The organism is Hydrogenophaga sp. 5NK40-0174 (assembly GCF_040372165.1).
GTDB lineage: Bacteria > Pseudomonadota > Gammaproteobacteria > Burkholderiales > Burkholderiaceae_C > Hydrogenophaga.
The window spans coordinates 1-56,943 of the sequence record NZ_BAABWG010000008.1; the positions used below are offsets into that span (position 1 = coordinate 1).

Genomic DNA, 56,943 nt, shown 5'->3' on the forward strand with positions numbered 1-56,943 from the left:
ACTCAGCATGCTGGAGCCGGAACCGATCTCGTCGTCATCGCTCAAGCCGTCGCTGGCCGAGCCGTAGGTTCCAGGAACACAGTCCCAACCTGCCGCATATGGGGTTTGGGGGGTGAACTCGATGAGTGTGACAGACGCAGGCCGAGCCTCAGGGATTTCGTACCGCTGTACATCAACGTTGGTGGCGATGGCGCAGGCATTTGTCCTGAGGATATCGTGGTCAACGAAGACGTCGGGGTCGTATGCCACGCAGTAGCCCGCGGTGATGGGCAATGTGGATTCTGCATCGATACCGTCAGTCGTTTGATAACTATAGCGCGCCTCGCACTCGACTTCGTAGTGACGCGGCGCTATGACCAACAGGCCTGTCGTGTCAACTGAACAAGCCGATACCACGAGCGCGAATCCGCCCCATTTCGCCATGTGCAGGCTTGTGCCCAGTATTTGGTTTGCCATGTTCCCTCCTGCCGTTTCGTGACTGAGGGTTCAAGCGTAGGCGCTGGCCGGTGATGGTGATACCCGCCGAATGGGGGGTGTGGTCCCCTGCTTGTATGACTGGTCAAGGAGGACCTGATGGCGTGGGGCAAGGAAAAAAAGGCTTGGCTACTGACGGATGACTCAAAGAAGAGTCCGCCCTGGCTGGCCAAAAACGACAGGGCAGTGACGGTAGGCACTGCGACATGTCGCCCCACGATGAAAACGGATTAATCAGCAGGCATTTCGGCGGGTCGAATGGCAGGCTGATGTGGAGGTGTCTGATTGGCCCGGAGGCTTACTTCGTCAGGATCAGCTTGCCCTGGCGAGTGGTCTGCAGCCGATAGGTCGAGCCATTGTGTTCAATGACCACACTCTTGTGGCCCTGGAGCACGTTCTGGCTGTTCAGAAGAGGGGGTTGTGCATTGGGCGCTTCAGCTGGCCTGTTGTCCTGGCTGTCGGCCATGTTGGCCATGGCGTCGTTCGAAAGCATGGTTGTTCCTTTCGCCTCAGGGCTGGGTGGGGGCTGCTTCGGTGACGAAGCCGATCTGCCGAATGCCGGCACTTTGGGCGAGCGACATGGCGGTGGCCACGGTCTCGTAGCGAACCGCCTTGTCGCCCTGGATGTGCAGGGTCGGCTGTGGCATTTCGGCTGCCATTGCGCTCATCCTGGCAGCCATTTCCGCCTGCTGCACAGGCAGCTCGTTCCAGAAGTACTCGCCGTCCGCGTTGATGCTCAGGCGTACGTTTTCCTTCTCAGGTTCAAGCGCCTGGCTGTTGGCTTCGGGAAGCTCAACGTTGACTGCGTGCTTGATGACCGGCACCGTGATGATGAAGATGATCAGCAATACCAGCATGACGTCGATGAACGGAATCATGTTGATTTCGCTGAGCATCTGGTCGTTGTCTTCTTGCGTACCAATGGCCATGGTGCTTTGCCTCAGGCTTTCTTCAGGGGCAGGACGCGACCGTCAGTGGCAGCCGCAGAGACTCGGCCGCCGGTCACGAAGTACGCGTGCAGGTCGTTGGCGAACCGGTTGAGTCGGTGCAGCACATACTTGTTGGCGCGAACCAGAGCGTTGTATCCCAGCACAGCGGGAATGGCCACGGCCAGTCCCATGGCGGTCATGATGAGTGCTTCACCCACAGGGCCTGCCACCTGATCAATGCCCACCTGGCCAGATTGACCAATGCCGATGAGGGCGTGATAGATGCCCCACACGGTGCCGAACAACCCGACAAAGGGCGCCGTCGACGCAATGGAGGCGAGCACCGTCAGACCACTTTGAGCGCGGGCAGTGAAGTCGTCGAGATGGTTGCGCAGCGAGCGCTCCACCCAGTCGCTCAGGTCGAGTTTGTCGTGCAGCTGGGGGGCCTGGGCGCCGTCCTGATGAAGGATATGGCGTGTGGCTTCGCGCCCGTGCATGGCCAGACCATGAAAAGGGTTGCCGTCCGGTTGGCCGAGCTTGTCCAGTCCTTCGGCGAAATCTGCGCTGTGCCAGAAGCCATCGCATTGGCCTGCCTGGCGTCGCTGGGTACGTTGCTTGAGCAGCTTGAGGGCAATGATCACCCAGGTGGTAACGGACATCAGGAGCAGAACAATGGCAACAATCCGGGTGACGTTGTCACCTTGTGCCCACATGTGAAGCAGTCCGGAGGAAGCGCGATCGGGGTTCATGAATTCAATGGGTTGAAACGAATGGGTGGGAAGAAGGGCAGCGGCACAGGTCCTGGCTTACTGCAACTCGAAACGTACTGGCACGACGTACCACATGGCCTCGGGAATGCCGCCGCGTTTGCCGGGGACATAGCGCCAGTTGCTTGCGGCTTCCAGGGCAGCCTCGTCGAGGCGGAAAAAACCGCTTGATCTGGCGATGGTGGCTTGTGTGGCTTTGCCGTCGACACCGATGAGAACGCGCACCCTCACGGTGCCTTGCTCGCCAAGACGCTTGGACATGCGCGGATAGGCCGGCGCAGGGTTGCCCAGGTAGGCGGCGCGCTCGGTCGGCAGCTCGAGAGCAGGCGGTGGCGGTGGGGCCTTGGGTGCTGCCTCTGCTGGCGCGGCATCGCTTTGTGTGGCGACGTCAACGGCAGGCGTATCTTGCGCTGCAGCGTCACTGGCCAGCGCCTCAGGCTCGACCACTGATTCGGCCACCGGGGTCGGCTTGGGGACAGGCCGAGGCCTGGGTTTGGGCTTGGGTTGCGCCTTGGGGGTGACCGTTTCGGGCTTGGGTGCTGGCTGCTCTGGCTCGGGGACAGGCGGAGCGACGACGGGCTCAGGCTTGGGCGCAACGATCATGCTGGCCTCCAGACTGATGGGGACCACGATCTGCGGGGCAGGGCGCGTGAATCCGGCCTGTAGTGCCCACAGCGCAAGCGCATGCATCCCAAGTACGAACATGACGATGGCAATGCGCTGGGTCACGGGGGTCTCGGGTATCAGTGCAAGGTCGGCGTGATGCGCTGCCCGATTGGAAACTTCGGGCAGCTCGGTGAGCATAGTGTAGGAGGTCGGCATGGCCGAGCTGTTCGTGTTCATCTGCGCAGAACCCAGCCAGTCGCCAGACACACCGCGCCAAGAGCGCCGCAGATGAGCAGGATGGTGTTCAAAGTCATGGTTTGGTGAGCGGTGCAGTTCGTCTTTTCGTTAGTATAAATGATAATGACTCGCATTACCAATTGAAGCGGAGATTTTTCCTCTTTTTTTGATAGCGAAAGTGCGGTCATCGGCTTGTGGTCAGAAGCTTGGGCTGGATATCGCCGATGCACCGGCATCCGCACAAGGCCATGGCGATGGAGAATTCGTCCAGCAGCAGGCGAATGACGTGGGCCACGCCCTGAGCACCTCCGTTGGTCAACCCGTGCAACACGGGTCGACCGATCATGACGGCACTTGCACCCATTGCGAGCGCCTTGATCACATCAGTGCCCCTGCGAATTCCTCCGTCGACAATGACTGGGCATCGGCCTTCCACCGCGCGGATCACCCCTGGAAGGCTTTGCGCCGTGGCAGGCATGGTGTCCAGGACGCGGCCACCATGGTTGGACACCACCAGCCCGGCGGCCCCGGATGACACTGCCAGACGCGCATCATCTTCGTGGGTGATGCCTTTGAGAAGAACAGGTAGTTCGGATATCTGCGCCAGCCAGGCAACGTCTTCCCAAGTAGGTGCCCGTGCCAGCACCTTGCCAATGGCATCGGGGTCGCCGCCACTGGCAGCCGCAGGTAGCGCAGCAGGGGGCAGGTTGACCGGGCGAATGTGGGCAGGGTGGCTGAAGCCGGCGCGTCGTTCGCGGTCGCGCACACCTTGCACCGGTGCATCGACAGTCAGCATCAGGGCGCCATATCCTGCCTGACGAGCTCGCTGTGCCAGGTCCCGCATGAGCGCTTTTTCGCCGAGCCAGTGCAGCTGAAACCACAAGGGAGCGGCAGGAGGTGTGTCTCCGCCCAGAAAGTGCCTCGCCACCGCCTCCATGGGTTGGCTCGACTGAGCACTGAGGACCATGCCTGTTTGCAGAGCAGAGGCGGCAAGGGCGGTGGCCAGCTCTCCGTCAGGGTGCACAAGTGAATGGTAGGCCGTCGGTGCCAGCATGATCGGGTGCGAGAGGGCATGGCCGAGCAGCTGTGTTGTCAAGACAGGGGCTGACTGGACATGGAGGACGCGGGGGTGCAGCAGCTGCGATTGCCAGGCGTCCGTGTTTCGCCTCAGTGTGTTTTCGTCGCCAGCGCCACCCTGTATGTAGGCAAAGACATCTTTCGAGAGCGTGTGCCTGGCCAGTGCCTCGTGATCGGCCAGGTTGGAAATGCTGCCAGTGAGAAACGAGGCCACTGCCGTGTCGGGATTGGTGCTCATGTTTGTGCCCACATGCGCAAGAGGTTGTGATAGATGCCGGTCAGTGCGACGGCATGATCCGTCTCACCGTGTTGCACGCGGAGGTCGACGGTGGTGTTGTCCAGCGTGTGCAGAAGGCGGCGCTGCTCGTCGCTGCGGACCATGCTCTGGATCCAGAAGAAGCTGGCCAGTCGTGCGCCCCGTGTGACCGGCAGCACCTCATGTACGCTGGTGCCAGGGTAGAGCACGGCGTCACCGGCGGCGAGCTTGACAGACTGTTGCCCGTAAGTGTCCTGAATCACCAGCTCGCCGCCGTCGTACTCGTCGGGTTCGCTGAGAAAGACGGTACAGGACAAGTCGGTCCGGACCGGGTCGGCGCCACCCTGAGCCTGCGGTTTGAGCCGTATTGCGTTGTCCACATGGCGGCCGTACGCGCTGTGCTCGGCGTTGTAGCAATTGACACGGGGGGTGAACACCTTCAGGGGCAGAGCTGCACTGAAGAAGGTGTTGGACCGGTCCAGTGCTCCCAGGACAGCTGCTTGTACTTGCCTGGCTTGTGGGCAGTCATGAGGCAACTGCAGATTGTTCTTGACCTGGCGTGCCTGGGCACCTGCGCTGCTCTCGCCATCCTCCCACGGGGCTGTTTCCAGCGATGTCCGCAAGGATCTGAGGGTGTCGGCATCCAGAAGTCGGGGCAGTTGAACCAGCATGTTGAAGTGTGACGGTGGGCAGAGAAAGAAAAAAGCCGTTGCGCCTGGAGACGCAACGGGCAAGCCTTGGAGAAGGCGTGGAACGCTCTGAAGTGAAGTCCTTTCGGGTCCGAAGACCAGTCGGACTTCACGTGATGCAAAACGTCAGAACTTCAGACTCGCGGTGACCTGAAGCTGGCGGCCAGCGCCTGGCACGTAGTGGCCCGGATAAAGTTGATCGGCATAGAGCTTGTTGGTGACGTTGGTCAGGTTGGCCTTGATGATCCAGCGGTTGAAGTCCAGCGCATACTCCGCCATCAGGTCTGCCGTGACATAGGCTGGCACCTGCCACTCCACTCGTGTGGGGCTTTGCTTGCTGCGGAAGTTCAGGCCTGCTCCCATGCGGAACTTCGGCGTGAACTGGTAGGTGGTCCAGACCGTTCCGCTGTGTTTGGGGGTCAGCGCAGGGCGGTCACCCGGGCGTTCACCCGGGGTGCCCTGGGCGCAGCGTCCCTCGTCAGGGCATGGCGCTGCCTTGTCCACCTTGGCGATCGGCATCCACATGTACGAAGCGAAGACTTCCCAGCGTGGGCTCAGGCGGCCCGCAAAGTCGAGCTCGACACCGGTGACGTGGCGCTTGCCGGAAAGGGTGGTGACAGGTCGGTCGGGGTCGGTGTTGCGCTCGTTGTATTTGGTCGAGTGAAACAGCGCCATGCGGGTACTGAACTTCTTGTCGGCCGAATCGATCTTGGCACCAATCTCGAAGTTGGCGCTTTTTTCAGGCGGCGTGTCGACGTTGTCGGCGCCGAGCGAGTAGGCATCACCCGAGGTGTTGAATGATGTGCCGGCTGAAGCATGGAAGGAATGCAATGGCGTTGGCTGGTAAAGCACACCCACGCGTGGACTCCACTCGGAGACTTTCATCCGGTAGCTCTCTGTCGACACGGGGCCACTGGCATTGTCCGGAATCGAGTGGTTGTCGTAGTCGCCGGTAAGGTAGTCGTAGCGAAGCCCGCCGATGAGCTTCCAGTCAGGCGCTACCTTGATGGTGTCCTGTACATAGGCCCCCATGGCCTTGGCCACGTACTCGTTGTTGACACGCAGGACGCGTGCTCCTTCGTTGACCCGGGCGCCATCGTCAGGGGTTCCGACGAAGGTGTTGGGCTTGTCCATGTCGACACCGCCTTGCTGGCCGGAGAGTGCCGCATAAACCTTGCGTGTTTCCTGCGAAGCATCGACGCCTGCGATCAGGCTGTGCTCCAGCCCCAGGGCAGTGAACTTGCGGGTGAAGTCACTTTGTACCTGGGCGATGTCCATGTCCTGGATCTTCAGGTGGGTACCCCGGGTCAGCTCCGTCCCATTGCCGAAGTTGTCCAGTGTCACACTGGTGGGGCATCCCACATTGGTCAGCTCGCCCGTGCGCCGGCTGATGCCTTCCTGGCAAATGCGGATTGCGCCCGCGCGCTGATCCCTCTCGAACTGGCCCACGCGAACTTTTGTGGTGAGCTCGCTGTCGTGGCTGAAACGGTGTTTGTGGTCGAAGCCAGCAATGTTGGCGCTGCCATGGTTGTAATCACTGGCTGCGCCGTAGTAGGTATCCGGATCCAGCGGCAGAAGGGCACGGTCTGAAGAGCCTTCGCTTGGCGGCACATATGGCATGCCGTAGTTGATGCCGTTCTTGTTGTTGAGGTGATAGAAGCTCGCCTGGAACTCATCACGCTCGCCAATCCCCCAGCGGTAGGCTGCGGCGAGGCCGCGCTTGTCGATGCTGGATCCGGCGCCATTGTTGTCGGCATTGGTGGCCATGGCGTTGACACGGAAGGCGGAGCTCTCGCCCGTGGCCACATTGAAGTCGCCAGTGAGGCGGATGTACTTGTGGCTGCCAAGGGTCAGGTCGACCTGGTTCTCGTCCATCAGCTGCGGGGTCTTGCTGACCTGATTGACCGCGCCACCGGTGGAGCCCCGTCCAAACATCATGGACGCCGAGCCACGCAAGACTTCCATGCGGTCCAGGTTGAACGTGTCTCGGTCGTAAATGGCCGGATCGCGCATGCCGTCGATGAACAGGTCGCCGGTCGACTGCAGTGCAAAGCCGCGCAGGCGAATGTCTTCTTCTCCTCCTTCAGCTGCCTGGAAGGTGATGCCGGCGGTGTTCTTTAGCGCTTCCTTGACCGTGTCAAGATGTCTGTCATCGATCAGCTTCTCGGTGACCACAGTCACAGACTGGGGAATGTCCCGCAGAGCCTGATTGCCCTTGCCGATGGAGGTGGACTCTGTGGTCAGGCTGTCCCGGCCTTGCGGAGCGTCGGCTTTGTCGCGCACCACCACTGTGGGCAGGGCATTGTCTGTCTTGGCATCGGGCTGGTTGGCTTCCTGGGCATAGGCATGGCCAAGCGAACCTGCCAGCAGTGCAGCGCCGAGCGGAATGGCCAGGGATTGCCGGACAGAGGTGGCGGGAGTCGCCGGTGCGAATGGGGGCGCAGCGTTTCGCCGGGCCTTGCGGGAGGCTTTGGATGTCATGGTCGAGAGAGTCAGGTGACAGGGTTGTCGGCTGGCTGCTACTCGAAGCAATGACGCAGGGTAGTGGCTGGCTAGATGAGAATGAATATTATTACATAGACAGCGGTCTGACTGTGACAATGGGTTGCAGGTTGGAAATTCCTATGGGTCGGATAAAAACTATCAATATCAACAATCGATAGATGTGATCTATGATTGTCTCCGTGGCGTGAAAAATGTGCGCCCACGGATTTCCATCAACCCTAGCTAGGAAAGAAAGAGAGTAAGACTCATGTCTCTGATCAATACCGAAGTTCAACCCTTCAAAGTCCAGGCCTTCCACAACGGCAACTTTGTTGAAGTGACGGAAGCCAACCTGAAGGGCAAGTGGTCTGTCCTCATCTTCATGCCTGCTGCTTTCACCTTCAACTGCCCAACCGAAGTTGAAGACGCTGCTGACAACTACGCAGAGTTCCAGAAAGCCAGTGCCGAGGTCTACATCGTGACCACCGACACCCACTTCTCCCACAAGGTGTGGCACGAGACCTCCCCAGCCGTGGGCAAGGCCAAGTTCCCGCTGGTCGGTGACCCAACCCACCAGCTGACCAACGCTTTCGACGTGCACATTGCCGAAGAAGGTCTGGCATTGCGCGGCACCTTTGTGATCAATCCCGATGGCGTGATCAAGACCATGGAAGTGCACGACAACGCGATCGCTCGTGACGTCAAGGAAACCCTGCGCAAGCTCAAAGCTGCCCAGTACGTTGCTGCTCACCCGAACGAAGTGTGCCCAGCCAAGTGGAACGAAGGCGCCAAGACCCTGGCTCCTTCCCTGGACCTGGTCGGCAAGATCTGATCCTGCCCACTCAGTAGTCCCCGAACGCTGTTTCCACGGCGTTCAGGGGCAGCAGTTTCGCTGCCCCATGGGCTTGCCCCTCGCAGGCCCATGCAACAGCGGCACTGGTTGATATCCATTCCTGTCATCTCAACCTTGTCTTGTCCGCTCAAAAAGGAGAACCCATGCTTGACGCCACCATGAGCCAGCAACTGCAAACTTACTTGCAGAACCTGCGCCACCCCATTCAACTCATCGCATCACTGGACAGCGGCGAAAACTCTGCCGACATGCGCCAGCTGCTGGAGCAGATTGCCAGCCTGTCTGACAAGGTCAGCTTCAGCGACGCTGGCAACGATGAGCGCAAGCCTTCCTTTGTGATCGCGAAAGAGGGGAGCGAAGAAGGCGTGCGGTTTGCCGGCATTCCGCTGGGGCACGAATTCACCTCCCTGGTGCTGGCTCTCCTGTGGACGGGAGGCCATCCTCCGAAGGTCAGTGAAGAAACGCTGCAGGCCATTCGTGAGCTTGAGGGGGACTTCAACTTCGAGGTCTACATGAGCCTCTCATGCCACAACTGCCCCGACGTGGTTCAGGCAATGTCACTCATGTCCATCGTCAATCCAAGGATCAAGACCGCGGTGATCGAGGGCGGCATGTTCCAGGACGAAGTGCAACGGCGTGAAGTCATGGCCGTGCCCATGGTTTTTCTCAATGGAGAGATGTTCACCTCGGGTCGCATGTCGGTCGAAGAGATTGTTGCCAAACTCGACACCAAGTCGGACGAGCGCGAAGCCGCCAAGATCAACGCCAAGGACCCGTTTGACGTGTTGATTGTCGGCGGTGGCCCGGCTGGTTCTGCCGCGGCTGTGTATGCAGCCCGCAAAGGCCTGCGCGTCGGTATTGCAGCGGAACGCATGGGCGGTCAGGTCAATGACACCATGTCGATCGAGAACTACATTTCCGTGCTGGAAACCGATGGTCCCAAGTTCGCCGCTGCGCTGGAAGAGCAGGTGCGCCACTACGGAGTGGACATCATGAACATGCAACGCGCTGCAGAGCTCACGGGCCCTGAGCAGCCCGGCGGTCTTGTCACCGTGAAGATGGAAAACGGTGGAGCGTTGCAGTCTCGCAGCGTCATCCTGTCCACTGGCGCGCGGTGGCGCAACGTGAACGTGCCCGGCGAACAGGAGTACAAGAACAAGGGTGTGGCTTACTGCCCGCACTGCGACGGACCGCTCTTCAAGGGCAAGAAGGTTGCCGTCATTGGTGGAGGCAACTCCGGCGTGGAAGCGGCGATCGATCTGGCTGGCGTGGTGGCCCATGTGACCGTGGTGGAATTTGCCGATCAGCTCAAGGCCGATGCCGTGCTGGTCAACAAGCTCAAGAGTCTGCCCAACGTGGACATCCACGTGAACGCACAGACCACCGAGATCACGGGTGATGGCAGCAAGGTCAACGGACTGACCTTCAAGGACCGTGCGAGCGGCCAAGAGCAGCATCTCGCGCTCGAGGGTGTGTTCGTGCAAATCGGCCTGGTGCCGAACACCGAGTGGCTCAAGGGAACAGTGGAGCTCAGCAAGTTCGGCGAAATCATGGTCGATGCCAGGGGTGAGACCAATGTCGATGGCGTGTTCGCTGCCGGTGACTGCACAACGGTGCCTTACAAACAGATCGTCATCGCCGCAGGTGAGGGTGCCAAGGCTTCGCTCAGCGCCTTTGACTATCTGATTCGCCAGCCAGTGACGGCCAGCAGCAAGGAGGCTGCAACGGCCTGAACGGGCACTCAGCTGACACGAAAAGGCCCCGCGACAGCGGGGCCTTTTGTATGAAAAACAGCCTTGCTTGTATCAATGGCCCGAGGCACCCGCGGCACCGATGCCGGTTTCGGCGCGAACCTGCTGGGCCAGGAAGCCAGCACGATCTTGCTTGGCACGAGCGCTCTTGTCCAGGATGGAGAAAAGCCAGATGCCGACAAAACCGATGGTCATCGAAAACAGGGCTGGCGACGTGTAGGGGAACAGTGCCGAACCCTTGGGGTTGCCCAGTGTCGCTTCCCACACCGACGGCGAGACCACTGTGAGGGCCACAGAGGAAATCAGCCCCAGGAAGCCGCCGATCACTGCGCCTTTGGTGGTGCAGTCCTTCCACAGTACGCTCATGAAGAGCACCGGAAAGTTGGCAGATGCGGCGATGGCAAAGGCCAGAGACACCATGAATGCGATGTTCTGCTTCTCGAAGGCGATGCCGAGTACCACGGCGATGACCCCCAGCGCTATTGTGGTCATCTTCGACACGCGCAGTTCATCGGCACTGTCGGCCTTGCCCTTCTTGATCACGGTGCCGTAGATGTCGTGCGACACGGCTGAAGCACCCGAGAGCGTAAGGCCCGCCACCACTGCCAGGATGGTGGCGAAAGCCACAGCGGAGATGAAGCCCAGGAACATGTTGCCACCCACCGCATTGGCCAGGTGAACCGCCGCCATGTTGTTGCCACCGACCAGTCCACCCTTGGCGTCCAGGAAGCCGGGGTTTGTCAGCACAAAGGTGATGGCGCCGAAGCCGATGATGAAGGTCAGCAGATAGAAGTAGCCGATCCAGCCTGTGGCCCACATGACCGATTTGCGTGCTTCCTTGGCCGAAGGCACGGTGAAGAAACGCATCAGGATGTGGGGCAGGCCGGCGGTTCCAAGCATCAGCGCCATGCCGAAGCTGATGGCGGAGATCGGGTCCTTCACGAAGTTGCCAGGACCCATGATCGACTGACCTGCCTTGGCTGCGTCGGGCATTGCCGAGGCAGTCGCAAGGTCCGTGGCGGCTTTGGCCGCCGCTTCCGGACTGCTCGCCGAAGCGCTGGCTGCCTGAGCTGCTGCAATGGCTGTTTCTTTGGCGGCACCGCCCAGTTGCGCCTTGATCTCGACAGCCTTGGCGAACATGGCTTCAGGGCTGAAGCCGAAGTTCCACAACACCATGAAGGCCATGAAGGAAGCGCCGCCCAGCAGCAAACATGCCTTGATGATCTGCACCCAGGTCGTGGCCGTCATGCCACCGAACAGCACGTACACCATCATGAGTGCGCCGACGATGATCACGGCAACGTAGTAGTCCAGGCCAAACAGCAGCTTGATCAGCTGGCCAGCCCCCACCATCTGCGCGATCAGGTAGAACGCCACCACAACCAGAGTGCCCGACGCCGCAAAGATGCGGATGGGTTTTTGCTCGAACCGGAAGGCGGCCACGTCGGCGAAGGTGAACTTGCCCAGGTTGCGAAGCCGCTCGGCCATCAGGAATGTGATGACCGGCCAGCCCACCAGAAAGCCGATGGAATAGATCAGACCATCAAAGCCGGATGCCATCACGGCGGCGGAAATACCCAGGAAAGAAGCGGCCGACATGTAGTCGCCAGCGATGGCCAGGCCATTCTGGAATCCTGTGATACCGCCGCCCGCGGTGTAGAAATCGGCGGCGCTGCGCGTTTTGGCAGCGGCCCATTTGGTGATGAACAAGGTCAGGACCACAAAGGCGGCAAACATGGAGATGGCGGTCCAGTTGGTGGCCTGCTTGTCCGCCTGTCCCAGATCGGCACCCGCAGCCATGGCAGATGCAGCCATGACAGAGATCAGGGCTGCGGTCAAAGCGGGGCGCAAGGTTCGCCAGCCCCCAGTCGGGTGTTTGGCTGATGCATAAGTCAAAGAAGTGCGGCTCATTTGTAGGCCTCCACGGCAACGGTTTCAGACAATTCGTCGAACTCGTGGTTGGCACGGCGCACATAGACACCTGTGATCACGATGGTGAACACGATGACGGCAAACCCCACGGGGATGCCAATGGTCATCACGCCTTCACCGAGGCGTTGGGACAAAAACTCCTTGTTGAACGCCACCAGCAAGATGAAGCCGTAGTACACGGTCATCATGGCGGCGGTCAGGATCCAGCCAAAACGAGATCGCTTGGCTTTCAGTTCCTGGTACTTGGGATTGCGCGCGATCCTTTGGATCAGCTTGTCGTCCATGAATGCCTCTGGGAAGTTGAGAGGCCGCGAATCTAGGCTTCGGCTCTTACCAACTTCTTACCGGGAAATGACGCCTGGCTGACGCATGCAGCCAAATGCATGAAAGGCTGATCAACGCGTATCCACCTGTATCAGGATGCCGATGGCGGATCCCCCGAAAACCGGCTTGAATCCTGTTGTTGCGCGCTCTGAACGAAGGAAAAAAAAGGTCTTTTCCTGCTCATTTCCGGCACTGTCGCACGGCACTGTTTCCATTCGAGAAAGTCAGGAGAAATGTTGGTGTGAAGAAGCATCGAAAACGGGTGTGCTGGCGTGATGCGCGCTCAGCCCGTCGGACTGGCTTGGCGACAACCCTTGAGGGATAACCCTTGGGTGACGTGGCGTGATGCAGCCGATTGCTAGGTGCTTTCCCTAGGTTTGAAAGACAGGGCAGCCAATCGAAATTTTTCTGTAAGCAAGCGATAACAGAGTGCGGTCCGTACAGCCCGAATCCCTAAGTGTGGAAGGCGTATACGAAGGGTGTTCCGGACCACTGGAATGCTCGGAACAAGCATCACTCGAGGAGATGACTTTCATGACTAGCGAAAGCAATGCAAAGGCCTATTGGTCTGCAACGCTGGGACTGCTGACCAAGATCCTGATCATTTGGTTCATCGTGTCCTACGGCGCAGGCATCCTGTTGGTGGACGTGCTCAACGGAATCAAGCTGGGCGGTTATCCGCTGGGCTTCTGGTTTGCGCAGCAAGGCTCCATTTACGTGTTCATCGCACTGATCTTCTGGTATGCCAAGAGCATGGGTGCCATTGATCGCAAGTACGGCATGAGCGAAGACTGATACCGCATAGGACGAATACAAAATGGATCTGAAAACCCTAACCTATATTGTCGTGGGTGCCAGCTTCGCGCTGTACCTCGGCATTGCTTTCTGGGCTCGTGCGGGCAGCACCTCCGAGTTCTACGTCGCCGGCGGTGGTGTTCACCCTGTCACCAACGGTATGGCCACGGCTGCTGACTGGATGTCGGCCGCCTCCTTCATCTCCATGGCGGGTCTGATCGCCAACCTCGGTTACGGTGCATCGGTGTTCCTGATGGGCTGGACCGGTGGCTACGTGTTGCTGGCCATGCTGCTGGCACCGTACCTGCGCAAGTTCGGCAAGTTCACCGTGCCTGAGTTCGTCGGAGACCGCTACTACTCCAAGGCGGCCCGCAACGTGGCTGTGATCTGCCTGCTGGTCGCTTCGCTGACCTACATCATCGGCCAGATGGTCGGTGTGGGCGTGACCTTTGCGCGTTTCTTGAACGTCGACAAAGAGACAGGAATTTACCTCGGTATGGGCATCGTGTTTGCCTACGCCGTGTTCGGTGGCATGAAGGGCATTACCTACACCCAGGTGGCCCAGTACTGCGTGCTGATCCTGGCCTACCTGGTGCCTGCCTTCTTCATCTCCCTGAACCTGACCGGCAATGCACTGCCACAGCTGGGTCTCGGCGCAACCATGACTGGTACTGACGTCACTCTGCTCGACAAGCTCGACATGGTGGCCAAGGACCTGGGCTTTGGTGAATACACCACCAACGTGGCCGGCTCCAAGCTGAACATGTTCTTCTACACCGTTTCGCTGATGATCGGTACGGCAGGTTTGCCACACGTGATCGTTCGCTTCTTCACGGTGCCGAAGGTGGCTGACGCCCGCGCTTCTGCTGGCTGGGCCCTGGTGTTCATCGCTTTGCTGTACACCACCGCACCTGCGGTCGGCGCCATGGCCAAGCTGAACCTGATCGGTACGGTCAACTCCGCTGTCGGTCTGGTCAAGACCGAGTCGGGCTCCATCGGTGTGGATTCTGAAGCTGTCAAGGCCAATGCCGACCTCTTCGCCGAAGAAGCCAGCCTGAAGTACGACGAGCGTCCAAACTGGATGAAGCGTTGGGAACAGACCGGCCTGCTGGCTTGGGAAGACAAGAACGGTGACGGCCGTATCCAGTACTACAACGACAAGACTGGCAACGAGATCACCAAAGGCAAGGCTGACGCCGCTGGCTGGAAAGGCAACGAGCTGACCGTCAACGCCGACATCATGGTGCTGGCCAACCCGGAAATCGCGCTGCTGCCGAACTGGGTGATCGCACTGGTGGCCGCTGGTGGTCTGGCTGCTGCTCTGTCGACGGCTGCTGGTCTGCTGCTGGCGATCTCTTCCGCCATCTCCCACGACCTGATCAAGGGTGCCATCAACCCTGACATCAGCGAGAAGGGCGAGCTCATGGCTGGCAAGATCTCGATGGCGGTTGCGATTGTCGTCGCTGGCTACCTGGGTCTGAATCCTCCAGGCTTCGCTGCAGGTACGGTGGCTCTGGCCTTCGGTATTGCGGCTTCCACCATCTTCCCTGCGATCATGATGGGTATCTTCAGCAAGAGCGTGTCTGACAAGGGCGCCATTGCCGGCATGTTGTCCGGTCTGGCTGTGACCCTGTTCTACGTGTTCGCACACAAGGGTATCCTGTTCATCAAGGGCACCGAGTACCTCGACGTGATCGGCGGAGCCAACTCGTTCTTCGGCATCACGCCTGAGGCATTCGGTACGGTTGGCGCCATCGTCAACTTCGCCGTGGCCATCATCGTGAGCAAGATGGGCGCTCCTGTCCCTGCCCACATTCAGGATCTGGTTGAGAGCGTGCGTGTGCCCAAGGGTGCAGGCGCTGCCACCGGTCACTGATTGACCCGGCATTGAATGGGTGGCTCCGGCCACCTGTTTGAGACGCCCAACCCCGCCGGGCAACCGGCGGGGTTTTTTATTGAGACAATAGGGGCCTAGCCCTCTCGCGGTTGTGTTGGACCGCCTGCCCGAACCGGAAAACACCCATGTGGAGCCTCGACATCTTCTTTCTCAACTGGATATTCCTGCTCGCACTCATTCCCGTCAGCTTTGTGTGGCTGCGGCGTGCCTGGAAGATCTTCTTCAAGCGGGACTTCTCTGAAGTCGCGCTCAAGCGCGGTGTTCCACCGGCCAATGCAGAGAAATACGCTCCCTACGAGTTCATCATCAACTTTCTCGCTGGCATTGTGCTGGTCGGCGTGCTGGTTTCAGTGCTTGGTTTTCAGGCCATGGCGCGTGAAGACTGGATTGCCACAGCTGGCGTAACCTTGTGGATGAAGATCTTTGCCTCGCTGGCATTGCGCATGCAGGCCCATGGGTTTGGCTCTGGCAAGAAGAAGGCTGCGCAAGCGAAGGAAGCTTCCAGCCGGTGATTCCGGCCAGACACACCGTCACTGTCATCGTCAGATGAAAAGCGAAAAGCCGACGCATGCGTCGGCTTTTCTTCTGGTGCGGGTTCGCCTGTCAGCGCGAAGGCTGGATCTCCTGCAAGATGGTCGCGGAGATCTCCTCGATCGATTTGTGTGTGGTAGACAGGCACCGGATGCCTTCGCGCCGCATCATGGCTTCAGCGCTGGCGACCTCTTCACGGCAGTTCTGCAGACTGGCATAGCGGGAATTGGGCCGACGCTCATTGCGGATCTCGGACAAGCGTTCGGGTGAAATCGTCAGGCCGAACAGTTTTTTGCGGAATGGTACCAGTGCGGGGGGCAGCTTGCGCCGCTCGAAGTCCTCGGGGATCAGCGGATAGTTCGATGCCTTGAGTCCGTGCTGCATCGCCAGATACAGAGAAGTGGGGGTCTTCCCGCTGCGGCTGACGCCGACCAGAATCACATCAGAGCTTTGCAGGTCACGGTTGCTCTGGCCGTCATCATGGCTGAGTGCAAAGTCGATGGCCTCGATCCGGTCATGGTATTCGCGGCTCTTGGAGGCATCGGAGAAGCGCCCAACGCGATGATTGGACTTGATGCCCAGCTCCTCTTCGAGCGGCTTGACGAAGGTGTCAAGCATGTCAAACATCATGCCTTTGCAGTTCTTCTTGAATACCTCCAGCACCTCCGTGTTGACAACGGTCATGAAGACCAGTGGCCGCTTGCCTTCCACAGTGGCTGTGTGGTTGATCTGACGGACCGCCTGGTGGGCCTGGTCAACGCTGTTGAGGAAGGGAAGTCTGGCTTTGCGCAACGAGGTTTCGAATTGCGCCAGGATGGCGTTGCCAAAGGTTTCGGCGGTGATGCCGGTGCCGTCGGAGACGAAATAGGCGGTTCGGTTGGACATATGCAAAAGGTATCAGGGCAAAAGGGTCTGGGTATGGTCTCCGGGATTGGCCCCTGAACCCCTACAATGCAGGGGCGGCGCGCGCTCCGAGTGCCTCCCATATGGCATTATGCTTGTTTGGTCGGCGGGGCTTTGAACGGTCTCTGATGGCACTGCGCTGCCGCTGCCTGCAAATTCCTGACTCAGATTCTTGACTTGGTCATCCACATCTCTTGCCCATGCACTGCCGCCACTCCATAACAGAACAACGAAGCGTTGGCCTGGCTGCCTGGGTTGCCCGTTTTTTTAACTTGAGCGGAGTCTATCCATGTCCAACCTCTTTTCGGCCACCGACCTGGTCGTACCATTTGAGAAACTGAGAATGTCTGACGTCGAGTCAGTTGGCGGTAAAAACGCCAGCCTCGGCGAAATGATTTCCCAACTGCCGCAAGGCGTCAAAGTACCGACCGGCTTTGCCACCACGGCTTTCGCATTCCGCGATTTCCTCAAGAACGACAAGCTCGACGAGCGCATCAATGCCCGTCTGGCTGCCCTTGACACCGAAGATGTCCGCGCGCTGGCGGAGGCCGGCGCCGAGATTCGCGAGATGGTCGAGAAGCAGCCATTCCCGGCCGATCTCGAGCAGGCCATCCGCGAAGCCTTTGTGACGCTGTGCGACGGCAACGAGCAGGCTTCCTTTGCGGTGCGCAGCTCTGCGACGGCCGAAGACTTGCCGGATGCTTCGTTCGCCGGCCAGCAGGAGACGTTCCTGAACGTCGTGGGTATCGACCATGTCCTCGAGAAGATCAAGGAAGTCTTTGCCAGCCTGTACAACGACCGCGCCATCAGCTACCGGGTTCACAAAGGGTTTGCCCACCACGAAGTGGCCCTGTCCGCCGGTATCCAGCGCATGGTTCGCTCCGACAAGGGAGCCGCTGGCGTGATGTTCACCATCGACACCGAATCCGGCTTCGAGGACGTGGTCTTCATCACTTCCAGCTACGGCCTGGGCGAGACTGTCGTGCAAGGTGCCGTCAATCCGGATGAGTTCTATGTGCACAAGCCGATGCTGGAAGCGGGCAAGCGCGCACTCATTCGTCGCAACCTGGGCTCCAAGCTCATCGAGATGGTCTTCAGCTCCGATGAAGAAAAGGCCGCGACGGGTCAACTGGTCAAGACGGTGGATGTGCCGACCGAGATGCGCAACCGCTATTCGCTGACCGACGAAGAAGTCGAGCAGCTGGCCCGCTATGCCATGGTGATCGAGAAGCACTACGGCCGGCCCATGGACATCGAATGGGGCAAGGACGGCACCGACGGCCAGCTCTACATCCTTCAGGCACGGCCGGAGACGGTCAAGAGCCAGGCAGGTGGAAAAGAGCTGCGCTACAAGCTCAAGGGCAAGGGCGCTGTGCTGGCCGAAGGCCGCGCCATTGGACAGAAGATCGGTACCGGCCCCGTGCGCCTGGTGCACAACATCAGCGAGATGGACAAGGTCCAGGCGGGTGACGTGCTCGTGACCGACATGACCGACCCGAACTGGGAGCCGGTGATGAAGAAGGCCAGTGCCATCGTGACCAATCGCGGCGGCCGTACTTGCCACGCCGCCATCATTGCCCGCGAGCTGGGTATTCCGGCTGTGGTGGGTTGTGGAGACGCCACCAGTGCTCTCAAGGACGGCACACTGGTGACGGTGAGCTGCGCTGAGGGTGATACCGGCTACATCTATGACGGTCTTCTGGAAATGGAAGTGACCGAAGTTCAGCGCGGTGACATGCCCGAGCTCGATGTCAAGGTCATGATGAACGTGGGCAATCCCCAGCTTGCTTTCGACTTTGCCCAGATTCCCAACGGCGGTGTTGGCCTGGCTCGCCTGGAGTTCATCATCAACAACAACATTGGTGTGCACCCCAAGGCCATCCTCGACTATCCGAACATCGATGCCGACCTGAAAAAAGCCGTCGAATCCGTGGCCCGTGGCCATGCGTCTCCCCGCGCCTTCTACGTGGACAAGGTGGCAGAAGGTGTGGCGACCATTGCCGCTGCGTTCTGGCCCAAGCCCGTGATTGTTCGCCTGTCGGACTTCAAGTCCAACGAATACCGCAAGCTGGTGGGAGGCAGCCGCTATGAGCCGGACGAGGAAAACCCGATGCTGGGTTTCCGTGGCGCGGCCCGCTACATCAGCGAGGACTTTGGCGAAGCGTTTGCCATGGAATGCGAGGCGATCAAGCGCGTGCGCGAAGAAATGGGTCTGACGAATGTACAGGTGATGGTGCCCTTCGTCCGCACACTCAAGCAGGCGGAAAAAGTGGTCGACTTGCTGGGTCAGTATGGCCTCAAGCGCGGCGAGCAGGACCTCAAGCTCATCATGATGTGCGAGATCCCCAGCAATGCAGTGCTGGCCCATCAGTTCCTGCAGTACTTTGACGGCTTCTCGATCGGCTCGAACGACCTGACTCAGCTCACGTTGGGCCTGGACAGGGATTCTGGCCTGGAGCTGCTGGCTCACGACTTTGACGAGCGTGACCCGGCTGTGAAGGCTTTGCTTGAAGGCGTCATCAAGGCCTGCCGTGCGGAAAACAAGTACGTGGGCATTTGTGGCCAGGGCCCAAGCGACCACCCGGACTTTGCCGAATGGCTGCGCGAGCAGGGTATCAGCTCGATCTCGCTCAACCCGGATACGGTTCTGGATACCTGGCAGCTGCTGGCTGACAAGAGCGCTGGCAAGCGCTGATACTGACGGCACAGGCTCAGCCCCTGAACCTGAGCTCGAACCCGAGAAAGGCTGGTGCGCGCACCAGCCTTTTTTGGTTTTGGGGCTGCCACTGCCACTGGCACGCCCGCACGTAAGGCGGTGGTCAGTGCCAGGCGGAAAATCAGGGAAGCCACTGGAAGCGGCTGGCTGCGCGCCATGCGCCTGACTTGACCTGGATCAGTGCAGGCCCGGCCAGAACGTTCCAGCATACCCTTGGGGCGAGCCTTGTTGTTTCGCTCTCCCTCAACGGGCCGGAGGAGGCATGAGCAAACAGAAAAAAACAGACAAGCGCCTGTGGTGGCTGCTGGCCGCTGCCGCTGTCTTGTCCGTACTATGGCTTTTGGTGACCATTGCGTTTGTCGGTTCCACCCTGGAAGCGGGTGAACGCGAAACCGTCTGGCATCTGCTGGGCTCGAGGCTCACGCTGATTTCCCTGACGTGGGGTGCTGGCATGGCGGCCATCGGGCTGGGCCTCAAGCGTTGGTTCGACCATTGGGTCACGCCGTCCGTGCAACTGGCTGAAGATGCTCAGGTGCTGCTCAAGACAGACGTCGTTCGAGAGCTGACGCCCAAAGGCAACCTCGAGACCAAGGCGCTGGCGCAGCTGTTCAACCAGCTGGTCGACCAGCGCGAGGCGCTTCGCAGGGAAATGGACGAGCGGGTCTCGCAGTCGGCCGCCCGTATCGACAGGGAGCGCACACGCCTCGCCGCGCTGATGGCCGAACTGGCGCAAAGCGTGGTCGTCTGCAACCTGGATGGGCGCATTCTTCTGTACAACCCCAAGGCGCGAGAGCTTTTCATGGGCTTGTCCCAGGCGCCGGGCGTGGCAGGCGGGGCTGAGCTGATCGGCTTGGGGCGGTCCATCTACAGCGCGCTGGACCGGTCCCTGGTGGCACACGCACTGGAAAGTGTGCAGCATCAGGTGCGAAAACGCGTCGAACGCCCTTCATCCCAGTTTGTCTCTGCGACCGAGTCTGGCAAATTGCTGCGTGTCCAGATGGCGCCAGTGCGTGAAGCACAAGCGACCAGCGCCGAGGGGGAGGCCCATGACCCGGAAGGTGCAGACATCGCTGCGCTGATGTCCGGTTTTGTGCTGATGGTCGATGACATCACGGACGAATTCGAGGCCGAGGCCGCGCGTGACCAGCTCATGCACACCCTCACTTCGGGTAGCCGGTCGGCGCTGGCCAACATGCAGGCCATCGTCGACATTCTGGATCGCCCTGACCTGGAGCCCGCACAGCGCCAGACCTACCGCAACCAGATTCGCGAGGAAGCCCGGACGCTGAGCCAGCGGATCAATGCGCTGGAACAGCGAGCCAATGACAAGCTCCAGTCTCGCTGGGGAATGGAAGATATCCGCGGTCTTGATTTGCTTGAGGTCGCTGTCAAGCGAATGCAGGCACTGGGCGGGTTGCGCATCAGCGTCGCTGATTCCGATGAGACCGTCTGGCTCAAGGTGGACAGCTTCTCGGTCATCCAGGTGCTGACTTACCTGGCCTCCAGGCTGGCCGAAGAGTTCGATGTCAGGTACGTGCATCTGCGACTGTCTGCGAGCGACGCCTCGGCTGGCAAGGCACAGCTCGATCTGGTCTGGACCGGCCAGGTCATGAACACCGAGACGGTGATGAACTGGGAAATGGATCCCATGCAGTTTGGGGGGCAGGGCAGCCACCAGACAGTAAGAGACGTGATCGAGCGCCATCGTGGCAGCTTTGGCTTTGAGCGTGAGCGCATCCGTCATGAAGCGTTCTTCCGGCTGGTGCTGCCCATGGCCACCAAGCGCGAACGCGTGGCGGCGGAGTCACTGGGGTACACGGAGAGCCGGCCGGAGTACTATGACTTTGATCTGTTCCAGGTCACGGCCCAAAGCCGGCGTCTCGAAGACCAGGCGCTTGATGAGCTGGTCTACACCGTGTTCGACACAGAGACCACTGGCCTGAATCCGTCACAAGGTGACGAGATCATTCAGATCGGGGCGGCCCGCATCGTCAATGGAAAGTTGTTGCGCCACGAGTGCTTTGAGCAACTGGTCGACCCCAGACGCAGCATTCCGGCAGCATCCATTCCGATCCACGGCATTCAACCCGAAATGGTCCAAGGGCAACCCACCATTGACCGTGTGCTGCCTGCCTTCCACCAGTTTGCCCAAGACACAGTGCTGGTGGCACACAACGCGGCTTTCGACATGCGCTTTCTTCAGCTCAAGGAGAAAGCCACCGGCGTGCGCTTCGACCAGCCCGTGATCGACACGCTGCTGCTGTCCGCACTGGTCCACCCCAATCAGGATTCGCACCGGCTCGAAGCCATTGCAGAGCGGTTCAACATCCCGGTGGTCGGTCGACACACGGCGATGGGCGACGCCATGGTCACGGCCGAGGTATTGATCAGGCTTATTCCGCTCCTCGCAGAGAAAGGGATTCTCACCCTCGGACAGGCCATGGAGGCTGCCCAGAAGACTTATTACGCCCGTCTCAAGTACTGACCGTCTGGCGGCCAATCGGCCAGGCGAGCAGGCTCGGAAACAAGCGTCAGAAGCGGCCGGCCTGATACCGTTGCCCGAGGACGTTCTGCAGTGACTGTACGACGTGGAAAGCGTCTTTGAGCTGTGAGCGCTCAAAGTTGGATACCTCATCCGGATTGAGGTAATTGTCCGGCTTGTCACCCGATGCGATCTGGCGAGCCTGGTGCTGAATTCGCGTGTAGGCCAGAAATTCCAGGGCATCGCGCAAATCACGGGAGCGTTCCTCCGTGATAGCACCTCCGGCCGCAGCACTGGTCAGGCGGTCCGTGGTGTTCACGGCCTCGTGGCCTCCGGCCAGTGCATAGACCCGGGCCAGGTCCACCACCGGCACGACGCCGGTGTGCTTGAGGTCGATCGTCCCTTTGTGTTCGCCGCTGCGAATGGTGGAAATGCCTTTGAACATGCCCAGCGGCGGCTGGTGCTGCATGGCGTTGCCAACCATGTAAGCCAGAAAGATACTGTTGCCTTTGGTCTGGTCAAGCACTTCACGACGGAGGCCGTCGAGCAGTGCCGCGTCGCCATGGATGGCGCGCAAATCGAAGAAGACACAGGTCAGCATGAGGGACTTGGGGTCTGGGGAGCCGGTCCAGCGGCTGAAGTATTCCGCCCATTTCCGGCGTGGTTGCCGCCAGGTGTCCGTCATGGCCATCATGTCGCCAGGGCAGTAGACATAGCCACAGGCATCAAGCCCGTCACAGACAAACTGGGACAAAGCCTTGAAATACTCGCCGTGCCGGGCTTCGTCGTAGCTGTCGTCCAGCACCATGCAGTTGTCCTGGTCAGACTTGGCTGTCTGTTCGCTGCGTGCCTGGGAACCTGCTGCCACCCAGACATACGGGATGGGCGCCTTGCCCAGCTTCTCTTCTCCCAGTTGCAGCAACCGGACAGTGATGGCATCCGTCATGGCGGTCACGATATGACCCGTGCTGTAGGCCGATGCCTCAGCGCTGGCCAGCGACTGTTGTAGTCGCCCGATTTTTGCCGCAGCCGTTTGCAGGCCTTCAACCGACGTCTTCTTGTAGATCTCGCTGGCCAGGTGAACCGCGGAAGTGCTCTGGCGCTCAGTCAGGTCGGTGGCGGTGATCATGCCTGCCACACGTTCCCCGTCGAGCACGGGCACGTGGTGGATGTTGTGGCGCGCCATCAGCAGCAAGGCGTCGAATGCCGGCTTGGCCATGTCGATGGTCATTGGGGCCTGCGTGGCAATCGCCGAGACCGGCTGCTGGATGTCCAAGCCTGCAGCGACGACCCGGTTTCGCAGGTCACGGTCCGTCATCACGCCCCAGAGCTTCTCGTCCTGGGTGATCAGCACAGACGACACTCGTTGCTCGCTCATGAGCCTGGCCGCTTCGACAATAGGTGTCTCGGGCGGCAAAGTGATGGGTGCGCGTTTGACCAGTGCACGCACAGGCGATGTCATCAGGTTGAGTTCGGCTGTGTCTCCACCACCGCCCGCAGCTGAAGGTGCTCCGGTCGCCAGGCCAACCGTCGATTTGTCACGTGCGGCTGCCGGTACGCCGTTGTGTGCTGGCGGCAGGAAATAACGCATGGCCGCAGAGGCGTCGCGCAGTTCGTTCGCAAATGCGGCGGGAACGGTGGCCGTCTGGGCTTGCGCGCGCGCCACAGCGCTGGTGGCGCCTACACCGAGGCCCAGGCGCAGGCCAAAACAGTCTCCTGGCCGCAGCGACACCACTGTATCGCCGTCCTTGTCCAGCAGGTCGACCTCTCCCTCGAGGAGCCAGCGAAGGTACTCCCGCAACTCGTCACCGCGCGCGATCTCGCTGCCAGCGGGGTGCACATGGCATTCCATGCGATCCGTGAGTGCAGTTTGCTGTTCTGGGAGGAGGGCACCGAACACGCGGTGCTGCTTCGCTCGAGCCAATAGGCCGGACTTGTTCATCGGGCTGGTCACTGCTGCATTACTCCCAGGCAAAAGGTCGTCGGATTACCGGCGGATGGTTTGGGCTACATGCTACATGGACAACGCTCAATGGTGGCCCGTGTGAGCACGCATTGTTGACATGCATCAGCCCGTTGCGATGTCACTCGAGAGTGCGTGTAAGTTATGAGTAAGAGTGGATTGACGGCCATCATGGTTACACTCGGTTTCGGCCCTCACGCAACCGTCCGGTGCCAGCGCCGAAGTCCCAGGCCCACCTCAGACATTCATGACCCAGCAGCATTTGTCCCAAAGACGCCGACACTGGAAGGCACTGCGACGCGTGACGGTCTGGCTGCTGCTCGTCTGGTTTCTGGTGTCATTTGCTGTCAGCTTTTTTGCGCGAGATCTCAGCTTCTCCTTTTTCGGCTGGCCCTTCAGTTTCTGGATGGGCGCGCAAGGAGCTCCGCTGATCTACGGGCTGATCACTGCGTTCTACGCCTGGTATGTGCACCGCCTCGATGTCCGGTACGGTGCTGTCGACGAGTCTGGTGAGGGGCGCGATGAGTGAATCCGGCTCATTCCGGCAGCAGCTGAACAAGGTGTACAGCTGGTACACGGGCGGTTTTTTTCTGTTTCTTGCCGGACTGGCCATGCTGGAGGCCATGGGTGTGCCTCGGGACACCATCGGCTTCATTTTTCTGCTGGCCACCGTCGGGCTTTACGCCGGCATAGGCATCATGAGCCGGACGACAGATCCGGTGGAGTACTACGTGGCGGGGCGCAGGGTGCCGGCCTTCTACAACGGCATGGCCATCGGTGCCGACTGGATGTCGGCGGCGTCCTTCATCGGCCTGGCAGGCACCCTGTACCTGTCCGGATACAGCGGTCTGGCATTCATCATGGGCTGGACGGGTGGCTATTGCCTGGTGGCCTTGCTGCTGGCGCCCTATCTGCGCAAGTTCGGGCAGTTCACCATTCCTGACTTCCTGGCTGAACGGTTCGGAGGACAGTTGCCAAGACTGCTGGGGGTGGGGGCGGCGCTCATCTGTTCGTTCACCTATGTGGTGGCGCAGATCTATGGTGTTGGCCTCATCACTTCGCGCCTGACCGGAGTGGCATTCGAGCTCGGAATTTTTCTGGGGCTGGGGGGTATCCTGGTTTGCTCCTTCCTCGGTGGCATGCGAGCGGTGACATGGACCCAGGTGGCCCAGTACATCATCCTCATCGTGGCCTATCTGATTCCGGTGGTGTGGCTGTCGGTGAAGCAGACCGGTGTGCCGGTACCGCAGGCGATCTATGGTTACCAGCTGGAGCAGGTCACTGAAAAGGAAAAGGAGCTTATCGACGATCCGGTCGAGAAGCAGGTGAGGGCGCTTTTCGCCGCCCAGGCAAGCGATCTCGAGCGCAAGCTGGAAGATCCTGCGGCAGCGTTGCGTGCCGACAAGGCCGCTGCAGAGGCCCGCATTGGGTGGATGCAGTCCAACGGTGCGGAACTCTCGGCCATTGCACAGGCCGAGCAGGAGCTGGCTGCGCTGCCCAGGGATGAGGTGTCTGCACGAGAAAAGTGGCAAAAAGCGCTGGAGGCAGCCAGAAGCAAAGCCGAACCTCTCAATGGCATGCCCGCGCATGCACAACAGTTTGCTGGCGATCCGCGTGGCAGCCCCCAGCAGCAGGCGCTCTTCAGTGATTCTCGCGCCAATTTCCTGGCGCTGATGTTCTGCCTGATGGTGGGCACAGCGGCCTTGCCGCATGTGCTCATGCGTTACTACACCGTCCCGGGCGTCAAGGAGGCGCGGCAATCAGTGACCTGGGCGCTGTTTTTCATTTTTCTTCTGTATTTCACCGCGCCGGCGCTGGCCGTCCTGGTCAAGTACGAGATCTTCCATGGCCTGATCGGTACATCTTTTGACGAGCTGCCCCAATGGGTGAGCGCGTGGAACAAGGTGGACCCAGGTTTGCTGTCCGTCACGGATGTGAACGGTGACAACAAGCTGCAGCTCAATGAGCTGACCATTGGGGGCGACATCATCGTACTGGCGACGGCTGAAATTGCCGGGCTGCCCTATGTCATCTCCGCTCTGGTGGCAGCAGGGGGGCTGGCTGCCGCGCTGTCGACCGCTGACGGTTTGCTTCTGACCATTGCCAGTTCGCTTTCGCACGATCTGTATTACAAGCTGTTTGACCCCAAGGCTTCGACGGCGCGGCGTGTCACCATCTCCAAAGTCATCCTGCTGGTGGTGGCCTTGCTCGCAGCCTATGTGGCAGCCCAGAAGCCGGCGGACATCCTGTTTCTCGTCTCTGCCGCTTTCTCGTTTGCTGCCTCGGCCTTTTTCCCGGCGCTGGTGCTGGGAATCTTCTGGAAGCGGGCGACTGGCATCGCCGCTGCGATGGGCATGCTCAGCGGGTTGGCCGTGACCTTCTACTACATGGCCACCACGCAGCCCTGGTTGCGCAGCGTCTTTGGCGTGAGCAAGCCTATCGAGCTGTGGTGGGGCATACAGCCCATTTCGGCCGGCGTCTTTGGCGTCCCGGTCGGGTTTGCCGTGATCATTCTGATCAGCCTTTTCACCCCTGCACCCGAAACCAGCGTGCAGCGCATGGTGGACCGGCTGCGGTATCCCCGAGACCGCTGGCCGGAAGAGGCGCCGCCCTCACCACATGGGGCTGACGGCCGGGATACCCTGATCTGAGCACTTCAGGCCGGGGTCTGAGTGTCGCCCTGGCCCGCGCCGGTGCCAGCTTGCGTGCCAGCGCGAAAAACCGCTATAATCATGGGTTCTTTCCTTGCTGCACCTCACTTCGACGCTGGGGGCAGCTTCACAACCGCAAGGAGTGTTTATGCGTCACTACGAAATCGTCTTGCTGATCCACCCGGATCAAAGCGAGCAGGTTCCGGCCATGCTGGAGCGCTACAAAGGTGTGATCACCGCCGCTGAAGGCAAGATCCACCGCGAAGAAGACTGGGGCCGTCGTCAGCTGGCTTATCAGATCAACAAGCTGAGCAAGGCTCACTACCTGTGCCTGAATGTTGAGGCCACCAAGGAGTCCATCGCCGAGCTGGAGCACGCCTTCCGCTTCAACGATGCCGTCCTGCGTCACATCACCATCCAGAAGAAGAAGGCCGAGACCGAGCCATCTCTGATGATGAAGGCCGTGGAGCGCGAGGAAGCTCGTAAAGCTCAACAGCAGGAGCAGGCAGCCGCCTGATCCACCAGGCGCCACATTCCCGAGGTGTGAACAAGGTCAGTCTGACCGCCAGCGTTGTCCAGCTGCAGTCTCTGCGCTACACGCCGGCAGGTGTCCCAGCCATCAATCTGGTACTGGAGCACGAGTCGGAACTGATCGAACTCGACACACCCCGCATCGTGAAAGTCCAGCTGAAGGCCATCGCCTTTGGCGCATTGGCCGAGACCATGTCCCGGCAGCCGCTGGAGAGCAGCGGGGTCTTCCACGGGTTCCTGGCCAATGCCAGAAACGGAAAAGGCGTGACCCTCCATATTCAGGAATTCAGCAAGTTACAAGGAGAAGCCCAAAATGGCTGCACCTAAGCGATTCAACAAGGACAAGCGTCCAAAGCGTAAGAGCCAATCCCTGCTCTTCAAGCGCAAGCGTTTCTGCCGTTTCACCGTGGCAGGTGTGGAAGAGGTGGACTACAAAGACCTCGACACGCTGCGTGATTTCATTGCCGAGAACGGCAAGATCATCCCGGCTCGCCTGACCGGTACCCGCGCCATCTATCAGCGCCAGGTATCCACCGCCATCAAGCGCGCCCGTTTCCTGGCCCTGCTGCCGTACACCGACCAGCACCGCGTCTGATAGGGGAACACCATGCAAATCATTCTTCTTGAAAAAGTTCTGAACCTGGGTGGTCTGGGTGATGTGGTCAAGGTCAAGGACGGCTACGCCCGCAACTTCCTGATCCCTACCGGTCGTGCCCGCCGAGCCACCAAAGAAGCGATTGCCGAGTTTGAAACTCGTCGCGCCGAACTGGAGAAGGCTGCAGCCGAGAAGCTGGCCGAAGCCCAGGCTGTCGCCGAGAAGCTGACCGCAGCTGCCATCAAGATGACCCAGAAAGCTGGCGTCGATGGCCGTCTGTTCGGTTCCGTCACCAACCACGATGTGGCCGACGAGCTCAACAAGCAAGGCTTCAAAGTGAGCAAGGCTCAGGTTCGCATGCCCAATGGTCCTCTGAAGACCACCGGCGAGTACACCGTCAATGTGCACCTGCACACCGACGTGGACGTCGAACTGCCTGTCGTGATCGAAGGCGAAGCCGCCTGATCACTGCCCGTCGCGTTCAGGCTTCGCCCCAGGCGACGCCTGGCGGACAAAAAGGCACCTCAAAGCCGCTGCCTCCTGGAGGTCAGCGGCTTTTTCTTTTCGCTGGCGTCCGCAGTGCCCCCGCGCAGGATTTGCACAGCTTGTGCACCGCAAAGCCAGCTTTGTCCCCTGCCAATGCACAACTTGTCCACCACTTGATCACAGATGCTTGGCAAGGGGAAGTCTGTGCACGAGCCAGACTTTGTCAGATATTCGCCAGTACACCGCTTGCTCACCGGTCGTCAACCGGCTGTACACCACTTATCCACAGACTTGTGCCATGACATCGTGTCGTGCCCGGGCTAATATTCCGGTTTGGCTGATGGGAGCTGGTGATGGGCGGGCGCCATGCTCGCAGCCAACGCCTTGCCCCCAAGCTCTTTGGCCCTGGCTACACCTTCTTAGCGATCCCAGAACGTGAACAGCGACATTTCCTCTTTCGACCCGTCCCTGGACGACCCATCTTTTGGCATCGGCATGGACGATCCGGTCGCTCAGTTGCGCGTGCCACCGCATTCCATCGAGGCTGAGTCCAGCGTGCTGGGTGGGCTTCTGCTCGATAACGGTGCCTGGGACCGCGTGGCCGATCTGGTCAGCGACTCCGATTTCTACCGCTATGAGCACCGTCTGATCTTCTCGGCCATTGCCACGCTGGTCAATGCGAGCAAGCCTGCTGATGTGGTGACGGTGTTCGAACACCTGCAGGCCCTGGGCAAGTCCGAAGACGTGGGTGGGCTGGCCTACCTGAACACACTGGCCCAGTACGTGCCCAGCGCGGCAAACATCCGCCGCTACGCCGAGATCGTTCGAGAGCGGGCCATTCTGCGCAAGCTGGTAGCAGCCAGCGATGAAATCGCTACCGCAGCCTTCAACACCAAAGGCCGCCAGGTCGCCAAGATCCTCGACGAGGCCGAGCAAAAAATCTTCAAGATCGGGGAAGAAGGCACCCGTATGAAGCAGGGTTTCCAGTCCATGGACTCTCTGGTGGTGGATCTGCTCGACCGTGTCCAGGAGATGGCCGACAACCCGAACGACGTCACTGGCGTGCCCACCGGGTTCATCGACCTCGATCGCATGACCTCCGGCCTCCAGGCCGGTGATCTGGTGGTGCTCGCGGCTCGCCCTTCCATGGGAAAGACGGCGTTCGCCATCAACATCGCCGAACACGTCGCGCTCAACGAAGGCCTTCCTGTGGCGGTGTTCTCCATGGAAATGGGTGCCGCTCAGTTGGCGGTGCGTATTGTGGGTTCCATTGGCCGCGTCAACCAGGGCCACCTGCGAACAGGCAAGCTGACCGATGATGAATGGCCGCGCCTGACCGAGGCCATTGAACGGCTGCGTACCGTTTCATTGCACATCGACGAGACGCCTGGCCTCACCCCTAGCGAGCTGCGCGCCAATGCCCGTCGTCTTTCCCGTCAATGCGGCAAGCTTGGCCTGATCGTGGTCGACTACCTGCAACTCATGAGCGGCTCCAGCTCGGAGAGCAGCAACGACAACCGCGCCACCGAGCTGGGCGAGATTTCCCGAGGCCTGAAAATGCTGGCCAAGGAGCTGCAGTGCCCGGTGATTGCCCTGTCGCAGCTGAACCGAAGCGTGGAGCAGCGGACCGACAAACGCCCCATGATGAGCGACTTGCGCGAATCCGGCGCCATCGAGCAGGATGCGGACATCATCATGTTCATCTACCGGGATGAGTACTACACCAAGGACGCCTGCAAGGAACCAGGTGTGGCCGAGATCATCATTGGCAAGCAGCGTAACGGCCCTACGGGTACGGTGAAGCTGGCATTCCTGAACATGCTGACTCGATTCGAAACGCTGGCGGGTCACGACGACTTCTGATCATCAGCATCATCGGCCACGTCCGGTGGACGAGCAGCCTGTCGGAAATCTACAAGACGGCCCCGCACTGTGAATCTACAGTGGGGGCCGTTTCTGATTTCCAACCCTCGAAAAGCAGGTCACCGTTTCCATGCAGCTCGGATACACCATTCTCTATGTCCCAGACGTTCCACGCGCCGTCGCCTTCTATGAGGCAGCTTTCGGACTCGAACTGGCGTTCATGCACCCGTCATGTGATTTCGCCACCTTGAAGACCGGAGACACAGCACTTTCGTTTTGTTCCAGGCAGCTTTTGCAGGCGCAAGGAAAGCTGCCTTCAGCGCCAGACGCCGACAGGCCTTGCTTCGAAATCGCCTTGACAACACACGATGTGGCGGGCGCACTTGATCGCGCCGTCAGGGCTGGCGCAACGCTCAAACAATCACCCGAGCTGATGTCTTGGGGACAGACCGTTGCATTTGTGGCTGACCCGGATGGGTTCTGGGTGGAACTGTGTACCCCCGTAGAGCCATCCGACTCTGCCTGATTGACCACCCAAACGCACTGACCGTCAGGCAAATGCCTGGGCCAGCAGAACGTCGCCTCGGGCCTGAGCGTCGCGCGCGGCTTGTGGCGTCATGCCGCACCATCGACGACATTCCTTGGTCATGTGTGCCTGGTCTGAGTAGCCAGCCATCAGTGCAATTTCTGCCAACTCGATCGGTTGATTGAGCCATCGCATCGCCTTGCGCCACCTGGCCAATCGTCGCCAGAAAACAGGTGGCTTTCCGGTGTGGCGCTGAAAGAGGCGCTGGAGTTTGCGCTCGCCAATGGTTGGCCAATGATCGGAGGAGAGGGTTGGCAAGCCTTCTTGAATGGATGCCAGTGCCTCGTCCAGTGCGGCAAGGCGCGCGGTGTGCGCCACCAAATCGGAAGCGACGCCTGAGATGTCCAGGATGTCGCGCTTCTGTACGGCCAGCAGCAAAGCCTGATCGTCAATCAGTGTGCCGGGCCGCAGCCTGTAGCCAATGAAACGTTGGCCGGCTTCAACAGATTTGACCATCACACTGTCTTGCAGGGCAGAGATAAACCAGGTGGGCTGCCCTGATGGTGCGACTGTTCCGATCAAATCGCGACAGCCATCCGGAAGCACCAGCGCAGACTGGCGTTCCTCGCTGGCGTACTCCCAACGCTCCACGACGTTGCCGTAGCTGCCGTTCCAGGCGTTGTCGGCCATGCCAGATGCACTGTGCGATTGATCCGCAGCGTCAGAGCACTTCGCTGGCGAAGTCGGCCAGGCGAGAGCGCTCACCACGGGCCAGGGTGATGTGGCCACCATGCGGCCAGCCCTTGAACCGGTCCACAGCAAAGGTCAGGCCCGAGGAGCCCTCGGTCAGGTACGGGGTATCGATCTGGGCCAGGTTGCCCATACAGATGATCTTGGTGCCGGGGCCGGCGCGGGTGATCAGGGTCTTCATCTGCTTGGGCGTCAGGTTCTGGGCCTCGTCAATGATGACGTACTTGTTCATGAACGTGCGGCCGCGCATGAAGTTCAGACTCTTGACCTTGATACGGCTTCGGATCAGTTCATTGGTGGCGGCGCGCCCCCATTCGCCAGCGCCGTTGACGTCGCCTTTGGCCAGAAATTCCAGGTTGTCGTCCAGTGCGCCCATCCACGGGCCCATCTTTTCTTCTTCGGTGCCGGGCAGGAATCCGATGTCTTCGCCAACACTCACGGTGGCGCGGGTCATGATGATCTCGGTGTAGCGGCGTTCGTCCAGGACCTGGGTCAGGCCGGCGGCCAGCGCCATGAGCGTTTTACCCGTCCCTGCCGTGCCCGTGAGGGTGACAAAGTCCACCTCGGGGTCCATCAGCAGGTTGAGGGCGAAGTTCTGCTCCCGGTTGCGGCTGGCCACGCCCCAGACGGCGTTCTTGAGGTGCGTGTAGTCCTTGAGCGTCTTGAGCACCGCCGTTTCGTCACGGATCTCTGTAACGCGGGCATAAAGCGACGGCTCGTCCGGTGCCTCAAAGTAGACGAACTGGTTGATGTGGAACTGGTTCACCGCGGGGCCACTGACCCGGTAGAAGGTGTGGCTGCCACTCTGCCAGCTCTCAATGGTCTTGCTCTGACGTGTCCAGAAATCCTGGGGCAGGGCAAGAGCACCCGAGTACAGCAGCTCGCCGTCGTCCAGCGTCTTGTCGTTCTCGTAGTCTTCGGCCAGCAAGCCCAGGGCGCGCGCCTTGACGCGCATGTTGATGTCTTTGGAGACCAGAATGACTTCCCGGCCCGGGTGCTTGCCACGTAGCGAGTGGACCACTCCCAGGATCTGGTTGTCTGCCTTCCCCTGGGGCAGGCTTTCCGGCAGATCGTCGCCCAGTGGCTCGGTCTGGAAAAACAGCATGCCGCGGGCAGACATGTGGCCGGTGGCCGAGAGCTTGATGCCCTTGACCATGTCGGCGCCTTGCTGGGCCACCAGGGCGTCCAGGTTGCGGCTGGTCTGCCGGCCATTGCGGGCGACTTCGGTCATGCCCTTTTTGTGGCCATCGAGCTCCTCAAGCACGATCATCGGCAGGTAGATGTCGTGCTCCTCGAAACGGAACAGACTCGTGGGGTCGTGAAGCAGCACGTTGGTGTCGAGCACGAACAGGCGCCGCTTGCCATCAGCCGTGGCGCGAACGCGGCGGCGATTCATGGCTGCCTGCGCCGGCGCCGTCGTTGACACCGCATCGGCTGCGGGTGCCTTTGCTTGTGCCGGAGCTTTGGCCGGCGCTGCCTTGGCAGCAGTTTGGCGGGCCGACTTCTTGGCCGGGGCTTTTCTGGCTGCGGTCTTGCGTGCTGCAGGTGCTTTGGCGGGAGCAGCCGGTGCCGTCACGGGAGCGACCGCTGGCGCCTGATTGGCTTCGTCATCCGGCAGGTGGATCAATGGGGCATTGTCGTCATCGTCTTCGATAACGCTGATCTTGGCTTTGCTGTTGAATGCTTTGGGAGAAACGAGGCTGGCGCGCTTGGTAGGTGCTGGAGGCAGAGGCATGGGCAGTTTCAGTGAGGTCAGGCAGCCAAGAAAGCAAAAAGCCGCCTGGCAAAGCAAGCGGCTTTTCGGACTGTCGAAATGACAGGGGAGTAAGAGTTAGCAGGACAACATCCTGAATGCATGGAGTCATTATGCACGACTCGCTCAGACCCCCATTGGTGGTGTGGTGCTGCTGCGTCAGTGTCGGCTGGCCAGAGGGGTGCCGGGCACTTTCAGGGCAGCGGTCAGGCGGCCTTCTTGATCGCCTTGACGGCCTTGAGCACGTCTTCGACGTGACCGGGGACTTTCAGGCCTCGCCATTCCTGGATCAGAACACCGTCGGCGCCGATCAGGAAAGTGCTGCGCTCGATGCCCTTGACCTTCTTGCCGTACATGATCTTGTTCTTGACCACGCCGAACATGTGGCACATCTTTTCTTCCGTATCGGCGATCAGCTCGAAAGGAAGCTCAAGTTTGGCCTTGAAGTCATCGTGGGAATTCATGTTGTCGCGGGAAACGCCGTAGACTTGCGCGCCTGCCTTGACGAAATCCTTGTACTTGTCACGGAACTGCATTGCTTCCGTGGTACAACCCGGGGTGTTGTCTTTGGGGTAAAAATAGAGAACGACGGTTTGCCCCATCAGCGACTGGTTGGTGATTTTGTCACCGCCGGTGGCTTGGGCTTCAAATTCGGGAACGGGTTTGTTGACAACGACTGCCATGCTGCGAGGACCCCTGACGTAAAAGGATGGAGGATTCGGTGGCGAGCCCGATCTGACTGCGACCCTGGAGCGGGTCGGGATCTGAGCGGGTAACCTGTTTATTTTAACCGATTCTGGATATCCCTGCCCGAGGGCATTCCCTCTTGCGCCAGAGCGGGCTTTGTTGCAGTCTTGCTAGCACGCCATCCAGTTGTCATGCGGCTGACAAAGGCGGTCGCATGAATTGCTGCCTCCAGGGCCTCAGACTTCTTCCTGCAGAAGAATGGCCAGTACGTGCCGGCCTTCACCGGCGAGGACGTTGAACGTCCGACAGGCTGCTTGTGTGTCCATGGTTTCCAGGCCGACGCGCTGCGAGGTCAGCACAGCCGTGTGTTTGGGGTGCACAAACCGCAGCTGCTCTCCGGTTCCCAGAATCACAAGTTCCGGACGCGGTTCGCCAGCGAGTTCCAGCAACTGCTCGAAATGAGTCGCCTGCATGGACGGCAGGGGCACGGGAACCCATTGACTGAGGATGCCAGCCTCTGACGACAGCACGAAGCTGGCGTGCATGCGCTCGCCATTGACGGCAATCCAGCCCGGTCCGTAGGCCGAGATACTGTGTTGTTCAGGTCTGTCTGCGTGCAGCTTCATGTGCCGATGGCTTGCGGGGCGGGTAATCTGTGGTCAAATTGCAGGTTTTCCCTGCGCATGGCGCCCATACTAGCGTCCCGGGGCGGGACTCCTCAAATGTAGGGTCTCTGCCTGTCTAGTTGTTCGCTGCTGATGATTTGCCAGGAACACTGCTTTTTCGCCAGGAGGCCTCTTGAAGACGATTCGCAAGTCCGCCAAGCTCAACAACGTACTGTATGACGTGCGAGGACCGATTGTGGATGCGGCGCGCCAGATGGAGGACGAAGGGCAGAAGATCATCAAGCTGAACATCGGCAACCTGGCTGCATTCGGCTTTGATGCGCCCGAGGAGATTCAGCAGGACATGATTCGCAACCTGCCCAATTCGGCAGGCTACTCGGACAGCAAAGGCATCTTTGCGGCCCGCAAGGCGGTGATGCACTACACCCAGCAGCAGGGGATCAAGGGCATCACGCTCGACGATATTTATCTGGGAAATGGCGCCAGTGACCTGATCGCGATGGCCATTGACGTGCTGCTGGACGAGGGTGACGAGTTGCTGGTGCCTGCACCAGACTATCCCCTTTGGACGGCGGCAGCGAGCCTGGCAGGCGGTACGCCGGTGCACTATATGTGCGATGAGGCCAACGACTGGATGCCCAACCTGGACGACATCCGAAGCAAGATCACGCCACGCACCAAAGGCCTGGTGGTCATCAACCCCAACAACCCCACCGGTGCGCTCTACAGCGACGAACTGCTCAAGGGCCTGATCGACATTGCACGCGAGCACGAACTGGTGCTGCTGGCCGACGAGGTGTACGACAAGGTGCTGTACGACGGTGTGAAGCACACTGCGCTGGCCAGTCTGGCGGACGATGTGCTCACGCTGACATTCAACTCCTTGTCCAAGGCATACCGTGCTTGCGGATACCGTGCGGGCTGGATGCACATTGCAGGCCCGAAGGAGTGCGCGCGCGACTATATCGACGGGCTGAACATGCTGGCCAACATCAAGCTCGGCTCCAACGTGCCGGGCCAGTATGCGGTGCAGACGGCGCTGGGCGGCTATCAGAGCATTCAGGACCTGGTCAAGGAGGGCGGGCGCCTGCGCCGCCAGCGCGACATGGCCTACGAACTCATCACGGCCATTCCCGGCGTCACTTGCGTGAAGCCGAAGGCGGCTCTGTACATGTTCCCCAGGCTTGATCCGGCCATGTATCCGGTGGCGGACGACCGGCAGTTTTTCATGGAGCTGCTGCGGGCCACGCGTGTGATGCTGGTGCAGGGCTCTGGCTTCAACTACCCGGACAACCAGCATTTCCGGATCGTGTTTCTCCCGCATGAGGACGACTTGCAGGAAGCCATTGGCCGAGTGGCCAGGTTTCTGGAGCAATGGCGCCTGCGACATGCGAGCAAACCGGCGGCGTGATGCCGTGAGAGCACTGACAGGCACCAGGCACTCGAGAGAGACAGGCGAGCAATTTTTCACATCCGGGGTTGGCCCCGGTTCTTTCAAGATCCCCAAAGATCAGATCAGACTAGACACATGAAACCGATACAAGTTGGCCTGCTGGGCATCGGCACTGTTGGCAGTGGCACCTTCAACGTTCTGACTCGCAATCAGGAAGAAATCAAAGGCCGCGCCGGTCGCGGTATCGAGATCACCATGGTCGCCGACCTGAACGTTGAGCGCGCCCGCTCCATCGTCGGTGACGGCGTGCAGGTGGTGGACGACGCTCGCAAGGTCATCGAAAACCCCGACATCGACATCGTGATCGAGCTGATTGGCGGATATGGCATTGCCAAGACGCTGGTGATGGAGGCCATTGCCGCCGGCAAGCATGTGGTCACGGCCAACAAGGCCTTGCTGGCCGTGCATGGCCCTGAGATCTTCGCTGCCGCATCTGCCAAAGGTGTGATGGTGGCGTTCGAGGCAGCTGTCGCTGGCGGAATTCCGATCATCAAGGCCTTGCGTGAGGGCCTGACGGCCAACCGCATCGAGTGGGTGGCGGGCATCGTCAACGGCACGACCAATTTCATTCTTTCCGAAATGCGCGACAAGGGCCTGGACTTTGAAGTCGTGCTGAAAGAAGCCCAGCGTCTGGGCTATGCCGAAGCAGACCCGACATTCGACATTGAAGGCGTGGATGCGGCGCACAAGGTCACGCTGATGAGCGCCATTGCCTTTGGCATTCCGGTCCAGTTTGACAAGGCCTACACCGAAGGCATCACCAAGCTGTCGTCGGTGGACATCCGCTACGCCGAGCAGCTGGGCTATCGCATCAAGCTGCTGGGCATCACCAAGCGTGCTGCCAAGGGTGTGGAGTTGCGCGTGCACCCCTGCCTGGTGCCGGCCAAGCGCCTGATTGCCAACGTGGAGGGTGCCATGAATGCGGTGGTGGTCGAGGCCGACGCCGTGGGAACAACGCTGTACTACGGACAGGGCGCCGGCAGCGAGCCGACCGCCAGTGCTGTGGTGGCTGACCTGGTGGATGTGACCCGACTGCACACGGCAGATCCTACGCACCGTGTGCCCCACCTGGCGTTCCAGCCAGGCGCCATGTCGGATGAGGCGGTGCTGCCGATGGAAGAAGTGGTGACCAGTTACTACCTGCGCATGCGTGTGGCCGACCAGACGGGCGTCCTGACAAAGGTGACTGGCTTGCTGGCAGAAGCCGGTATCAGCATCGATGCAGTGCTCCAGCGCGAGTCTGACGAGATCAGCGGTGAGGATGGCAACCAGACGGATCTGATCATCCTGACCCACGACACCCGCGAGGGCGAGATGAATGCGACGCTGGAGAAGATTCAGACATTGCCTTCAGTGCTGGCGCCGATCGTGCGCATCCGCAAGGAAGAGCTCAACTGAGCGCCTGGCGAGAGCCATCAAGACCCACTGTCAGAGACACGACGTTCGAATCCGACACCCATGCGATACCTGAGCACGCGCGGTCATCCGGACCGCAAGCATTTTTGTGAAATCCTGCTGGAAGGGCTGGCACCGGACGGTGGTCTGTACCTGCCGGAGCGCTACCCTGAGGTCAACGAGGCCATGTTGGCCGAGTTGCGCAAAACCTACCAGGACGAGGGCTATGCGGCACTGGCATTCAAGGTGCTGTCGCTCTACATCGATGACATTCCTCAAACGGATTTGCGCGCCATTTGCGATCGCACCTACACCGAAACCGCTTTCGGCACTTCGGCAATCGTGCCACTTAAGCCGCTCGAAGAGGGCGTTTGCCTTGAGGCCTTGTCCAACGGGCCGACGCTGGCCTTCAAGGACATGGCCATGCAACTGCTGGGCAACCTGTTCGAGTACGAACTGGACCGCCGCGGGGCAGAGTTGAATATCCTGGGCGCTACCAGCGGTGACACCGGCAGCGCGGCCGAGTACGCCATGCGAGGCAAGAAGGGCGTGCGTGTGTTCATGCTCAGCCCCCATGGGCGCATGAGCCCGTTCCAGCAGGCACAAATGTTCAGCCTGATGGACGAGAACATTCACAACATCGCCATTGAGGGTGTGTTCGATGACTGCCAGGACATTGTCAAGGCGGTCAGCAACGACCTCGAGTTCAAACGGAACCACAAGATCGGCACCGTGAACTCCATCAACTGGGCGCGTCTGCTTGCTCAGGTGGTTTACTACTTTGCGGGCTACTTCCAGGCGACATCCGGCAATACTGAGAAGGTCAGCTTCTCGGTGCCATCGGGCAACTTCGGCAACGTCTGTGCTGGCCATGTGGCGCGGCAGATGGGGTTGCCCATCGATCGCCTGATCGTGGCCACCAATGAAAACGATGTGCTCGACGAGTTCTTCCGCACTGGTGTTTACCGGGTGCGTGGCAGCGCCGACACTTATGAGACGTCCAGCCCGTCCATGGATATCTCGAAGGCGAGCAACTTTGAGCGCTTCATTTTCGATCTGGTGGGGCGCGATGCAGATGTGACGCGGCAGCTGTTCGCCGACGAGGTGGCCATTCACGGCCGCTTTGATCTGAGCAAGCACCCCAGCTTTGATCTTGCGACCAGGCAGTTTGGCTTTGTCAGCGGCAAGAGCACGCACGCCGATCGGCTGCAGACGATCAGGAAAGTCTGGGAAGACCATCAGGTGATGATCGACACCCACACGGCAGATGGCGTCAAGGTTGCCCGTGAGCGCCGGCTCCCACAGGAAAATGTCATCGTGCTGGAGACGGCATTGCCGATCAAATTTGCCGAGACCATCGAAGAGGCGCTGGGTATTCCGCCTGAGCGTCCGGCCAAGTTTGAGGGCATTGAGGGCTTGCCCAAACGCGTCCATGTGATGCAGGCCGACGTGGTCGCCGTCAAGAAGTACATCAATGAACACTGCCATGTGGCCACGTGAGTCGGCTGCGTGCCGGACTCAATTCTGACTGGAACGGCAAACCATGAAGGTGATCGGATTCGCCGGGAGTTCGAACTCGGGCAAGACGACCTTGATCGAGCAACTGATTCCTGCGCTCAAGGAAAAGGGTTTGCGGGTATCGGTGATCAAGCACGCCCATCACAAGCTCGAGATTGACCGCCCGGGCAAAGACACCTATCGCCACCGTGAGGCAGGTGCTTTTGAAGTGGTGGCGGCTTCCCCTCAGCGCATGGTTCTGATGCGCGAGTTCGAGCGCACACACGAGATGTCGGTCCACCACCTGATCGGTGAGCTCTACCCGGGAGTGGACTGGGTGATCATCGAAGGCTTCAAGGATGCCGACATCGGAAAGATCGAGGTTTGGTCCAGCGAAGGCACCGGCGCTCCGCTGTTCGAGCTGGATCCGTTTGTGGTGGCGGTGGCCACGGATCAGCCGGACAAGCTGACGGAGTCGACTCAGCTGCCCGTTTTCTCACGGAACGATGCAGCCGCCATTGCCCAGTGGATGGTCGACCACGGAGAACGGTTCGAATACAACGCTGCGGCATACGATTGACGCAGGTGATCGGCCGAACAGGCCGGTCACTCAGAGAGGAGAGACACGAGACATGAATGCACCTGAGAACCAGCAGCCATTACAGCGGGCCCCTCTGATGGCGTTGAGTGAAGCGCTGTCCGATCTGCTCTCCCGGGTCGAGCCTTTGGGCTCGACGGATGACATTCCGACGTTTGAGGCAGACGGTCGCGTGCTGGCCGAGGCCCTGACTTCTGCGCTGAGTGTGCCCGCCCTGGACAACTCCTCCATGGACGGTTATGCGCTGCGCTGCAGCGACGTCAGTGAAGTGAGCGCAGTGTTGCCAATCTCCCAGCGCATCCCGGCCGGGCACGAAGCCCAGCCACTGGAGCCAGGCACTTGCGCCCGCATTTTCACCGGTGCTCCGCTGCCCGAAGGCGCGGATGCGGTAGTGATGCAGGAGGAGACACGCGAAGTCAGCGGCGACATGCATGCCGTGCACATCGACATATTGCCCAAGCCGGGTCAATGGGTCCGTCGCGCCGGCGAGGACGTCACCCGTGGCACCGTGGTGTTGCCCAAGGGGCAGGTGCTCAGCCCGGCAGAGATCGGTCTGGCTGCCAGCATCGGCATGGCGCGGCTGCAGGTGGTGGGCCGGCCGCGGGTAGCGCTTTTTTCAACTGGAGACGAGCTGGTCATGCCCGGCGATGTGGCACCCCAGGACATGAAGCCTGGCGCCATCTACAACTCCAACCGGTTTTTCCTGCGAGCCATGCTCGAACGCCTGGGGTGCGAGGTCAGCGACCTGGGGATCGTGCCAGACAGTCGGGACAAGACACTCGCGGCGCTCAAGAGCGCTGCCGACCACCACGACCTGATCCTGACCAGTGGCGGCGTGTCAGTGGGTGAAGAAGATCACATCAAGCCCGCCGTGCAGGCACTGGGTAGCCTGGATCTGTGGAAGATCGCCATGAAGCCGGGCAAACCCTTCGCTTACGGAACCGTTCGAAGGGATGCCGGGGCAGGCGCTGAGCAGGCCAGCCCCTGCCATTTCATCGGGTTGCCCGGCAATCCAGTGTCCAGTTTTGTGACTTTCATGCTGTTGGTCCGCCCCTTTCTGCTCAAACTCCAGGGGGCGGCCACTTCGGCCTACAAGCCGGCTTTCCGCCCCGTCATGCTGCCTGCGCATTTCACGGTGACCAAGGCCGAAAAGCGGCGGGAGTTCCTGCGGGTACGCCGCAACGCCAATGGCGGCCTCGACCTTTTCCCCAATCAGAGCTCCGGGGTGTTGACCTCTGCAGTGTGGGGCGACGGGATGGTCGACAACCCGGCTGGCGCCACCATCGCCCATGGTGATCTCGTTCCCTACATCCCCTTTGCGGACCTGCTGGGGTGACAATAGGGGTCATGCCATCCGAGAACAGTATGAAGGTAAAGATCCGCTATTTCGCATCCATCCGGGAAACCATCGGGCAAGGGGCCGAATCGGCCGAGACCAGCGCCTCTACCGTGGGCGAACTTCGCGATGAGCTGATTGCGCGCAATGAGGCCTATGCCGAGGCTCTGAGCCGCTCCCGTGCAGTTCGTGTGGCGCTCAACCAGGTCATGGCAGACGAGAGTGCCGGCTTGGCCGAAGGCGCCGAGATCGGTTTCTTTCCTCCGGTGACCGGCGGCTGACCAGGAGGACAGAAAACATGACCGATCGCGTCACCATCCAGACCGATGATTTCGATCTGTCGGGCGAAGTGGCAGCATTGCGCGCCAACGACCCTCGTGTTGGTGCTGTTTGTTCATTCATCGGCACCGTGCGCGACCGCAACCGTGCAGAAGAGGGCAAAGCGGCCCCTGAAGTGCAATCCATGGAGCTGGAGCACTACCCAGGCATGACCGAGAAGTCGATCGAAGCCATGATCGATGAGGCCATGCAGCGTTTTGATATCTTTGGCGCTCGTGTCATTCACCGGATCGGGCTGCTCAACCCGCTCGATCAGATTGTGCTTGTGGCCGTGAGTTCGGCGCATCGGGGCGAGAGCTTTCAGGCTTGTGAGTTTCTGATGGATTACCTCAAGACCCAGGCCCCGTTCTGGAAGAAGGAACAGACGCCCGACGGCGCCAAGTGGGTCGATGCCAGAGTAGCGGACGACGCTGCGCTGGCCCGCTGGGGCATTGAGCGCCCCAACGTCTGACCAGGCAGCAGGGGCCCGTCACGTGAAGCTGGACGTCGCCACACTGGAGCGGGCGACGCTCTCGGCTGTTCCACCTGAAAGCCTGGATGAGAGCCTGCCGGGCTGGCTGGTGCCGCTGGACAGCGGCACAGTGGGCAGGGCCCGTTCAGCTGTGCCGCTATCGCACGAAGCCCCCACCCTGGATGCGGTGGCAGCCGTTGTCGATCGCTACAGACAAAACGGCCTCACGCCAGCGCTTCGCTTGCCTGAGTCGCATACCTTCGCTGAGGCGAGTGACTGGCTCGTGGCGCAGGGATTCAGGAAAAGGCAGCCGACGCACGTCATGGTCGCTGCGCTGGACGGTCTTGTCCTTCCGGTCGCGGCAGCAATGCATGCGATCCGGCTCGATGTCCGGCCTGACGATGCCTGGAAGGCTGTCTTTCTGGGTGAGGGCTTTGATCCAGTGGATGGTGCGTGCCGGGTGAAGATACTGGCAAGGGCGCTTGAAAGCCGCTACGCGAGCATTCGGGCCGGGCAGGCAGCCGTGGCCTGCGGAATGGCCAGCCTCGGACATGGATGGCTGGGCATTCACGGCATGCGAACGCTCGGGCCGTATCGCCGGCAGGGCATGGCCTCTGCCCTGATGTTGGCCATGGTGAATGCGGCACGGGAAGTCGGCCTCCAACGCGCATTTCTGCAGGTCGACGGAGCCAACCAATCTGCCGAGCGGCTCTACGAGCGAATGGGCTTCAAACGGGCATGGACCTACGCGTACTGGGGGTAGTAGGCTTGGGCAAGGTGCCTCCGGCCATTGCACCTCTTGAAATTCGGGCGGAGGGCACCACATGTTGATCAGTTCAAATCACTGGGAGTGAGCATTCATGCGACTCGACAAACTGACCACCAAATTCCAGGAAGCTCTGGGAGATGCACAGAGCCTGGCGCTCGGCGGCGACCATGCCTACATCGAACCTGCCCATGTTCTGCTGGCCATGCTGCGCCAGGAGGATGGGCCGAAATCACTCTTGCAGCGAGCGGGCGTCAACGTGCCCAGCCTGACCAAAATGGCTGAAGATGCTGTCAAGCGTTTGCCCGAAGTGGAGGGGCAGGACCAGGTGCAGCCGGGCTCAGAGCTGATCAAGCTGCTGCAGGCCACCGAGAAGGAGGCTATCAAGCGCGGCGATGCGTTCATCGCCAGCGAGCTGTATCTGCTGGCCGTGGCCGACCACAAGGGTGAGCTGGGCCGGATGGCCAATGAAAGCGGCCTCACACGCAAGAGCCTGGAATCGGCCATTGAAGCCGTCCGTGGCGGACAGCCCATGGACAGCGCTGAAGGCGAGAGCCAGCGTGAAGCCCTCAAGAAATACACCCTGGACCTCACAGAACGTGCGCGTCAAGGCAAGCTCGACCCGGTCATTGGCCGTGACGACGAGATCCGCCGCGCGATCCAGGTGCTGCAGCGGCGAAGCAAGAACAACCCTGTCCTCATCGGAGAGCCGGGCGTCGGCAAGACGGCCATCGTTGAAGGTCTGGCGCAACGCATCGTCAACGGCGAAGTGCCCGAGACCCTGCGAGACAAGCGCGTGCTGGTCCTGGACATGGCTGGTCTGCTGGCTGGTGCCAAATACCGTGGCGAATTTGAAGAACGCCTGAAATCGGTGCTCAAGGAAGTGGCGCATGACGAAGGCCGCATCATCCTGTTCATCGACGAAATCCACACCATGGTGGGTGCAGGCAAGGCCGAAGGCGCCATCGATGCCGGCAACATGCTCAAGCCGGCGCTCGCCCGCGGTGAGCTGCACTGCATCGGCGCAACGACCCTGGACGAATACCGCAAGTACATCGAAAAAGATGCTGCGCTGGAGCGGCGCTTCCAGAAAGTGCTGGTGGAAGAACCTACGGTCGAGCAGACCATCGCCATCTTGCGTGGCTTGCAGGAGAAATACGAGGTGCATCACGGTGTCGAGATCACGGACCCGGCCATTGTGGCGGCGGCCGAGCTCTCCAACCGCTACATCACCGATCGCTTCCTGCCAGACAAGGCCATCGACCTGATCGATGAAGCGGCGGCCAAGATCAAGATCGAGATCGACTCCAAGCCGGAAGTCATGGACAAGCTCGACCGTCGCCTGATCCAGCTCAAAATCGAGCGCGAGGCTGTCAAGAAGGAAACCGACGAGGCTTCCCAGAAGCGTCTGGGCCTGCTGGATGAAGAGATTGAGCGCCTGCAAAAAGAATCGGCCGATCTGGAGGAAATCTGGAAGTCCGAAAAGGCCCAGGCCCAAGGCAGCCAGCATGTGCGCGAGGAAATTGAGAAGCTTCGCTTGAAGATCGAGGAATCTACCCGCAAGGGCGACTTCAACAAGGTCGCCGAGCTGCAGTACGGCAAGCTGCCCGAGCTGGAGAAGCAGCTCAGGGAAGCACAGGCCAAGGAGGAAGCCAAGTCTGGCGGAGAGGCCCCTCAACTGCTGCGCACGCAAGTGGGGGCCGAAGAGATCGCCGAAGTGGTCAGTCGTGCCACGGGCATCCCGGTCTCCAAGATGATGCAAGGCGAGCGGGAAAAGCTGCTGCGCATGGAAGACAAGCTGCACGAGCGTGTGGTCGGCCAGGACGAAGCTATTCAGGCGGTGGCCAACGCCATCCGCCGTTCGCGCTCGGGCCTGTCCGATCCGAACCGCCCGCTGGGATCGTTTCTGTTCCTCGGACCCACTGGCGTGGGCAAGACCGAACTGTGCAAGGCTTTGGCCGGCTTCCTGTTTGACAGTGAAGAGCACCTGGTTCGCATCGACATGAGCGAGTTCATGGAAAAGCACTCAGTGGCCCGCTTGATCGGTGCGCCTCCGGGCTACGTGGGCTACGAAGAGGGCGGCTACCTGACCGAAGCCGTGCGTCGCAAGCCGTACTCCGTGCTCCTGCTCGACGAGGTGGAGAAGGCCCATCCGGATGTCTTCAACGTGTTGCTGCAAGTGCTGGACGATGGTCGCCTCACCGATGGTCAGGGCCGAACCGTGGACTTCAAGAACACGGTGATTGTCATGACCAGCAATATCGGTTCACACCTGATTCAGGCGATGGTGGGCGAGCCGGCAGACGACATCAAGGAAGCGGTGTGGGGTGAGCTCAAGCAGCACTTCCGTCCGGAGTTCCTGAACCGGATCGACGAGACGGTGGTGTTCCACGGTCTGGATGCCAAGCACATCGAAGCGATTGCGGCGATTCAGCTCAAGGCACTGCAGGCCCGACTGCGCGACATGGAGCTGCGCCTGGAAGTGTCGCCGGCAGCGATGTCGGAATTGTCCAAGGTCGGTTTCGACCCGGTGTTTGGTGCGCGTCCGCTCAAGCGGGCAATCCAGCAGAGGATCGAGAACCCTTTGTCCAAGCTATTGCTGGAAGGGCGCTATCCACCGAAGTCGGTCATCGAAGTCAAGGTCGACCCCGTCCATCAGCCAGGTGTGTTCGAGTTCGGCGACGCTGTCGCCATGGACTGACACTGACAGATCCGTCGACACATGAGAAAGGCCCGGTGCGCCATTGCACCGGGCCCTTTTTTGTGTGCGCTCGCAACGTCGATTGAGTGGGGGCTCAAGTGCCTTCAGTGAACACCTTGGCATAGGTGTCGCGCAGCACGTTCTTTTGCACCTTGCCCATGACGTTTCGGGGCAGGGCGTCGACCACGAACAGCTTTTTGGGCGATTTGAAGCCTGCAATCGTGGACTTGATGGCCTGAATGAGTGCATCCGCCTCCAGCGACTGCCCGGCGGCTGGCACCACCACGGCCACCACCCCTTCGCCCAGATCCGGGTGGGGGCAGCCGATGACGGCTGATTCGGCCACGCCGGTCATGTCGTTGATATAGCCTTCAACCTCGGCTGGATAGACGTTGTAGCCACCGGAGATGATCAAGTCCTTGCTGCGGCCGACGATCTGCACATATCCGTTGGCATCGATGCGGCCCACATCGCCGGTTTTGAACCAGCCGTCAGAGGTGAACTCTTTCTGGTTGGCTTCCGGCATGCGCCAGTAGCCGGGAAACACGTTGGGCCCGCGCACTTCAATGCCGCCGATCTCGCCTGCTGGGCGTACTTTGCCTTCTTCGCCCATGATGCGAACGTCCACGCCGGGAAGCGGGCGGCCCACCGTTCCCGCTACCCGTGGTCCTTCAGACGCACGGTAGGGGTTGGAGGTCAGCATGGCGGTTTCGCTCATGCCATAGCGCTCCAGGATGGTGTGTCCGGTGCGCTCCTGCCAGGCGTTGAAGGTATCGGGCAGCAGCGGGGCAGAGCCGCTGATGAACAAACGCATGTGCGCGGAGGCGGCCTGATTCAGTCCGGCCTCCTGCAGCAGGCGGACATACAGCGTGGGTACACCCATGAACACGGTGCCTTCTTCCATCCAGGCCAGGGTCTGGGTCGGACTGAACTTGCTCATCCACAGGGTCTTGCTGGCACTGAGCAGTGCGCAATGCATGGCCACGAAAAGCCCGTGCACGTGGAAGATGGGCAGTGCGTGGATCAGCACATCGCCTGGCTCCCAGCCCCACAGCGCGTGCAGTGTTTTGGCATTCGAGAGCAGGTTCCTGTGGGTAAGCTGCGCCCCTTTGCTTCGGCCGGTGGTGCCGCTGGTGTAGAGGATGGCCGCCAGGCTGTTCTCCGCAACATCTGCCACGGCCTGGGTTGACGGAAAGGCTTTGAGCGCAGCGAGCAAAGAACCACTGCCGTCGGCGCCGAGCGTGTGCAAATGCCTGACGCCCAGCTTCCGGGTCAAGGCTTCCAGGTCAGCCTGCTTCTCCGGAGAGCCGACAAACAGGCCAGGCTCGGCGTTTTCCATGAAATAGGCCAGCTCGGATGCCTGGTAGGCCGTGTTCAGTGGCACATAGACAAGGCCGCTGCGCAAACAGGCCAGATAGAACAGCAGGGCGGGAACCGATTTCTCGACCTGCACCATGACCCGGTCACCGTGCTCGAGACCGAGGGAGGCAAGCCAGTTCGCCATCTGGGCGGACTGCGCGTCAACGTCATCAAAAGTCCAGGTCTGGCCGTCGTCCGTTTCAATGGCCACCTGGGCACTGGCATGGCCGAAGGCGGCCTGGAAGTTGGCGTAGAGGTTGTGGGAAGTCATAAAGGTGTGCAGATTTCTTCTTCTGTCCGGAAAATGGGGAGTGACGCTGCCCTGATGGCGCATCGGCTCAGTTCGCTGTCGATCGACGAATGCGCCTCACTGCGGGCGAATGACTGACTTTGCGGTCGACAAATTGCTGATGCCTTGTCTCGACCGAACCAATGTCATACAGGTAGTTCACCATCAGGCCGAGCGACTGCTTGATGCCTTTACGCGAAAGGTCGGCCATGAGGTTGATGCGCTCGAGGCGCGCGCCGTTGTCCAGGTGAAAGCGCGCCACTGGGTCGCCACCGGCTGCGTGCGAACCATCGACCAGGTAGTGGGCGCAAAGGGCTTGCAGTGCTTCGCGCACGTTTTTGTTCATGCCTTGCACGTCTTCTGCCTGGGGCGTGGGGTTGGCCTGGCGCCAGCGGGCCACGCGGTCTCTTGCGGCACGCCACTCGTCGTCGTTGCTGTGGGTCGCATCCAGCCATTTCGTCAGCCCCGGGATGGGCGAGAGGGTGCAGAAAGTCTTGAGCTGTGGCAGTTCGCGCTTGAGCTGTCCTGCTACCTTCTTGATGAGGAAGTTGCCCAGAGAGACACCACGCAAGCCAGGCTGGCAGTTGCTGATGGAATAGAAGACCGCCGTGGTGGCCTTGTCATCGAGCTGTGGATCAGGGGTGTTCTCCAGCAGTGGCGCAATCGCGTCAGCCATGTCCCGTACAAGGGCGACTTCCACAAAGATCAGCGGTTCGTCTCCCAGTTGCGGGTGAAAGAAGGCATAGCAGCGCCGGTCGGGCTGCAGACGGCGGCGCAAGTCATTCCAGCCCGAGATCTCATGCACGGCTTCGTGGTGGATGATCTTCTCCAGCAGCGCGGCGCTCGACTGCCAGTCGACCTGTTCCAGCCGGAGAAAGCCGGGATTGAACCAGGAGCTGAGCAGATGCAGAAAATCGGCATCCACCACCGACAACTCAGGGTTGGCCTTGCTCAGATGCATCAAGTCGTTGCGCATGCCCAGCAGCATGGCTGTGCCGCCCGGCGCGCGATTGATTCGGCGAATCAACTCCTGTCGGGGAGGCTCCACAGCGCGTGTGAGTCTGGCCAGATGCTGTGCACTGGGCGAATCACTGTAGCGCTTGGCCGCCTCCAGAACCTGGTCCGCGTCCGGAGAAAACTCCGTCGCCAGCGCTGCAAAGAACGCTTCGCGTCGCCCGGCAGGCAGTTGCTGGTATCTCTCAATGACCTCCACCGCCAGCGTGTAGACGCTGGCCTGGCCCGATTCGGAGACCAGTTGGTGGCAGGAACGTAGCAGGGGTTCGACCGTCTGGTCGCCCATGGCCTTTTTGGTCAGTCGCAGCAGTTTTTCCAGCATGACGGATCAACCCATGAGCAGATCAGGGAGCCAGGTGGCCAATTCGGGCACCAGGCAAAGAATGACAATGGCCACGACCATGCAGCCCATGAACGGCAGGGCGCCGCGCAGGATGGTGGGGAGCCTCACATCAGGGGTGATGCCGTTGATCACAAACAAGTTCAGGCCCACAGGCGGTGTGATCAGACCCAGCTCCATGTTGATGGTGAGCACCACGCCAAACCACACGGGATCGAAACCAGCTGCCGTGATCACAGGCATCAGGATGGGGGTGGTCACCAGGATGATGGCAGCAGGTGGAAGAAACATGCCAGCGACCAGCAACAGCAGGTTGATGGCGGCCAGAATCACCCAGCGGTTGACCTCCATTTCGGCAATGACTTCGGCCACCGACTGGGTCACTTGCAGTGACGACATCATGTAGCCGAACAGGATGGATGTGCCAATCACCAACAGCAGCATCCCGGACTCCCGCAGGCCGTCGCGCAGGATGATCCACAGATCCATCGGGCGCCACACCTTGTAGATGAAGATCACCATGATCAGGCACAGGGCCGCGCCTACGCCGGCTGCCTCCGAAGGTGTGGCGATGCCGCCGTAGAGTGCGTAGATCACGCCAACAATGATGGCAATGAACGGCAGCAGCCGGGGCAGCAGCTCCAGTTTCTCCTCGAGGCTGTAGATCCGGTCCTGGTCCACCAGCACCGTGCCGCGCTTCCAGCTCAGGAAAAGGGCCCATGCCATGAACAGGCCGGTCAGCAGCAGGCCAGGCAACACGCCCGCCAGGAACAGGCGGCCGATCGACGTCTCCGATGCAATGCCATAGAGAATCATGGTGATGCTCGGCGGGATCAGAATGCCCAGCGTACCGCCTGCGGCGATCGATCCTGTTGCCAGGTCGGCGTCGTAGCCGCGCTTGCGCATTTCAGGAATGCCCATCTTGCCGATGGCGGCACAAGTGGCGGGTGAGGAGCCGGTCAGGGCAGAGAAAAGCGCACAGGCACCGATGTTGGAAATCACCAGGGAGCCTGGCACCTTGTGCAGCCAGCGGGCGAGGGCTTCATACAGGTCCGATCCCGCGCGCGACGACGCCACAGCAGCGCCCATGATGATGAACATGGGCAAAGACACCAGCGTGAAATCCTCCAGGCCCGAAAAAATGGTTTCCGGAACAAAGTGGATGCTGTTCCACCCATCGAAGAAGATCATGAAGCCCAGGGCAACCGCGCCAAGGCCAAGGGAAATCGGAAGGCCGGTGGCCAGCACGAGAATGGTGGTCGCGAACACAAGCAGACCAATGGCGAGAGGGCTCATGGACACCTTAGGAATGTAGAGGGGTGGGGGGCTCACCCGCAGCGGCTGCCGCCGCAGGTGAGTCCGTCCACAGAAACGATCACAGTCGCTCGTCGTCGGCAAGACCGAAGGGTTGTTCCCTTCGGGTCAGTACCATCCAGATCTCAGCGGCGTATTGAAGGCACAGCAGACCCAGTCCGACAGGTACTGCCAGGTAGGGGATCCACAGACGTGCGCGCCAGATAGAGGGCGTTGTCAGGTCGGAACTCCACGCCTCGTGCCACCATGGCACAGAGGCGTAGAAGAATGCCGCGCAAAACGCCAGCCCCAACACGCTGCCCACAAAGTGGAGCGTGCGTCGTGCGCCGGGCCCGACCATCAGCGGCAGTACATCCACAGCCACGTGACCACGTGTCAGCAGGATGTACGGCGCACCCAGGAAGGTGGCCGCCACCAGGCAGAAGGTGACGAATTCCGTCTGCCAGATGGACGACTCGCCCAGCACCGCTCGCACAAACACCATGTGGCAGACCACGAGGATGGACAACACGATCATCCCCGCAGAAAGCACACCCAGCACGCGTGAGAGCTGGTGCACAGCCGTCACCCACAGAGGCGCCGGCCGTACCGTGGGGATTGGCTTACTTGACACTGAGCGCCTTCTCGATCAGCTCTTTGCCACCGGGCACCGATGCTGCGAACTCCTTGTAAGACGTGCGCTGAGCCACGTCTTGCCAAGCCTTGGCTTCCGCATCGGTCAGGGTGATGACTTCGACCTTGTTCGCTTTGAAGGTCTCAACCATCTTCTCATCGAGCTTTCTGGATTCGCCATTGAAATAGTCTTCAGCCTTCTTCGAAGCGTCCATCAAAGCCTTTTGCTGCTTGTCGTCCAGGCTTTCCCAGCTGCGCTTGGAAATCAGGACTGGCTCGTACATGAACCACAGAGCGTTGTCGCCAGGGGCGGTCAGACACTTGAGCTGCTCGTACAGGCGGAAAGACACAAAGCTGCCGGAGGAGGTATCGGTGGCCTGGGCCACGCCTTGCTGCAAAGCGTTGTAAACCTCACTGGACGGAATCGAGACGATGGTGCCGCCTGCACCGGCCCACATTTGCGCAAAAGTCGCGCCAGCCGACCGCACTTTCAGACCGTTCATGTCCTCAGGTGTGCGAATGCACTTTTCCTTGGCGCCGAACGCGCCAGCCAGCCAGGCGTCTGCCAATACCTTGGCGCCACCTTCTTCGATGATGGCCTTGATGTCCTGCATGAAGGGCGACGCGTTGATGCGCTGCGCATGTGCATGGCTCTTGACCAGGCCGGGCATCAGCGTTGCGCCAAACTGCGGGTGAAAGCCTGAGGCGTAGTCCAGCGGCAGCGACGTCATGTCAATCTGCCCGGTCTTCATGGCCTTCCACTGCTCCTTGGGCTTCACAAGGCTGGAGCCGGGGTACACCTTGATGGTGAGGCCGACGTTGGCGGCGGCCACTTCCTTGGCGATGATCTGGACCATCTCGTCACGAACGTCGCCTTTGCCACCGGGGAACTGGTGGGATGCCTTGAGCACCACATCGCCAGCGTGGGCGGAACCTGAAATGGCAGCCAGGGCGGCCACGCCCACCGCGAGCAGGCGGTGCTTGAAGCGCACAGTCATATTTGTCTCCTCATTAGGGTTAGTCGGTGTTGTATACAACACATCCGCTGTTATATTCATGTTGCACCCATTCATCTATAGGGGTAACCCGAGCACTTGTGTCGGTATGAACGCCACCTCACCCAGCACCTATCGCGTCAGGACCATCCGCGATCAACTCGAAGACGACATCGTCAATGGCCGCATGCAGCCAGGCGAACAGGTCCGGGTCGAGCAGCTCATGGAGCGTTTTGGTGTCTCCAGAACGCCGGTGCGCGAAGCGTTGCAGCAGCTCGAAGCGAGCGGCCTGGTGGAGGTTCGTCCCAAGCGTGGGACCTATGTCACGCGGCAGGGCGTCAACGAGTTGTTTCAGATGTTCGAGGTGATGGCCGAGCTGGAAGCCCTGTGCGCCCGACTGGCATGCCGGCGAATGCAAGACCCCCAGCTCAGTGAGATCAGGGATGCCCTGAGGGCTTGCGAGCAGGAGGCGCAGGCCAGCGATGCAGATGCCTACTACTACGCCAACGAGCACTTTCATCAGCTGATTTACCAGGCCTGTGGCAATCCGTTTCTGGTGCAGCAGACCACGGCCCTCAAGAACAGGCTCAAGCCCTACCGGCGCTTGCAACTGCGGTTGCGCAACCGGATGGCGCAAAGCCTCTCGGAGCATGTGGATATTGTTCAGGCGATTGTTGACGGGGATTGCGAGAAGGCCTCTGCCGTGGCTCGCGAGCACGTTCTCGTGCAAGGACAGCGCTTTGTCGATCTGGTGTCGCTTGCGCAGTGAAGCGCCCTCGCAGGCCTGTGTTGCCGCCAGGGCGGGCTGTCGCGCCTTGCGAATAGCCGAAGTCACCCACCGCTCGCCGAAACACTGCACGTTCAGCGGACCGGGGCGACCGGGTGTCGGAAAACGGTGTAGCGCTATCGCTACTACCTATCGGAGCGGGCAAGAGTTTGCGGGTATAAACTGGAAAACTCTGCGGACAAAGTAGCCGCAGTGCCTCAGCGTCATGCCCGCGAACCCAGTACTGCTCGATCAATGCTATGAAGACGTCGTCAAGGCGGCTCCGGATTTCCTGGGCCGCTGCATTGACGCGACCGTAGAAGCCTTGCAGGAGGCCGAGAACAAAGGCACGGAAGTTGCGTTCCGGGAAGTGGCAGCGCGTGCGTGGTGGTCCATGCTGCAAAGCCGCACCACCATCGCCAAGACCTATCCCAGGCGCCTGAAAGAAGCGTTTGAGAACGGTGAGCAGGACAGCCAGGTCTCCACGCTGGCCGAGCTTTCGGATTCTTCGATGCTGGCTCTGGTCGATGACAACTCGGTCAATGAAGGCCTCGAATCCGCCAGGCTGTTGCAAAGCCTGCTGCCAGTCGTGGAGCAGTCCCTGGCAGCGCTCGATGCGCGCATGAGTTCCCTGATCGGTCTCGATACCGTCAAGGCTGACAAAAACCCCTTGCGGCCGTCTGTGTTTGTCCGGGTGTTGCGCGATCTCATGTCCGACATGGAGCAGGACAGCGAAGTGAGGGCGCTCTGGCTGCAGCAGATCGGCCCGTCACTGGGGCGCGAGCTCAACAAGCTTTACGAAAAACTGGCCCTGACGCTGCAGAAAGCCAATGTGGGCGAAGCCAGCTACAGAGTACGCCTGGTCGCAGACCCGCAGGCGTCCCGGCCACCTACGCCACCGAGCAGGGACATGCTCGACTTTGACCTGGGCGGCGAGGGCAACTCCGTCGCTGGCAGCCTTGGCGGGGGTGGCTATCCCGGTGGAGGCGGCGCTGGCGGCTATGGCGCAGGCGGCGGTGTTCAGGACACAGGTTTTGGTGGGCCCGGTGGTGGTTTTGGTGGCGGCGTGGCGGGCAGCCAGTACGGCGGGCTTGGGCCGGGTGAGGGCGATGCCATGCCCAGCATGCAGGCCCTTGGTTGCGAACGAAGCCAGGTCAACCACAACATCTTTCATGATTTCATGAAAGGCGGCGACCAGCGTTTCGAGCAGGCACTGACAGACGAGTACTACCACCAGGTTCAGCAGGATCTGGCCCGCATCCAGGCCAACAATGATCTGCCCATGCTGGATGACGTGGTGCTGGCCGAAGAGCGCACGCAGTATCAGAACATGGCTGCTGTGGACCGCCCAGCCCGCATGGTGGGTGTCGGGACCCAGCTGAGCAAGGATCAATGGGGCGAGTTCGCCGCACCCAATGAACGCTCGCGCATGCTGCTCGAGTTCAAGCAGCAGGCCACCAAGGTGGCGCAGGCCATTGGCCTGGACATGGTGCGCAAGCTGGTCAACCAGGTGGCGCGAGACAATCTTCTGCTTGCGCCGGTGCGGGAAGCCGTGGTGGCGATGGAGCCCGCGCTGCTTCGGCTGGCTCTGTCCGATCCCAGGTATTTTGACGAAGACGAGAATCCGGCGCGCAGGCTGATCGAGACGTTTGCCGAGCGCAGCTTCAAGTACAACGACGAATTCTCCGAAGAGTTCGAAGAGGAATTCCTCGAGCCAGTTCAGGATGCGGTCAAGAACCTGAACCAGCAGCAGGCCGAGACGCCCGAGGCTTTTGGTGAAGTTCTCAAAGACCTGAAGGACCGCTGGGAATCGCAGGACAAGGCCGAAAAATCTGCCGAAGAAAAGCGGCTCGAGGCCATCCGGCATGCGGAAGAGCGTCAGGCACTGGCCGACCAGATCGCCTGGGACATGAGCCTGCGTCCGGATGTGTTCAATGCGCCCGGCGTGGTGCTGGACTTCCTCTATCAGACCTGGTCGCTGGTCATTGCTGAAGCCAAACTGCGTGACGGTTCGGAAGATCCCGATCCGGGCGGGTACCGCAAGATCGTCTCCGACCTGTTGTGGAGCACCAAGAAAGACGTCACCATGCGTCGGCCCAAGCAGCTGTTCATGCTGGTGCCGGGCATGCTGAAAAAGGTCCGCGAAGGCCTGGAAATGCTGGGCAAGTCCGGCGATGAGACCAAGCCCTTCTTCGATGCGCTGCTTCGGCTCCATGAGCCGGTGCTGGGCTTGCGGCGGGCGAAGGCGCGAACAGACGGCATCACCTCGTCGATGTCGCCGCTCATCGAGCTGCCCTCCGGCCCCGCTCCGCTCGATGCCAGCTTGCCAGCGACCCCGGAGCAGCAAAAGCCGAAAGCGGCTGCCCAGCCCTGGATGGCCGCCAAGGAAAAGGAGTCGGCAGGCTTCGAAGAAGTGGCGCAGAGTGCGCCCGCTCCTTTGGAAGATATGACCGAGTCCCAGATGCAGTCCCTGCCAGCTGCGGCAGACGACGGGATCGATGCAGGCGCGCTGGCCGAGACGCTGCGCTCCAGCAAAGACAAGGATGTCGTCTCCGCTGGCGACGGCATCAATGTCAAAGCCCTGATGCGTGGTTTGCGCAAGGGCGACTGGGTGGACCTGCTCTCGAAGGGCAAGTGGTACCGGGCCAAGCTGGTATGGGCCAGTACCCACGGCAGCCTGTTCATGTTCACCAGCCGCGGTGGGCGAGGGCACTCCATGACCAAGCGAAGCCTCGAGAAGCTGCTCAGCGAGCGGCACGTGCGGGTGGTGGAGGCCCATGAAGTGGTCCAGCGTGCGCTTGATGCAGTCGCGGCCGGGGAGGATGCGTCTGCACAGGAGGAAGACCCGGCCAGCGTCATGTAACGCCAGCTGTCTTCGCTCACAACCTCTGGGGGCAGCCCCCTACTCAGTCTGAAAGCGCGGTCGTATCATGGTTTGATGACCCAAACGCCTCCAGATTTGCCCATGCGTGCCGTATTCGATGCCCAGTACCAGGCGAGTCGCCGCTCGCCCCTCGTTGATGTGAACGTGCGCGTGGACCGGCTGCGCCGCCTGCAGGCCATGCTCGATGCGCACGAGCAGATACTGTGCGAGGCGGTGGAGGCCGATTTCGGTGTGCGGTCCGCTGCACTGACGGAAGTGGCAGACATCTTTGTTCTGCGCTCGCTCATTGGCCAGTTGCTGAAGAACACCCGGCGCTGGAGCCAGACCCGGCGTGTGAAAACCCCGATCTACCTGCAGCCCGGCCATGCCAGGGTGATTCGCCAGCCGCTGGGGGTGGTCGGTGTGATTTCACCCTGGAACTACCCGCTTCAGCTGGCGATTGGTCCCGCTGCCACGGCCATGGCTGCCGGCAACCGTGTGATGATCAAGCCCAGTGAGCTGACACCGCATGCGTCAGCCCTGATGGCGCGCCTCATCCATGAGAACTTTGCTGCCGAGGAGCTCAGCGTTCAACAAGGTGGCGCCGACGTGGCGGCCGAGTTTGCCAGCCTCCCGTTTGATCACCTCTTTTTCACTGGATCGACCGCCGTCGGCCGCAAGGTGGCGGCAGAGGCGGCAAACAACCTGACACCCACCACGCTTGAGCTGGGCGGCAAATCGCCTTGCATCATCAGCCCGTCGGCTGACCTGGACGAAGCGGTGGTGAAGATTGTTCATGGCAAGCTGATCAATGCCGGCCAGACCTGTATCGCGCCGGACTACGTCCTGATCTCGCACGAACAGCTACCAGCGTTTGAAGCGGCCTGGCAGGCGGCCGTGTCGAAACTGTTCCCGACACTTGCCGGCAACCCCGACTATGCTGCCATCATCAGCGATCGTCACCACGCAAGACTCACGTCACTGGTGGAAGAGGCCAGAGCAATGGGGGCGCGTGTCGTGGAAGCACAGGCTCCCGACGGGCCGGACGGGCACGGACGCCAGCTGCGGCCCGTTCTGTTGCTTGACGCGCCTGCACAGGCGACCATCCTCAAGGAAGAAATATTCGGGCCGGTGCTGCCTGTCGTGGTCAGCGATACGGTGGCCGAGACCATTCACTACATCAACGAGCGGCCCCGGCCACTGGCGCTGTACTGGTTTGGCAAGGACACCAGCGAACGCGACAACATCCTGCGTTCAACGGTCAGCGGTGGTGTCACGGTCAATGACACCCTCATGCACATTGCTCACAAGAACCTCGCCTTTGGCGGTATTGGTGAAAGCGGCTGGGGCGCGTACCACGGTGAAACAGGTTTTGCGCGTTTCACCCATGAAAAATCGGTGTTCTACCAGTCTCCGCTGGCCATGGGGCACTTGTTCTACCCACCTTATGGAGAGCGCTTCCGTCAGGTCATGGGCCTGATCAAGCGCCTTCTCTGAGTCTGCTCTACACCACGGCTGCGCGACGGCGGCAAGGCCCTCAGGCGTCCAGTCCGTCCCAGTGGCAAGCCTCAGCCGGCTTGAGGTAGCCCCTTGCTTCGAGATCGATGGCAATCGGCTCTGCAGTGGCACCCAGCAACTGCGACAGCTCTGCCAGGCTGCGCTGGCCATTGGCCATGACCATCACGGTGTGCTCGTGTGGCCGCAAGAGGCGCGGCTCAGGGAGGGCAGACCAGCCCTTGGCGGTCTTGCCGTAGATGATGGCCTTTGTTGACTGTGGGCACATGGCAGTGGGAAAGACAACTTGAACAGGTCATCCATGTTGCACCACCCGTGTGACAAGTGTGTGTCGGATAAACCCGAATCGGTGACAATGCTGGTTCATTTCAACCACACTGCTGACGGACATCCCTGATCGATATGGCTTCTACCCCATCCCCTTCCGGCGCTTCTTTCACCATCTACCACAACCCCAAATGCAGCACCTCCCGCTACGTACTGGATGCCTTGCGGGAAGCCGGTGTTGAACTGGAGGTGGTGGATTACCTCAAGAAGCCCTATACCAAAGCCCAGTTGCAGCGGTTGCTCAAGGCCATGGGAGTCAAGGCACCCGAGGTGCTGCGCCGCAAAGGTGATCTGTACAAGGAGCTGGGCCTGGACGATCCGTCGGTAAGCGAAGCGAAGCTGCTCGACGCCATGGTGCAAAACCCCGTGTTGGTCGAGCGGCCGATCGTGGTCAGCCCCAAGGCGACGCTGATGTGCCGTCCGAAAGAGCGCGTGCACGAGTTGCTGGGCTAAGTTCACCCTGATTTTTTCAGGACGCGTTGCAGTTCGAAACGCCATGAGCAGCCTGGCTGACGCCGCGCAGTCCACCCCGACGCCCTGGGGAGCCGATGCCAAGGTCATCGGCCTGGTATCGCTTGCCCACGCGGCATCACATTTCTCGCACCTGCTGCTCGCACCTTTGTTTCCGGTGTTCATGCGCGAGTTCAATCTCAGCTTCACCGACGTGGGGCTGTTGATGTCCATCTTCTTTGTTGTCTCTGGCGTGGGGCAGGCTGCAGGCGGATTTCTGGTGGACCGCGTCGGTGCCAGGCCCGTGCTGTTTGCGGCGCTCGGATGTTTCTTTCTCGCGGCGCTGACGGCGGCTCAAGCCACCGGTTACACCAGTCTGATGCTGGCGGCCATGCTGGCCGGCTTGGGCAACGCACCGTTTCATCCGGT

The 56,943-nt window shown here is 60.5% G+C and carries 51 protein-coding genes (1 of these 51 only partly in view); 29 read left to right on the top strand and 22 right to left on the bottom strand.

Annotation, left to right across the window (positions count from 1 at the left end):
• The 8 genes from ABWV89_RS18470 to ABWV89_RS18505 form a co-directional block, all read right to left on the bottom strand.
• The coding region (locus ABWV89_RS18470; protein WP_353400412.1) for a hypothetical protein at nt 1–456 on the bottom strand (456 nt) is incomplete at its 3' end.
• A gap of 316 nt (nt 457–772) precedes the next feature.
• Nucleotides 773–967 carry a hemin uptake protein HemP gene (hemP, locus tag ABWV89_RS18475; protein ID WP_502903260.1) on the bottom strand — a complete coding sequence of 65 codons (195 nt, stop codon included), beginning with the start codon at nt 965–967 and terminating at the stop codon, nt 773–775.
• A gap of 16 nt (nt 968–983) precedes the next feature.
• The gene (locus tag ABWV89_RS18480) at nt 984–1,403 is read right to left on the bottom strand and encodes an ExbD/TolR family protein (protein ID WP_353400415.1); all 420 of its coding nucleotides are present in this window, start codon (nt 1,401–1,403) and stop codon (nt 984–986) included.
• Nucleotides 1,404–1,414: 11 nt separating this feature from the next.
• Nucleotides 1,415–2,152: a MotA/TolQ/ExbB proton channel family protein gene (locus ABWV89_RS18485; RefSeq protein ID WP_353400417.1), complete on the bottom strand. Its 738-nt coding sequence runs from the start codon at nt 2,150–2,152 to the stop codon at nt 1,415–1,417.
• A gap of 57 nt (nt 2,153–2,209) precedes the next feature.
• Complete coding sequence (locus tag ABWV89_RS18490) at nt 2,210–2,992, bottom strand: energy transducer TonB (RefSeq protein WP_353400419.1); 783 nt, start codon at nt 2,990–2,992, stop codon at nt 2,210–2,212.
• Between the two features lie 205 nt (nt 2,993–3,197).
• Nucleotides 3,198–4,328: an alpha-hydroxy acid oxidase gene (locus ABWV89_RS18495; protein ID WP_353400422.1), complete on the bottom strand. Its 1,131-nt coding sequence runs from the start codon at nt 4,326–4,328 to the stop codon at nt 3,198–3,200.
• Nucleotides 4,325–5,017, bottom strand: a complete 693-nt coding sequence (locus ABWV89_RS18500) for a Fe2+-dependent dioxygenase (protein WP_353400425.1) — start codon at nt 5,015–5,017, stop codon at nt 4,325–4,327. The genes ABWV89_RS18495 and ABWV89_RS18500 overlap by 4 nt, the downstream gene beginning before the upstream one ends.
• A 144-nt stretch (nt 5,018–5,161) precedes the next feature.
• Nucleotides 5,162–7,516, bottom strand: coding sequence for a TonB-dependent receptor (locus tag ABWV89_RS18505; protein WP_353400428.1), 2,355 nt, complete (start codon nt 7,514–7,516; stop codon nt 5,162–5,164).
• A gap of 271 nt (nt 7,517–7,787) precedes the next feature.
• On the opposite strand from ABWV89_RS18505, the gene ahpC reads away from it, so the two are divergent.
• Complete coding sequence (gene ahpC, locus ABWV89_RS18510; protein WP_353400431.1) at nt 7,788–8,351, top strand: alkyl hydroperoxide reductase subunit C; 564 nt, start codon at nt 7,788–7,790, stop codon at nt 8,349–8,351.
• Nucleotides 8,352–8,515: 164 nt separating this feature from the next.
• The gene (ahpF, locus tag ABWV89_RS18515; protein ID WP_353400434.1) at nt 8,516–10,105 is read left to right on the top strand and encodes an alkyl hydroperoxide reductase subunit F; all 1,590 of its coding nucleotides are present in this window, start codon (nt 8,516–8,518) and stop codon (nt 10,103–10,105) included.
• 72 nt (nt 10,106–10,177) lie between these two features.
• On the opposite strand, the gene ABWV89_RS18520 is transcribed toward ahpF, so the two are convergent.
• Together ABWV89_RS18520 and ABWV89_RS18525 are read right to left on the bottom strand one after the other, a co-directional pair.
• Nucleotides 10,178–12,034 (bottom strand): cation acetate symporter, encoded by a 1,857-nt coding sequence (locus tag ABWV89_RS18520; protein WP_353400436.1) that lies wholly within the window; start codon nt 12,032–12,034, stop codon nt 10,178–10,180.
• On the bottom strand, nt 12,031–12,339 hold the full coding sequence (locus ABWV89_RS18525; RefSeq protein WP_353400439.1) for a DUF485 domain-containing protein: 309 nt from the start codon (nt 12,337–12,339) through the stop codon (nt 12,031–12,033). Before ABWV89_RS18525 ends, ABWV89_RS18520 begins: the two co-directional genes overlap by 4 nt.
• 574 nt (nt 12,340–12,913) lie before the next feature.
• Here ABWV89_RS18525 and ABWV89_RS18530 point away from each other — a divergent pair.
• The 3 genes from ABWV89_RS18530 (at nt 12,914) to ABWV89_RS18540 (ending at nt 15,583) form a co-directional block, all read left to right on the top strand.
• Nucleotides 12,914–13,174: a DUF4212 domain-containing protein gene (locus tag ABWV89_RS18530; protein WP_353400442.1), complete on the top strand. Its 261-nt coding sequence runs from the start codon at nt 12,914–12,916 to the stop codon at nt 13,172–13,174.
• A gap of 22 nt (nt 13,175–13,196) precedes the next feature.
• A complete protein-coding gene (locus tag ABWV89_RS18535) occupies nt 13,197–15,050 on the top strand; it encodes a sodium:solute symporter family protein (RefSeq protein ID WP_353400445.1) in 1,854 nt (617 codons plus the stop codon).
• A 146-nt stretch (nt 15,051–15,196) separates the two neighbouring features.
• Complete coding sequence (locus ABWV89_RS18540) at nt 15,197–15,583, top strand: hypothetical protein (protein WP_353400447.1); 387 nt, start codon at nt 15,197–15,199, stop codon at nt 15,581–15,583.
• Between the two features lie 91 nt (nt 15,584–15,674).
• On the opposite strand, the gene ppsR is transcribed toward ABWV89_RS18540, so the two are convergent.
• Nucleotides 15,675–16,487 (bottom strand): posphoenolpyruvate synthetase regulatory kinase/phosphorylase PpsR, encoded by an 813-nt coding sequence (gene ppsR, locus ABWV89_RS18545; protein ID WP_353400450.1) that lies wholly within the window; start codon nt 16,485–16,487, stop codon nt 15,675–15,677.
• A 307-nt stretch (nt 16,488–16,794) separates the two neighbouring features.
• Here ppsR and ppsA point away from each other — a divergent pair, with 307 nt between their 5' ends.
• The gene (gene ppsA, locus ABWV89_RS18550) at nt 16,795–19,200 is read left to right on the top strand and encodes a phosphoenolpyruvate synthase (RefSeq protein WP_353400452.1); all 2,406 of its coding nucleotides are present in this window, start codon (nt 16,795–16,797) and stop codon (nt 19,198–19,200) included.
• 283 nt (nt 19,201–19,483) lie between these two features.
• Nucleotides 19,484–21,706: a 3'-5' exonuclease gene (locus ABWV89_RS18555; RefSeq protein ID WP_353400455.1), complete on the top strand. Its 2,223-nt coding sequence runs from the start codon at nt 19,484–19,486 to the stop codon at nt 21,704–21,706.
• A 46-nt stretch (nt 21,707–21,752) separates the two neighbouring features.
• Here ABWV89_RS18555 and ABWV89_RS18560 read toward each other — a convergent pair whose 3' ends face one another.
• The gene (locus tag ABWV89_RS18560) at nt 21,753–23,645 is read right to left on the bottom strand and encodes a putative nucleotidyltransferase substrate binding domain-containing protein (RefSeq protein WP_353400458.1); all 1,893 of its coding nucleotides are present in this window, start codon (nt 23,643–23,645) and stop codon (nt 21,753–21,755) included.
• Nucleotides 23,646–23,913: 268 nt separating this feature from the next.
• On the opposite strand from ABWV89_RS18560, the gene ABWV89_RS18565 reads away from it, so the two are divergent.
• From ABWV89_RS18565 to ABWV89_RS18600, 8 genes are all read left to right on the top strand, one after another.
• A complete protein-coding gene (locus ABWV89_RS18565; RefSeq protein WP_353400461.1) occupies nt 23,914–24,195 on the top strand; it encodes a DUF4212 domain-containing protein in 282 nt (93 codons plus the stop codon).
• On the top strand, nt 24,188–26,317 hold the full coding sequence (locus ABWV89_RS18570) for a sodium:solute symporter family protein (RefSeq protein WP_353400463.1): 2,130 nt from the start codon (nt 24,188–24,190) through the stop codon (nt 26,315–26,317). Before ABWV89_RS18565 ends, ABWV89_RS18570 begins: the two co-directional genes overlap by 8 nt.
• A gap of 148 nt (nt 26,318–26,465) precedes the next feature.
• A complete protein-coding gene (gene rpsF / locus ABWV89_RS18575) occupies nt 26,466–26,834 on the top strand; it encodes a 30S ribosomal protein S6 (RefSeq protein WP_353400465.1) in 369 nt (122 codons plus the stop codon).
• Between the two features lie 26 nt (nt 26,835–26,860).
• Complete coding sequence (priB, locus tag ABWV89_RS18580; protein WP_353400468.1) at nt 26,861–27,175, top strand: primosomal replication protein N; 315 nt, start codon at nt 26,861–26,863, stop codon at nt 27,173–27,175.
• Complete coding sequence (gene rpsR / locus ABWV89_RS18585) at nt 27,162–27,443, top strand: 30S ribosomal protein S18 (protein WP_353400471.1); 282 nt, start codon at nt 27,162–27,164, stop codon at nt 27,441–27,443. Before priB ends, rpsR begins: the two co-directional genes overlap by 14 nt.
• A 12-nt stretch (nt 27,444–27,455) precedes the next feature.
• Nucleotides 27,456–27,908 carry a 50S ribosomal protein L9 gene (rplI, locus tag ABWV89_RS18590; protein ID WP_353400474.1) on the top strand — a complete coding sequence of 151 codons (453 nt, stop codon included), beginning with the start codon at nt 27,456–27,458 and terminating at the stop codon, nt 27,906–27,908.
• A 516-nt stretch (nt 27,909–28,424) separates the two neighbouring features.
• Nucleotides 28,425–29,792 (top strand): replicative DNA helicase, encoded by a 1,368-nt coding sequence (gene dnaB, locus ABWV89_RS18595; protein WP_353400564.1) that lies wholly within the window; start codon nt 28,425–28,427, stop codon nt 29,790–29,792.
• A gap of 130 nt (nt 29,793–29,922) precedes the next feature.
• Nucleotides 29,923–30,318: a VOC family protein gene (locus ABWV89_RS18600; protein ID WP_353400477.1), complete on the top strand. Its 396-nt coding sequence runs from the start codon at nt 29,923–29,925 to the stop codon at nt 30,316–30,318.
• A gap of 24 nt (nt 30,319–30,342) precedes the next feature.
• Here ABWV89_RS18600 and ABWV89_RS18605 read toward each other — a convergent pair whose 3' ends face one another.
• From ABWV89_RS18605 to ABWV89_RS18620, 4 genes are all read right to left on the bottom strand, one after another.
• Nucleotides 30,343–31,008 (bottom strand): AraC family transcriptional regulator, encoded by a 666-nt coding sequence (locus ABWV89_RS18605; RefSeq protein ID WP_353400479.1) that lies wholly within the window; start codon nt 31,006–31,008, stop codon nt 30,343–30,345.
• 31 nt (nt 31,009–31,039) lie between these two features.
• Nucleotides 31,040–32,803, bottom strand: coding sequence for a PhoH family protein (locus tag ABWV89_RS18610; RefSeq protein WP_353400482.1), 1,764 nt, complete (start codon nt 32,801–32,803; stop codon nt 31,040–31,042).
• Between the two features lie 224 nt (nt 32,804–33,027).
• Nucleotides 33,028–33,504, bottom strand: coding sequence for a peroxiredoxin (locus ABWV89_RS18615; protein ID WP_353400485.1), 477 nt, complete (start codon nt 33,502–33,504; stop codon nt 33,028–33,030).
• Between the two features lie 240 nt (nt 33,505–33,744).
• A complete protein-coding gene (locus ABWV89_RS18620) occupies nt 33,745–34,134 on the bottom strand; it encodes an Mth938-like domain-containing protein (RefSeq protein ID WP_353400488.1) in 390 nt (129 codons plus the stop codon).
• A gap of 172 nt (nt 34,135–34,306) precedes the next feature.
• Between ABWV89_RS18620 and ABWV89_RS18625 the strand changes: the two genes are divergently transcribed.
• The 9 genes from ABWV89_RS18625 (at nt 34,307) to clpB (ending at nt 44,670) form a co-directional block, all read left to right on the top strand.
• Nucleotides 34,307–35,545 (top strand): pyridoxal phosphate-dependent aminotransferase, encoded by a 1,239-nt coding sequence (locus tag ABWV89_RS18625; protein ID WP_353400490.1) that lies wholly within the window; start codon nt 34,307–34,309, stop codon nt 35,543–35,545.
• Between the two features lie 117 nt (nt 35,546–35,662).
• Entirely contained in the window at nt 35,663–36,985 is a 1,323-nt protein-coding gene (locus ABWV89_RS18630; RefSeq protein ID WP_353400493.1) for a homoserine dehydrogenase, read from the top strand.
• A gap of 60 nt (nt 36,986–37,045) precedes the next feature.
• A complete protein-coding gene (gene thrC / locus ABWV89_RS18635; RefSeq protein WP_353400496.1) occupies nt 37,046–38,482 on the top strand; it encodes a threonine synthase in 1,437 nt (478 codons plus the stop codon).
• A gap of 43 nt (nt 38,483–38,525) precedes the next feature.
• Complete coding sequence (mobB, locus tag ABWV89_RS18640) at nt 38,526–39,059, top strand: molybdopterin-guanine dinucleotide biosynthesis protein B (protein ID WP_353400498.1); 534 nt, start codon at nt 38,526–38,528, stop codon at nt 39,057–39,059.
• Nucleotides 39,060–39,111: 52 nt separating this feature from the next.
• Nucleotides 39,112–40,413: a molybdopterin molybdotransferase MoeA gene (locus ABWV89_RS18645; RefSeq protein WP_353400501.1), complete on the top strand. Its 1,302-nt coding sequence runs from the start codon at nt 39,112–39,114 to the stop codon at nt 40,411–40,413.
• Between the two features lie 29 nt (nt 40,414–40,442).
• Nucleotides 40,443–40,694 (top strand): molybdopterin converting factor subunit 1, encoded by a 252-nt coding sequence (gene moaD / locus ABWV89_RS18650; protein ID WP_353400504.1) that lies wholly within the window; start codon nt 40,443–40,445, stop codon nt 40,692–40,694.
• Nucleotides 40,695–40,711: 17 nt separating this feature from the next.
• Complete coding sequence (locus tag ABWV89_RS18655) at nt 40,712–41,203, top strand: molybdenum cofactor biosynthesis protein MoaE (protein WP_353400507.1); 492 nt, start codon at nt 40,712–40,714, stop codon at nt 41,201–41,203.
• 22 nt (nt 41,204–41,225) lie between these two features.
• Nucleotides 41,226–41,966, top strand: a complete 741-nt coding sequence (locus ABWV89_RS18660) for a GNAT family N-acetyltransferase (protein WP_353400511.1) — start codon at nt 41,226–41,228, stop codon at nt 41,964–41,966.
• A 97-nt stretch (nt 41,967–42,063) separates the two neighbouring features.
• On the top strand, nt 42,064–44,670 hold the full coding sequence (gene clpB / locus ABWV89_RS18665; RefSeq protein WP_353400514.1) for an ATP-dependent chaperone ClpB: 2,607 nt from the start codon (nt 42,064–42,066) through the stop codon (nt 44,668–44,670).
• A 94-nt stretch (nt 44,671–44,764) separates the two neighbouring features.
• On the opposite strand, the gene ABWV89_RS18670 is transcribed toward clpB, so the two are convergent.
• From ABWV89_RS18670 to dctP, 5 genes are all read right to left on the bottom strand, one after another.
• Complete coding sequence (locus ABWV89_RS18670; protein ID WP_353400517.1) at nt 44,765–46,300, bottom strand: malonate--CoA ligase; 1,536 nt, start codon at nt 46,298–46,300, stop codon at nt 44,765–44,767.
• A 67-nt stretch (nt 46,301–46,367) separates the two neighbouring features.
• Complete coding sequence (locus ABWV89_RS18675) at nt 46,368–47,654, bottom strand: malonyl-CoA decarboxylase (RefSeq protein WP_353400520.1); 1,287 nt, start codon at nt 47,652–47,654, stop codon at nt 46,368–46,370.
• A 6-nt stretch (nt 47,655–47,660) separates the two neighbouring features.
• Nucleotides 47,661–48,968, bottom strand: coding sequence for a TRAP transporter large permease (locus ABWV89_RS18680; protein WP_353400523.1), 1,308 nt, complete (start codon nt 48,966–48,968; stop codon nt 47,661–47,663).
• Nucleotides 48,969–49,047: 79 nt separating this feature from the next.
• Complete coding sequence (locus tag ABWV89_RS18685) at nt 49,048–49,599, bottom strand: TRAP transporter small permease (protein WP_353400526.1); 552 nt, start codon at nt 49,597–49,599, stop codon at nt 49,048–49,050.
• Nucleotides 49,589–50,596: a TRAP transporter substrate-binding protein DctP gene (dctP, locus tag ABWV89_RS18690; protein ID WP_353400529.1), complete on the bottom strand. Its 1,008-nt coding sequence runs from the start codon at nt 50,594–50,596 to the stop codon at nt 49,589–49,591. Before dctP ends, ABWV89_RS18685 begins: the two co-directional genes overlap by 11 nt.
• 106 nt (nt 50,597–50,702) lie before the next feature.
• Here dctP and ABWV89_RS18695 point away from each other — a divergent pair, with 106 nt between their 5' ends.
• The 3 genes from ABWV89_RS18695 to ABWV89_RS18705 all read left to right on the top strand — a co-directional run bounded on the left by ABWV89_RS18695 (nt 50,703) and on the right by ABWV89_RS18705 (nt 55,719).
• Nucleotides 50,703–51,362 carry a GntR family transcriptional regulator gene (locus tag ABWV89_RS18695; protein WP_353400532.1) on the top strand — a complete coding sequence of 220 codons (660 nt, stop codon included), beginning with the start codon at nt 50,703–50,705 and terminating at the stop codon, nt 51,360–51,362.
• Between the two features lie 223 nt (nt 51,363–51,585).
• Nucleotides 51,586–54,222: a DUF1631 family protein gene (locus ABWV89_RS18700; RefSeq protein WP_353400535.1), complete on the top strand. Its 2,637-nt coding sequence runs from the start codon at nt 51,586–51,588 to the stop codon at nt 54,220–54,222.
• Between the two features lie 75 nt (nt 54,223–54,297).
• Nucleotides 54,298–55,719 (top strand): coniferyl aldehyde dehydrogenase, encoded by a 1,422-nt coding sequence (locus ABWV89_RS18705; RefSeq protein WP_353400537.1) that lies wholly within the window; start codon nt 54,298–54,300, stop codon nt 55,717–55,719.
• 40 nt (nt 55,720–55,759) lie between these two features.
• On the opposite strand, the gene ABWV89_RS18710 is transcribed toward ABWV89_RS18705, so the two are convergent.
• Entirely contained in the window at nt 55,760–56,005 is a 246-nt protein-coding gene (locus ABWV89_RS18710; RefSeq protein WP_353400540.1) for a hypothetical protein, read from the bottom strand.
• A gap of 134 nt (nt 56,006–56,139) precedes the next feature.
• On the opposite strand from ABWV89_RS18710, the gene arsC reads away from it, so the two are divergent.
• Both arsC and ABWV89_RS18720 read left to right on the top strand, forming a co-directional pair.
• Nucleotides 56,140–56,517, top strand: coding sequence for an arsenate reductase (glutaredoxin) (gene arsC, locus ABWV89_RS18715; protein ID WP_353400542.1), 378 nt, complete (start codon nt 56,140–56,142; stop codon nt 56,515–56,517).
• Nucleotides 56,518–56,560: 43 nt separating this feature from the next.
• Nucleotides 56,561–56,943, top strand: the beginning of a protein-coding gene (locus ABWV89_RS18720) for an MFS transporter (protein WP_353400545.1). Its footprint extends 895 nt past the window's final position; only the first 383 of its 1,278 coding nucleotides appear in the window; its start codon is at nt 56,561–56,563; its stop codon lies off the right edge, out of view.

Excerpts from the sequence above, each read along its gene's own strand:
- hemP (WP_502903260.1), bottom strand. The coding sequence starts at position 967 with ATGCTTTCGAACGACGCCATGGCCAACATGGCCGACAGCCAGGACAAC.
- ABWV89_RS18480 (WP_353400415.1), bottom strand. The coding sequence starts at position 1,403 with ATGGCCATTGGTACGCAAGAAGACAACGACCAGATGCTCAGCGAAATC.
- ABWV89_RS18485 (WP_353400417.1), bottom strand. The coding sequence starts at position 2,152 with ATGAACCCCGATCGCGCTTCCTCCGGACTGCTTCACATGTGGGCACAA.
- ABWV89_RS18490 (WP_353400419.1), bottom strand. The coding sequence starts at position 2,992 with ATGCCGACCTCCTACACTATGCTCACCGAGCTGCCCGAAGTTTCCAAT.
- ABWV89_RS18495 (WP_353400422.1), bottom strand. The coding sequence starts at position 4,328 with ATGAGCACCAATCCCGACACGGCAGTGGCCTCGTTTCTCACTGGCAGC.
- ABWV89_RS18500 (WP_353400425.1), bottom strand. The coding sequence starts at position 5,017 with ATGCTGGTTCAACTGCCCCGACTTCTGGATGCCGACACCCTCAGATCC.
- ABWV89_RS18505 (WP_353400428.1), bottom strand. The coding sequence starts at position 7,516 with ATGACATCCAAAGCCTCCCGCAAGGCCCGGCGAAACGCTGCGCCCCCA.
- ahpC (WP_353400431.1), top strand. The coding sequence starts at position 7,788 with ATGTCTCTGATCAATACCGAAGTTCAACCCTTCAAAGTCCAGGCCTTC.
- ahpF (WP_353400434.1), top strand. The coding sequence starts at position 8,516 with ATGCTTGACGCCACCATGAGCCAGCAACTGCAAACTTACTTGCAGAAC.
- ABWV89_RS18520 (WP_353400436.1), bottom strand. The coding sequence starts at position 12,034 with ATGAGCCGCACTTCTTTGACTTATGCATCAGCCAAACACCCGACTGGG.
- ABWV89_RS18525 (WP_353400439.1), bottom strand. The coding sequence starts at position 12,339 with ATGGACGACAAGCTGATCCAAAGGATCGCGCGCAATCCCAAGTACCAG.
- ABWV89_RS18530 (WP_353400442.1), top strand. The coding sequence starts at position 12,914 with ATGACTAGCGAAAGCAATGCAAAGGCCTATTGGTCTGCAACGCTGGGA.
- ABWV89_RS18535 (WP_353400445.1), top strand. The coding sequence starts at position 13,197 with ATGGATCTGAAAACCCTAACCTATATTGTCGTGGGTGCCAGCTTCGCG.
- ABWV89_RS18540 (WP_353400447.1), top strand. The coding sequence starts at position 15,197 with ATGTGGAGCCTCGACATCTTCTTTCTCAACTGGATATTCCTGCTCGCA.
- ppsR (WP_353400450.1), bottom strand. The coding sequence starts at position 16,487 with ATGTCCAACCGAACCGCCTATTTCGTCTCCGACGGCACCGGCATCACC.
- ppsA (WP_353400452.1), top strand. The coding sequence starts at position 16,795 with ATGTCCAACCTCTTTTCGGCCACCGACCTGGTCGTACCATTTGAGAAA.
- ABWV89_RS18555 (WP_353400455.1), top strand. The coding sequence starts at position 19,484 with ATGAGCAAACAGAAAAAAACAGACAAGCGCCTGTGGTGGCTGCTGGCC.
- ABWV89_RS18560 (WP_353400458.1), bottom strand. The coding sequence starts at position 23,645 with ATGAACAAGTCCGGCCTATTGGCTCGAGCGAAGCAGCACCGCGTGTTC.
- ABWV89_RS18565 (WP_353400461.1), top strand. The coding sequence starts at position 23,914 with ATGACCCAGCAGCATTTGTCCCAAAGACGCCGACACTGGAAGGCACTG.
- ABWV89_RS18570 (WP_353400463.1), top strand. The coding sequence starts at position 24,188 with ATGAGTGAATCCGGCTCATTCCGGCAGCAGCTGAACAAGGTGTACAGC.
- rpsF (WP_353400465.1), top strand. The coding sequence starts at position 26,466 with ATGCGTCACTACGAAATCGTCTTGCTGATCCACCCGGATCAAAGCGAG.
- rpsR (WP_353400471.1), top strand. The coding sequence starts at position 27,162 with ATGGCTGCACCTAAGCGATTCAACAAGGACAAGCGTCCAAAGCGTAAG.
- rplI (WP_353400474.1), top strand. The coding sequence starts at position 27,456 with ATGCAAATCATTCTTCTTGAAAAAGTTCTGAACCTGGGTGGTCTGGGT.
- dnaB (WP_353400564.1), top strand. The coding sequence starts at position 28,425 with ATGGACGATCCGGTCGCTCAGTTGCGCGTGCCACCGCATTCCATCGAG.
- ABWV89_RS18600 (WP_353400477.1), top strand. The coding sequence starts at position 29,923 with ATGCAGCTCGGATACACCATTCTCTATGTCCCAGACGTTCCACGCGCC.
- ABWV89_RS18605 (WP_353400479.1), bottom strand. The coding sequence starts at position 31,008 with ATGGCCGACAACGCCTGGAACGGCAGCTACGGCAACGTCGTGGAGCGT.
- ABWV89_RS18610 (WP_353400482.1), bottom strand. The coding sequence starts at position 32,803 with ATGCCTCTGCCTCCAGCACCTACCAAGCGCGCCAGCCTCGTTTCTCCC.
- ABWV89_RS18615 (WP_353400485.1), bottom strand. The coding sequence starts at position 33,504 with ATGGCAGTCGTTGTCAACAAACCCGTTCCCGAATTTGAAGCCCAAGCC.
- ABWV89_RS18620 (WP_353400488.1), bottom strand. The coding sequence starts at position 34,134 with ATGAAGCTGCACGCAGACAGACCTGAACAACACAGTATCTCGGCCTAC.
- ABWV89_RS18630 (WP_353400493.1), top strand. The coding sequence starts at position 35,663 with ATGAAACCGATACAAGTTGGCCTGCTGGGCATCGGCACTGTTGGCAGT.
- thrC (WP_353400496.1), top strand. The coding sequence starts at position 37,046 with ATGCGATACCTGAGCACGCGCGGTCATCCGGACCGCAAGCATTTTTGT.
- mobB (WP_353400498.1), top strand. The coding sequence starts at position 38,526 with ATGAAGGTGATCGGATTCGCCGGGAGTTCGAACTCGGGCAAGACGACC.
- ABWV89_RS18645 (WP_353400501.1), top strand. The coding sequence starts at position 39,112 with ATGAATGCACCTGAGAACCAGCAGCCATTACAGCGGGCCCCTCTGATG.
- moaD (WP_353400504.1), top strand. The coding sequence starts at position 40,443 with ATGAAGGTAAAGATCCGCTATTTCGCATCCATCCGGGAAACCATCGGG.
- ABWV89_RS18655 (WP_353400507.1), top strand. The coding sequence starts at position 40,712 with ATGACCGATCGCGTCACCATCCAGACCGATGATTTCGATCTGTCGGGC.
- clpB (WP_353400514.1), top strand. The coding sequence starts at position 42,064 with ATGCGACTCGACAAACTGACCACCAAATTCCAGGAAGCTCTGGGAGAT.
- ABWV89_RS18670 (WP_353400517.1), bottom strand. The coding sequence starts at position 46,300 with ATGACTTCCCACAACCTCTACGCCAACTTCCAGGCCGCCTTCGGCCAT.
- ABWV89_RS18675 (WP_353400520.1), bottom strand. The coding sequence starts at position 47,654 with ATGCTGGAAAAACTGCTGCGACTGACCAAAAAGGCCATGGGCGACCAG.
- ABWV89_RS18680 (WP_353400523.1), bottom strand. The coding sequence starts at position 48,968 with ATGAGCCCTCTCGCCATTGGTCTGCTTGTGTTCGCGACCACCATTCTC.
- dctP (WP_353400529.1), bottom strand. The coding sequence starts at position 50,596 with ATGACTGTGCGCTTCAAGCACCGCCTGCTCGCGGTGGGCGTGGCCGCC.
- ABWV89_RS18695 (WP_353400532.1), top strand. The coding sequence starts at position 50,703 with ATGAACGCCACCTCACCCAGCACCTATCGCGTCAGGACCATCCGCGAT.
- ABWV89_RS18700 (WP_353400535.1), top strand. The coding sequence starts at position 51,586 with ATGCCCGCGAACCCAGTACTGCTCGATCAATGCTATGAAGACGTCGTC.
- ABWV89_RS18705 (WP_353400537.1), top strand. The coding sequence starts at position 54,298 with ATGACCCAAACGCCTCCAGATTTGCCCATGCGTGCCGTATTCGATGCC.
- ABWV89_RS18710 (WP_353400540.1), bottom strand. The coding sequence starts at position 56,005 with ATGTGCCCACAGTCAACAAAGGCCATCATCTACGGCAAGACCGCCAAG.
- arsC (WP_353400542.1), top strand. The coding sequence starts at position 56,140 with ATGGCTTCTACCCCATCCCCTTCCGGCGCTTCTTTCACCATCTACCAC.